This is a genomic window from Pseudomonas sp. GW821-FHT07B01 (genome assembly GCF_059419065.1).
Genome location: NZ_JBWKRA010000021.1, coordinates 56,415 through 113,113 on the forward strand (window position 1 = coordinate 56,415; position 56,699 = coordinate 113,113).

Consider the following 56,699-nt stretch of genomic DNA (forward strand, 5'->3'; position numbering starts at 1 on the left):
GCGCAATCGCCGTGACCGAATCGTCCCTTTGTTCCTGAATATGATTCAAGAGGAAGCCGAGCACTATAAGCGTCTCGCCCCAAGCCCTTGCAGCGAGCTCGTCCAACAGTTGCTGTGCCATCCATGGCTGGGCAATGTGCGTGAACTGCGCTCGACTGCCAAACGTTTCGTGCTGGGTCTGGCGCCATTATCAAGCTCGCCCTCGAACGCTACAAACCTACCAACTAACCTGAAAGAACGCCTGCAACAAATCGAGAAAGCGCTGATTGAAGAGTCCCTGCGGCGTCATACCTACTGTGTGGACGAGGTGGCTGTAGAGTTGGGCATGGCAAAGAGAACGCTTTACTACCGAATGAAACAACTAGATATACAGTAGCCCGCTGCTCAGCCGACACCGAAGACATCTTCAGACACACCCTTTAAGTAAAAGCGGGAACCATATTCGAGCCTGAACCACACAAGGATGAGCCTGATATATTTAGTGCCTATCGGCAGCAACACTGTTGCAACTACGAATCACGGCTCAAACGTCATTTCTTAGATAGCGGAGCATTACTATGAGTATTTCTGGCATCAACTCGCAAAGCTACCACCCCCCGGTCACCGGTGGCGAAAACGCAGACCTTAAGGCAGAAAGGAAGCAGCTTCTTCGCGAATCCATGAAAGAAAGCAATGAGGCGTTCAGGATCAGTGAGCAGAAAAAGAACAACGACGCGCTGCGTTAAATAGCTTCACCGCCCTTGGTCATCAAAGGGCGGGTTTCCCCCTAGAGGTCCATATGCAAATAGAAGAAGTCGACGTATTACGCGAATATCAAAACGGCCTCACAGCCCACAGGTCCCCTACCCAACCTACGCACCACAGCGAAGATGCGAGCTTTTTCAGCGCGTTATTGGCCCCCTCGATGCAACGGGTTACCGCTACGCCATCCTCGAACGCACTGACCGACGCTTTGCAGTATTTGGACAAGGCTAAAAGTGGTATGAGTCGAGGCCTCAAGGACTTCAACAATGAGTTCAAAGAAAAAAATCGGCTCAACTACACCCCCAATCTTTCAGACTCCATTCTACTGACCCAAACCCTGGTGAAGTGCGTCGGCAAGGGCGCGCAATGTCTAGAAAAAGTCAGCAACCTGCAGTAGGAAAAAATGACTCGTTTTCTATCCGTCGGATTAGTTTTCTCGCTGGCGCTGATGCTGGGCGGCTGCGGCGAAAGTGTCGAACTGCATCGCCAACTCTCCGAGCAGGATGCCAATGAGGTCATCGCGGAACTGGCTGACAAACACATACGCGCACAAAAAGTGCCTGCCAAGGACGGCGTCGTGGTGCGCGTCAATGCAGCCGATATCAGCCGTGCCGTTCGCACACTGGAAGCGGTCGGATTGCCCAAGGTCGCCCGTGCCACGATGGGGGACACCTTCCGCAAGGAGGGCGTCATCTCTACGCCACTGGAAGAGCGTGCCCGGTATATCTATGCCCTGTCCCAGGAGTTGGAGGCGACCCTGTCAAACATCGATGGGGTCATCGTCGCTCGTGTGCACGTGGTGCTGCCCGAACGCGTGGCTCCCGGTGAGCCCGTCCAACCCGCCTCCGCCTCCGTGTTCATCAAACATGACCCACGACTGGAGCCCGACAGCATCCGCGCGCGCGTACGCAGGATGGTATCCAGTAGTATTCCCGGCATGACCACTGCACTGGATAACGCGCAGAAGCTCACAGTGGTTTTTGTACCGGCAACGGCTTACCAAGAACAACAACGCCTGAGCTACTTCGGTCCGTTCCTGATCCCCGAGGAAGACATCGGTTTTTGGCGTACCGCTATGAGCTCTCTGGTTATCGGCGCGATACTGACACTCGTCTTAGCCCTGTTCTGGCGCATACGAAGCCAACGATCAAGGCAGGAACCTGTCGCCCCAGCGCCTCTACCGAATGAGTGATCATCTGGCCTGGGCCCAATGGTGGGCCAGTCCGTGGCAGTTTTCGCACCCGGACGCGATCAGCGCTCACGCCTATCACGCATTACCCGCCTTGTGCCGCAGCCAACCCGCGCTGGCGTGTGCAGCGTTGGGCATCGAGCCATGCCTGCCTCCCCCTCCCTGTGCAACGGTGCTTGGTTTGGCCCTGGCTTCACGCGAGCAGTTCGATCTAGCGATAGCACTGCTGGAGCTTACGTGCCATCCCAACCTCGACAGCCCCTTGTGCGATGAACACCGCAAGTGGTGTGAGCGCCTTGCCAAGGCGCTGCACCCTGACGCCCTGTTGCAGCCGGAGGATGATCCAATCCAATTGCTGAGGGCCTGGGTCGAGCCTGCTGTCTGGCTACGCCTTCGTCTGCGCTTGCCCCCTGACCGGGTGCAGGCGCTTGAAACTACACACCTGCCACTTGACGATGCGCATGGCCGGCTCAATACGCTGTGGCAGGCGATTGTCTGGCGTATCGACGCAACGGGCAGTGAAACAACTCGTCGTTAACGGCAACACGCCAGAGCATTGTCTATGTTGACCCAACGCAAAATCGAATTGCACGACGGCGCTTCCGGGCAGCCAAAAGTACTGATTACCCGGGAGATGCTCGCCGATTGCTTTCAGTCCGCGCAGTTGCTAGATAACGCACGGGCACAAGCTGAAGAGCTGCTGCGCCAGGCGGTTGAGCATCGTGAAGATATGCTTGAGCAGGCCCGCCTCGACTTCTGGTCACGCGCCCACGCGCAACTCAGTGCGTGGGAGCGCCAACGCAAGGCGATGTGTGACAACCTCGAACACTACGCAACATCCATCGCCAACCGAGCCTTCCACTGCCTGTTGGAGGAAGTGCCTCCCCCAAAGCGCCTTTCGGCATTGGTCAAACAGTTGGTAACGACGCAAATTCCACCTATGAAGGCCACCCTGGTTTGCAACCCGCTCGAGCATGAGCAGATAGCCCAAGCCTTGGTCCAGCTGGGCTCTACACCTTGGAAGCTTCGCCCCGATGACCAAGTCAAACCTCAATCGCTGCTACTGGAAACAGATGAAGGCGATTTTCGAATCGACTGGGCCTCAATGCGAGAAATATTGCTTACAAACGTGTAGGGACATAGCGGTAGAGGCAGGCGATATCTTTAAAAAAGTCTCTTCCGATGGAACTGGTGGCAAACAACCCGCCACACAGTTCAGACACATCTGGAGTAAAAATCATGGACTTTCATGGAAACCTGAAAAATCATCTATTGAGGCAAGTTCAGGCTGATATCAAGCGGGTGAATACGGCCTATAAAGATCCGGAAGCGCTCGATGCAGATATCGATTACTTCAGCAACCTCATGAAACAACAGAAGCTCTCTGTCATCGCGTTCAACGAACACACGCGCTCCAGACATACACTGCTCAAAACAGCGCTGGATGGCGTGCAATAAGTTGCAAGCACTCCTTGCCGGTTGGCTGAATGGCCACGAAGAGCAGCTCACCTTGTTTGAGAGCGACGACGAAATCATCTTTCAACGCGTTTCGAACAGACTGCTGGTAAAGGTCCAGTTGACCCAGGCGGGCGACCACAAAGCCCAGTTGCGCACTTGGATGCGCCTGGGAGGCCCTAGCCTGAGCTATTTTCACGGTGCAGTTGCATTGGCGCCGACCACCGGTGCGCTTTGGCTTATTCAATGCGTGGAGAGGGGGCACGGCGAAGCGCTGGCGAAGTGTCTCGAGTCCCTCCTCAACCAACGCGACACCTGGCGCGCCGTCGTCGCGCGCCAGGCGCGGCCTGTACGCACATTCATATCCACGTCGCTGCGCTCGACACCGTATTAACCAGAGACTTTCCCATGCCTGATAAAAACGACAAGCACAAACGCTTGCGCCCTCACGTACCTGCTTTTACTCCCCGCGCCGCCTGGTGTTGGCTCATTATGCTGCCTGGGTGGCTGCTACCACTGGATAGCGCGCTGGCCGCTATACCTCCTGAGTGGAAGAACACGGCCTACGCATATGAAGCCCAGCACAAGCCAGTGCGCGAAGTGCTGGAGGATTTTGCCCAGACATTTGGTACTCAGCTCCAGGTCGAGGGCCTGCTCGAAGGTAACGTCAACGGCAAGATACGCGCAAATACGCCGCAATCATTGCTCGACCGGTTGGGGGTCGAACACCGTTTCCAATGGTATATGTATAACAACACCCTCTATATCAGCACCCTGGACCAGCAAGAATCCGCGCGCCTGGAAGTCTCCTCCGAGACCATCGCGGACCTCAAACAAGCGCTGACCGATATAGGCTTGCTCGACAGTCGTTTCGGCTGGGGCGAGTTGCCGGAAGACGGTGTTGTGCTGGTCTCCGGCCCGAAGGTTTATATCGAACAGATCAAGCGCTTCAGCAGCCAGCGCCGTTCTACGGATGAAAAACAGAGCGTGTTGAGCTATCCACTGAAATTCGCCAGCGCGGCGGATCGCCAAATGGAATATCGCAACGAAAAAATCATCATCCCCGGTGTAGCCACCATGCTAAGAGGGCTCCTGGAACCGCGCTCACCCTCATCGTCTTCGGCGCAGTCTCAACGCTCCATCACCCAGCCCCCGTTCATCACTCCGGTGGTGCCACGCTTGAGCAACCCGTTGCTGGGGCAAATGCTCGGCTCCACGCCGACAACCGGATTGAACGACTCGACCGATACGGGCATGTCAATCACCCGGAGGGCCCCCCTCAGCCCTGCCCGTATCCGCGTCGAAGCTGACTTGCGCAATAACGCCATTCTGATTTATGACGTGCCGGAACGGCAGGCAATGTATCGCGAACTGATCACCCAGCTCGACGTGGCACGCAAACTGGTGGAAATCGATGCCATCATCCTCGACATCGAGCGCACGCAACTGCGCGAATTCGGGGTGAGATGGGGCTTTCAGAACAGTCGCTTCAGTGGCGCAGCCAACATGATTTCCGGCAACGCTCAACTGACAATTGAAAACCGCGGTCGTTTCGACGCGGAGATACGCGCGCTGGAAGCCAAGGGCCTGGCAACCATGGTGTCCAATCCGTCAGTCCTGACACTGGAAAACCAGCCAGCGGTAATTGATTTCAACCGGACCCAATACCTGACTCGCGGTCGGCAGAACGCTACGATTTTACCGATCACCGTGGGTACCAGCTTCCAGGTCGTGCCCCGCGTCATCACGAGCCGTGGTGGCCATCAGATTCAGCTGTTGGTAGATATCGAGGACGGTAACTTCGAAGAGGCCAACCCTACTCCCGGTAGCTTCGATGTACGCCGAGGCAAAGTCAGCACCCAAGCCATCATGGCCGAAAAACGCTCGCTAGTGGTCGGTGGTTTCCACGTCACCGAAAGCACCGACAAGCACAGCAAGGTACCCCTGCTGGGGGATATTCCGCTGTTGGGCAAGGCGTTGTTTTCCTCGACTGAACGACAGAACAATCGGCGCGAACGTCTATTCATCCTCACGCCACGCGTTATCGGCGACCAGACCGACCCGTCACGCTACCTGCCCCAGGCAGACCAGGTCGAATTGCAAGCCGCTCTCACCCCCCTGGCCAGGCGCTACGACCCTCACCAGCCAGTGATCAAGCGCAGCGACATTATCAGTACCCTGGCGCACCTGGTCACCGGGCAAGTGCCCAAAGCCTTCAAGGTAGCGCCGATGCCCCTGGGGCTGAACACCTTGTGCAGTACCCGCAACTTGCTGGCGCTGAACACCGAGCGCAGCCAGTGGTACGCCGGTCCGCAGTACAACGTAGCCGTGGTGGTGCTGCGCAACCAGTTCAATCGCAATGTGCGCATCGACGAAAAGGAATGCAGTACTTCGCAAACCCTGGCCGTGAGCGTCTGGCCCCGCGCCTGGCTCAAGCCGGGCGAGGAAGCAGAAGTGTTTATCGCCATGCGCCCGGTGGTCAAGGATGAACACATCAGCGTGCCCCGTCCCTCCCTGATCACTCCAACTCAAAAGGCCAAGCCATGAAACATCGCTCGCTGTACGTCACCCTGATCGGCGCGGCGCTGCTCGTCGCCGGTTGTATGCCCACCTGCAAGGGCGACTCCTGCTCACGTCCGCAATCTTCCAAGGACAAGCTGGTGATTTGGTGGCCACCACAAACGCGCGTAGAACCTGGCCCAGCCGGAGAACGTCCGGACTATCAGACGGTGTCGCTGGAACGATGAGCGCCCAGGGAACCCCGGCCGATGAACGCCAGGTCTTCCTCGACAGCCTGGTGGGCGGCTCTGCCGCCCACCTGACGCTTGGCCCGGGGGTAACAGCCAGCAACATGCAAGCCGGAACCCGTCAGGGTCTGGCCCTGCACGTGGCTCGCGAGGCGCTGCAAGCCTCACAATTGCAGAACGCGCTGGAGCGGCGTTTCGAGCAGGCCGTGGCATTCGATGGCTGCTTTATCTACCTTGACGCACAGGACGCGCTGGTGATCTGGCATGCACTGCCCCCACAGCCCAACCTGCTCGACAGGCTCCTCAGCCGAATGTTGTCGTTGGCCAACCTTGAAACCCTGGATGCGCGTACCCGGCGCTGATCAACGCAGATCAAGCTCCGGCAATTCCAGGGTTTCACGCTTGGCCTCATCATCAAGCTCGCGCAGGGTGCGGTAGATCAATGCCACGGCCTGCAGGGTTTCACGAGGAATTGTCGCCCCCAGCTTGTTCGTATACAGCGTACGGGCCAGCCACACGCACTGGATCACCGGTACATCAGCCGCTTTGGCGCGAGCGATCAACGCACGGGCGTCATCATCAGTCCCTTTGCTCACCAGCAGGGGCAGCGGCGTTTTACCGGGGCGGTAATACAAGGCCACGGCAAAGTGCGTCGGGTTGACCACCAGCATATCGGACTCCTCCAGCTTGGGCAGCTTGACCTTCGGCTCCTCTTGGGCCAATTGCTGCGCCAGGGCGCGGCGCTGCCCCTTTACGTGGGGATCGCCCTCCATGTCCTTGTACTCTTTCACGACCTCGACCTGGGTCATGCGCATGCGCTTGGCAAAGAAGTATTTCTGCATCGCCAGGTCGATAAGCGCCAGCACCAGCAATAACCCAAGACAGGCATGCAGCAGATAGCGGAACAGGGCGATCAATCCCAGGAGGTAGCTTTGCAGGTCGCTGGTGGCCATATTGATCAACGCCCCCAGGGAAGGCCAGATCACCACGTACAGGATCAGGCCCAGCAGTGTTGCCTTGACGATGCTCATCAACAGGTTCATTACCGACTGGGCAGAAAACATTTGCTTGAGTTGGCTGAGCGGGTTGAGACGATTGAAGTCGAGCTTCAAGGCGTCCGGCGCGAACAGAATCCCGAACTGCATCCAACTGCTGACCAGCTTCGTGATAATCGCCACCGCGGCCATCAACAGGGCGAAGGAGAAAAACAACATCAAACCTTCGACCATCACTTCTTCCAGCGCCTGCGGGAAAGGCAAGGACAGACGCGTGATCGGCAGCAGCATCAACTGCTGGAAACGTTGCAGGCTGCTCTCGGCGGTGAACAAGGCGATTTCGCTGATGGCTGTCAGCACCAGTAGCTTACCCACATCCTGGCTTTGGGCGACTTGGCCTTTCTTACGCTGATCACGCAGCTTCTTGGCTGATGCGGGGTGCTTCTTTTCCCCCGAATCACTCATGACAGCGAGACCTTGAAAAACACGCCCAGGGAGTGTTTGAGGTCTTTAAGCAAACCCATGCGCCCGACGATCAGATCCTGCAGCAACGCAAAATACAACAACAGCACACCGATACCCGCCAGGCTCTTGAGGGGCGGCGCCAGCGTACTCACTTGCAATTGCTGACTGTAAACCCCCAGCAGCGCGATGCCGAACTCCAGCAACAGCAGCACTGCAATAAAGGGGGCAGCGTAGAGCATCATGTGCATGAAGGTATCGCCAAGCAGGCCGACAAATAGATCGAACCCATCGGCAGCGGGCAGTGGAAACCACACCGTCGGTGGCCAGAGCAGATAGCTGTCCCAGATCACTTGCGTCAACGCCCCGAGCCCCATACTGGCCATCAGCAAAAAAATCGCCAATTGCTTGAACAGATGCCCGGCCGGCGTAGCGTCTGGCCCAAGCGAGGGGTTGAGCTGACCACCGGCCAAAGCGCCCCGCTGGTTATCCAGCAACGCCCCGACCGACTCGAACAGCCAGAACGGCATCGACAGCAACACGCCCAGCAATAACCCCAGGGCCAACTCTTTGAGGACCAGCCCTCCGAGCATCAGCGCCGAGTGTTCCTGGCCCTCCAGCATGACATGAATGGCAGGTGCAGGCAGCAGTGCCATGACCGCCACAATGGTGTGCCGCAGCATGCCGCGTATATGTTGAAAACAGAATGCCGCCACGAGAAAAGCGCAGGGGTAGATACGCGCCATGGCGACCAGCAGGGTGGGCAAATACTCAAGATATAACAGCACAGGCAGACCTCAGTGCAGGGCCGATCGACCGATCATGTCAAAGGTCAAGTTCATCAACTGGATCAACTCCACACCGATCCAGCGACCGGTCATGATCAGTGTGATCCCCACTGCCACCAGCTTGATACCGAAGGGCAACGTCTGGTCCTGTACCTGCATCAGCGCCTGCACCAGGGAGGTCATGACCCCCACCACCACCGCCACGATCAGCGGCGGCGCCGTCAGCATGACTACCAGCAACATGCCCTGCTTGAACAGTACGATGGGTTCCATAGGTCACTCAGAGATAGGAAAAGAACAGGCTGTCGAGCAACCGCGACCACCCGGAGACCATCACGAACAAGAGCAATTTGAGCGGCAGGGAAATGGTCATGGGCGAGACCATTTGCATACCCAAAGCCAAGAGGAGATTGGAAACAATCAAGTCAATCACGATGAAAGGGATATAGATCAGGAAGCCGATTTCGAACCCCGCCTGCAACTGTGACAGCACAAAGGCCGGCGCCAGCAGGATCAGGTCCTCACGTTGGACCTCCTGCGCCATCTGCGCCGGCCACATGCGCATGGCATTTTCCAACAGGTGGGTAAGAATATCCGGGTCACTGTTGCGCAACATGAAGGTGCGCAATGGTTTGATCGCCTCCATTCCCGTCTGTTGGAGTGCGCTTACGCTGGTCAGGTCCAAGGGCGACACCTTGACGATCTCGGCCATCTCATAGCCTACAGGCGCCATGATGAACAGGGTTGCCGCCAGGGCAATACCATTGATGGCCATGCCCGGAGGCACCTGCTGCACACCGATGGCATTGCGGGTGATCATCAGCACAATCACGATCTTCAGGAACGCCGTGCAGACGACCAACAGCATGGGCATCAACGACAGCGCCCCAAGAAATATTGCCAGGACGACCGGATCTATTCCCTGGAAACTATTCATCGAGAAAAGATCACGCGAGACATCTGCAGCCCCAGCCGCCCGTCCACTTCAACCAACTGGCCCAGGCCGAGGGGGCGGTCGCCGTAGTAGAGACCGGCAGTGCCGGGGGCATAACCGGCAACCCCCAACACCGCGCCGGGCGCAAGGTTGCGTAATTCGCCGACGGTCAGGTTCAGCGTACCGCACCGTACATTGAGCGCCATGCTCAGCTCGTCGAATGGTTCATGCCCGAACACATCCATCACCGCTGTTTCATCCTCATGCTCTGAGTAGGGCTGTGTTGCAAAATCCTCATCCACAAACATATCCTCGATAGAAGTAAGGGTCAGGCGCATCGGCCCGGATTCAGCGTCGATCCAGCCCACCAGGCGCTGTTTGCCAACCTGCACGTGGCCGGCTCCCGACGCACTGAAAAAGGCACGCTCAAGCACCAGCACGTCACCAGCCCGCAAGCCGCGCAGCTGGTGCATGGACAACCGCAGGTGCCCAAGCGTTACGTCAACCGCCAGCCGAAACTGCGCCGGCATCGGCTCGGCCCTGGATCGCCACGGCCCCGCCTTGCATAGCGCCAGAAAGCTCTCGACAGACAGCCACAGATAACCCGCCACGCGAGAGGCCCCAAGCGTCACGCAGAGTCGACAACCAAAGTTCATGGGGCGAGCGCCTGGCAGCAAACGCAGGTACCCAAACAACGCCTGCACCTGAGGGCTCAGATGATGCTGGAACAACTCCCAGAACCAGGCGTCCGGATCATTCCCGGCCTGCTCGAGCGTCACCGGGCATTCACCCATCAAGCTGAACTGTGGTCCTGGCTCACTGAAGGCCAAGACTCCACAGGCGGTTTCGAAGCAGAGCGGCTGGATGCCCACAGGAGCAGTACCAGGCTCCATTCTCAACTCGCCACTCGACCCAGCGACCTCGAACGGCATACACAACCCTTGCCCCAAGCGCTGCCGGGCAACCGCAATATCGGTTTTGAATCTGGGAAGTATCAAAGGTGGCAGCATCATGCCTACGTCGATTTTGCCAGATACAAACTGACAGGCTGGCGCAGGCTCTGCGCCAACCGTTGCTCACATTGTTGGCGTACACCACTGAGCCAGTGCACCGTATTGTCTTGCTCTGCGTGCAGGTCGACATTCCAGCCCCCCTGCTCCCGGCGGATACTGGCGCTGATCCGCCCCAGGCGGCCCAGGTGAAAAACAGCCACCAACGGCCATTGCGAGCCAACGAGCATTCGCGGCGCCAACTGCTCGGTCAGTGCCCCGATCATGGCGACATCGCCCGAGGCTTTGATTCCGTTCAGAGACGCTCCATATCCCCCGCTGTCCTGGCCCCCATCGTCAAACAACCGGGCGAACAATCGCCCTTGCTCCCAAGGCACCAGGGTACCGAATTCAGGTGCACGATCATCGCGAGACTCGCGCGGACGCTGACGTTCAGGCGGACTAACTGAAACCTGTTTCATATCGGCTCCTGCATCAGTAACTCAGATAACTCTTGTATTTTTTCTACCTGGCGCAAGCACAAGGTGACGTGTTTCTGCGCCTGGCCGACCCGTGCAGCCCGCTCTTGCTGCTGCTCTTGGAGTTGCAACAATTGGCCTTCTTCACGCCGGGTACCCGCCGATAATTGCCGCTCCTTGGCACTCCAGTTTTTCAGCGCCTTGAATGTCACCACCTGCCCCTGGTGCTGACTCAACAGCTGCGCGCATTGCCGGGCCTCTTCCAGGCGGGTTTGATCGAGGATTTCCTGAGCCTCCCGAATATGCGCGACCAGCGCTTGCTGCGCCCTTTTTGCCTCACGCAGCGCACGCTCGGCGCGGTCTGCACGGTGTCGGCGCAAACGTCGCAGGGTATCGATTTCAGCCGGTAACACTTCAGAATGGGACATGGGCAGTCAGCTCAGCCAATTGATCCATGGTGGCGGCGAGCGGCGAAGGTTCTCGCAAGTCCTGGCGCAGAAAGCCATCTACCGCCTGCCGACTGTCAACGGCCAGGTCGGTGAGTGCATCGTTGCCGGGCTGATATTCCCCCAACTTGAGCATCAGCTCGATCTGCTGGTAAGCCGACAGCAAGCGTCGTAGCGCCGTGCCGGCACGGATATGCACGGGCTCGGCAACATTGTTTAGAATCCGCGAAAGGCTGGCCAGGACATCGACCGCAGGGTAATGGCCGCGCTCGGCCAGTTTGCGCGACAGGACGATATGACCGTCGAGCAGAGAGCGCACCTCATCCGCTACCGGATCGTTCATGGAGTCCTGTTCGATCAACACTGTATAAATGGCCGTGATCACGCCTTCACGGGTCAAGCCGGCACGCTCCACCAGACGTGGCAGCAAACTGTAGACCGACGGCGGCAGGCCACCGCGCCCCAAGGGTTCACCGGCAGCCAGGCCGATTTCACGTTGGGCCCTGGCAAAACGGGTCAGAGAGTCGATCAGCAACAGCACCCGCTGGCCCTTACGCCGGAAACCTTCGGCCAGCGCAGTTGCCGTGAACGCGGCACGCGCGCGCTCCATGCTTGAGCGGTCGGAGGTTGCACACACCAACACGGCCTTGGCACGCAACTGCTCATCCAGTTCATGATCGAGAAACTCGCGCAGTTCCCGGCCCCGCTCCCCGATGAGACCGAATACGATCACATCGCACTCTACGTTACGGGCGACTTCGGCCAACAAGGTGGTCTTGCCACAACCGACTCCGGCAAACAGCCCGACACGCTGGCCTTCCCCAAGGGTCATCAGGCCATCAATCGAGCGCACCCCCGTAGCCAGTGCGCGGTTGATTCGCGGCCGTTCGGTAGGAAGAGGCGCCTCGCATAACACTGTGGTCGCCCCAGGGGTGTCCGCTTCCACGAACGCGCTCACACCATCGCCCGCAATCGGGCGGCCAAAACCATCCAGCACCTGCCCCAACAACTCATCACCGACCCGAACCTGATGCGGAACCCCCAACCGCTCGACGCTGGCGCCTACACGTACGCCTTCAAGATTGCCCAGGGCACTGAGCACCGCATCGCGCTGATCGAACCCGATGATCTCGGCGAGCATGTAGTCGCCCGGCCCTTTTTCGACTTTGCATAGGTCACCAATACGGGCCTGCGGCAATCGGCATTGCAGCAGCATGCCGTTCACGCGCTGAATACGACCGAGCATTGTCACCGGTGCGAAACTGCTCAAGGCCTGTGACTGGTTCAGTTGCCAGGCCTCCAGACGCTCCTGCAGCGACCCCTTCACCAGCCCACCTCATAGCGTTGCTCGCCGTCAAAAACCACTTTGCTGTTATCGATCAAAACCAGGCGCAGGCCATCCACTTCATCACCCACGAATAAGCGGCTTCCTTCCTCCAGCACCACGTGGCCATTCGGGCCACCCACTATCTGCGAGATCTTGAACGGTAACTTGCCTTCGCGTACCCGTACGCGACTGAGCACCGGCACCACAGTGTCGAATTGCTCGGCAAAACGGTCGAGCATGCGCGCAATCAGTTCCACTTCATCCTGGGAAACAACACCATTGAGGGCAATCTGACCATTGACGATCTGCAAGCTGACGCGCTGGAGCAATTCACGCTCGTTGAGCATCTTCATGAGTTGCTGACGCACCTCAGCGGGTGAGTCCAACCCGGGTTTCTGAATGACCGCCGGCATCAGCGATGCCTGGGCCTCACGCTCACCGCTGAAGATAATGCCGACCGCAGCGATGATCACGGCGCATAACAGAACCAGGCTGACCAAGCGTTTTTGCTGCAACAAGGGAATGGAAGACAGCGTCAGCGGCAATGACGCCTGGGGCAAGGGCTCCGTTGCCGGCCGGGGCGGCTTGGGCACCGATGCCTGCCGCCAAGGATGATCGGCAGGACAGACACACAAGCTGACGGAGCCAATCATAAACGGCGTGTTGAGTGCCAGATCGCCGATCTGCGCCAACATTTGCCCGTCGCTGTTTTTCAGCAGCCCCGCTTCAGCCTGCACCGACCAGCGCCCTTCCAGCAATAGAAGGCGCGCGTGGTGCTCGGCGATACCTGGATCATCCAGCAAGAGATCAGCGTCCGCGTTGGCGCCAAGGCTCCACTGCTCACCAAACAGAGGCAGCGCGGCCCCTTGATGCAAACCATCCAACACTCGGAGTTCGAACATCAGTACGTTCCCCCGTACTCTGCAAGTAGCGCTGTGTTCATGCCAATGTCCCGTGCATCAACTCATCCTGGCCAAGGTCAAAACGCCCCAGCACCTTGACCTTGGAATTGCTCCCCAGCTCGGCGAAAGACAACACCGGCACATGGTTGAACTCCTCAAGCAACAAGGTGCGCAAGGGGCTGCGCAAGTCTTGCGCCACCAACAACACACTTTTTATTTTTGCCCGTGCGCTGAAGGCCTGGTTGAGCAGGTTGACCAGCGCAGCGCTATTATCGCCGTCGAGTGCAAAGAACACCCCGGTCTGGGTCTGGCGCAGTGCCTCGCGCAGGATGTTTTCGGTATGCGGTGACAACAGCCAGGCGTGCAGCCCATCGGCCTCGCTGTACTGGTGGTAGATCTGCGACTTGAGGGCAATGCGCGCATAGTCAGCCAGTGCTTCCGGCTCGCGTTCGTGCTGGCCGTATTCGATCAGCGACTCGACAATCAACCTCACGGCGCGCAGAGGAACCCCTTCGCTGGCCAGGCGTTGCAGCACCGCCGAAAAGCGCGAGATCGGCATGATGCGTTGCAGTTCCTGCACCAGCTCGGGTTGGTTGTTCTCAAGCCAACTGAGGATCGACTTGCTCTCTTGAATCCCCAGGAACTGCGGCCCGCTGAGCATCATCGCCTTCTTCATGCGCTCGACGATCAGGCTCGTCGCCGTGAAGCGCTCCAACTGCGCGTCATTGAGCAGTGGGTCGTCGGGTGGCAGCCAGAGCCAATCCTGTTCATTGCGCTCGGCCAATCCCGGTATGCCATGCTCAGGCTCAACCGTCAGGGCGCTGCGCTCCACGGCAACGCGCTGGACCACCGACGCCTTGACCATGGGTACCTCATGGACGCAGAAGCGCATTTCATCATCGTCCAGCGAGTCATCGATCTCGACCTCAAACGGCGGCAACGTCAGGCCAATGTTGGCAACCAGGGAATTTCGAACCTGACGGATTCCGTGAATAAGATCGGTCACCTCAGGCGTGCCGCGCAAAGCCGAGGGAAACTGCAGCAGATAAGGCCGGGACGGATCAAACCCGCGCAGATCCTCTTTGCCATTTTCTTCAGGCCGCACGGCTTCGACGGCTTCGGCTTCTGGCTGCGCTTCACGTCGGCGCCGACGGTCGAGGTAATAACCCAAGGCGCCGGTCATCATCGCCAGCAGAATAAACACCAGGGTCGGCATGCCAGGCACGATCGCAAACACCAGCATGGCCACCGAGGCGATCATCCAGCTCTTGGGCTCACTGGTCATCTGGCGTGCGATCTCGGCGCCCATGTTCGTGATGCCCTTGCGCCCTTCCGGCGCCACGCGGGTAATGATCATGCCGGCGGTGAGAGAGATCAACAGCGCCGGTATCTGCGCAATCAGACCATCGCCAATCGTCAGCACCGAATACAGCGCCATTGAATCGGCGGCGCTCAAGCCGTGCTGGAACATACCTGTGGAGAAGCCGCCCAACAGGTTGACCACAACGATAATCAACCCCGCGATGGCATCCCCCTTGACGAATTTCATGGCACCATCCATGGCCCCGAACAGCTGACTCTCGCGGGACAACTGCTCACGCTTGTCCCGCGCTTGCACGCCGTCAATCAAGCCGGCACGCAAGTCGCTGTCGATGGACATCTGCTTGCCCGGCATTGCGTCCAGGCTGAAGCGCGCCGCCACTTCGGCAACCCGTTCAGAGCCTTTGGTGATCACCAGAAAGTTGACCAGGGTCAGGATCAGAAAGATCACCATCCCAACAGCCAGGTTGCCGCCCACTACGAAATTGCCGAAGGCCTCAACGATATCGCCGGCGTCCTGTTCGAGCAGGATCAAGCGCGTCGTTGCGATCGACAACGCCAGGCGGAACATGGTGGTCAGCAACAAAATCGACGGGAAGGAAGAGAACGCCAAAGGCCCGGGCAAGTAAAGTGCCAGCATGATCAGCAGGCAGGCAATACAGATATTCAGCGCAATCAGAATGTCCACCAGCCAGGTAGGCAGCGGCACGATGAAAATGAACACAATGGCCATGATCACCACCGCGCCCAAGACCTCGGCACGCTGCGCCACCTTGAGCAGTACACCGTTGAGGGTGGACAGCACGCTCACGCCAGGATAGTCGAATTAGGAAAACCAGGGCGTATGCCTTCGAGGCGTGCAAGCTCGTCCATCACCAGCAGGAAATTGTGCAGCGCCTCTTGGCGTGATTTGCTATCCGGCCACAAGGCCTCGGGCAACTTTTGAAACAGCTTATAAAGCGCATTGAGAGACACGAGTTTTGATGTGCTGCCCCCCATATCTTCAGCCAGGCGCATGACTTCATTTGTCACGATGCCGGTGTCTGCATAACCCAGCATGCGTCGCAGCAGGCTTACCGCATGCATTTCGATCGCAAGGTTCTGAATCAGCTCACGACAGCTGCATAACACCCCGCTCAATGCGCCGCATTTGCTCAGTCCTGCCAGCAAGGTGCGCAACATTGCCGTAGGGACCGAGGACACATGGGCGGCAATGTCGGCCGTCAGGGCGCTGGACATCATTTTCAACCCATGTGCAAAACGGTCGTCACTGTAGATGCCGAGCAGCGCGTGCATCATGGTCGCCAGGGATTGCCGTGTCACCACACTGGCGTAATAGAGCGCGCGCAGCGCCTGGAGCTCTTCTGGATCGCCACTCTTCTTATGCAGGGCCGTGGCAATATTCAGGCCCGCCTGGATCTGCCCTTTGAAGCGGATCTCCAGCTTGGCAATTGCATCCCGCGCCAGGTCGGCTTCGGAGTTGCGCACGTCGGCCTCGGCCTGCCCGCACACCGCCTTGAGTACCACGAAGGTGCGTGCCGGATCACCGCCAGTGAGCTCCAGCAATGTATCGATGCTGGGTTGCGTCAGTAATTTCTGCCTGATTCGACGTACTACCGCGGCAAAGCTTTCCTGGGCCGGATGCCCCAACTGCTCATAGAGCTGCGCGAGCACCTGGACAGGCGGCACACGCACGTCAATTACGCGCTTATCCAACGCACGACTGCTGGATTCCACCTCCTGGCTGAAGTGCAGAGAAAGATCATCAACACCTTGGCCTGGCTCAGGTTTGGCGGCCGGGCTAGCGGTGGGGAGTTCCACTCGCGGGGTCATTGGCACTTCGTTGGTAGATTCGACTTTCATGGGCAGGCCAGTACAGGAAGAGAGTGTCCATATGTGGTCAGGCCCGCCCAGATGGTTCCACTGAAACTCACTCATCCAATAAGATGAAAAAACCCGCACAGGTCCCTGGTGCCTTTTGCAAATTACTGCACAAAAACACCGCAACCATAACGTATTTATTTATATAAATCATATAGTTACACAATGATTCTCCTTTGGCACAGGCAGTGCAAAAGAGGTAACCGCCGAAACTATTTCGACTGCGTCTACCTTAAGGAAAAATCATGAATATCCCTATTGAAGCCCTCGTTCACCTTGGTGGCAGTTCGCCTCAATTCATGCTCCATCTGACAGACGATCAACAGAAAAAACTTCGTCGCTTCATTCACAAACGGGTCCTGAACCCGGAAGACGCGGATGATCTTTTGCAATTGACTTACCTGGAGGCCTGGCGCAATCGCGAACGTTTCAGTGGTACCGCGACACTCAGCACCTGGATGTGCGGCATCGCACAGAACCTGATCCGTAATCACTTCCGGCGCCTGTATGCCAAGCCTGCACATTGCGAATTCGACGAGTCGCTGTGGCATGGCCATGAAGAAAACCACAGCCTGGACTGGGAGTTCGAAGTCAACCGGCGCTTGGAAAATACCCTGAGTGCGATTGACCACTTGCCGACCGAGATGCGCAGAACGCTGTACGCCTCGCTGGAAACCGACGGCAGTTACCAGGACACCGCCGACGTACTGGACATTCCTATCGGCACCGTGCGCTCGCGCCTGTCACGGGCCCGCGAACAGCTCAAGCGCGTCACCCACCCCCCACTGCATCGGTAAGTTGAGTTAGCCAGTCTAGTGTTGGGCGACAGGGATATCTGCCCAACACTGTCGGACATGGCCTGCGAGTAAACCTTCGAAAACGCCAAGCGCTTCCACTCCCCTCATCCACAACGCATTCGTCACCGCCCGTCGCCAAAACCAGGGCTTTGGCTTAAACAGTTGAAAGCGTAGAAAAAAATTCAACAAAAACGCTTGACGCATTGCCGTTCCAAGCGAATAATGCGCGCCACTTGGCTACATAGCTCAGTTGGTTAGAGCATAGCATTCATAATGCTGGGGTCCGGGGTTCAAGTCCCTGTGTAGCCACCAAGTACTAAAAACGGCTTACCGAAAGGTAGGCCGTTTTTTTATGCGCGCAAAAAACTCCCTAACTGTATTTTGACGCCCCCCTACCCCACTGTTAGTGTCCAGCCTCCCCTAAACACGGAGTGCCCCGATGCAACTGGACATCTACCAAGTCGACGCTTTCAGCCACCATCCCTTCGGCGGCAACCCGGCAGCAGTGTGCCCCCTCACCGAGTGGCTGCCCGACGAGCAACTGCAGCAGATTGCGGCCGAGAATAATCTTTCGGAAACCGCGTTCTTTGTACCCCGTGGCGAGTTCTATGAGTTGCGCTGGCTCACGCCGGAAGTTGAGGTGGACCTGTGCGGCCATGCCACGTTGGCAGCCGCGTGGGTATTGATTCACAAGTTGGCGGACGCCCCGCAGGTTCTGCGCTTTGCCACCCGTAGCGGCGAGTTGCGGGTAACGCGCAACGGCGATGAGCTGGCGATGGATTTTCCGGCAAAGAAACCCGAACGCTGCGAGCCGCCCCACGGCATGTTGAGTGCCCTGGGGCTTGAAACCGCCGAAGTGTTTGGCACCGACGACTATATAGTGCTGGTGGAGGATGAAGCGCAGGTAGCGGCCCTGGCACCGGACTTTGCGCGACTCAAGGGCCTGCCTAAACGCGGTATTGCAGTGACCGCCAAGAGCACGCGGTTTGATTTTGTCTCGCGCTGGTTCGGCCCGAATGTGGGCGTCAATGAAGACCCGGTTACCGGCTCGGCGCACACCTCGCTGGCACCGTTCTGGGCCGAGCGCCTGGGCAAATCGCAATTGAGCGCCGAGCAAGGCGGCCAGCGTAAGGGCCAGCTGCGCTGTGAACTGCAGGGTGACCGGGTGATTATTTCCGGCAAGGCCGTGCTGTACATGCAAGGCACGATTTACCTGTAAACAACGCAGTAGCCCAAGGACCACAGCACCTTCTCAACATGAACGGAGTTCAGCGCGTGTTTTTGATTTCCCGCCGCAGTCTGACAGTCATCGCCGCAACCCTGGCCCTCGCCGCCTGCCACACGCCCGTCAACGAACAGCCTCCGGCGCCAGAGCTGGGTTCGGGCTATCGCACCGACCTGAGCACCCGCCACGCCGAGCGCCATATGGCCGCCGCCGCCAACCCACTGGCCGCTGAAGCCGGGCGTGAAATGCTGCGTCAAGGCGGCTCAGCCATTGATGCGGCGATTGCCATGCAAGCGGTATTGACTCTGGTGGAACCGCAGTCGTCCGGCATCGGCGGCGGTGCATTCATCATGCTGTGGGATGGACAACAGGTGCAGGCTTATGACGGCCGCGAAACAGCACCGGCCGGGGCGACAGAGCGTCTGTTCCTGAAGGCCGACGGTACGCCGATGGCGTTCACGGATGCGCAGATTGGCGGGCGCTCGGTGGGCACGCCGGGCGTGCTGCGCGCCTTGGAGATGGCGCACAAAAAGAGCGGCCACCTGCAATGGGCCAAGCTGTTCGAGCCGGCAATTCGCCTGTCGGAGCAAGGCTTTGCCATTTCCCCACGCTTGCACAGCTTGATCGCCGCTGACCGCTTCATCGCGCAATCACCCGACATGGCGGCGTACTTCCTGAATGCCGACGGCTCGCCAAAAGCCAGCGGTACACGATTGAAAAACCCGGCACTGGCCGCGGTGTTCAAGCGCATCGCCAAGGAAGGGCCGGATGCGCTATACCAAGGCCCGATTGCCGATGAAATCGCACGCAAGGTCCAGGGCCATCGCAATGCCGGCAGCCTGTCCCAGGCCGACCTCAAGGGCTACGCCGCCAAGCAGCGCGCACCGCTGTGCACCGACTACAAACAATGGAAGGTCTGCGGCATGCCACCGCCGTCCTCGGGCGGGATTGCCGTGGCGCAGATCCTGGGGACATTGCAGGCGCTGGAAACCCGCGACCCACGCCTGGCCATCGCCCCCATGACACCGGTCAAGAGTGTTTCGCCGGCCGGGCTTGAGCCGACACCCGAGGCCGTGCACCTGCTCGCCGAAGCCGGGCGCCTGGCCTTTGCCGACCGCGCGCTGTACGTGGCCGATGCAGACTTCACCTCCGTCCCGGTCGCCGGCCTCGTCGCGCCAGGTTACCTGGCACAACGCGCCACGCTGATCGGCGAGCGCAGCATGGGCATCGCCAAGCCCGGCCAACCCGTCGGTATTCAGGTAGCGTATGCGCCAGACCGCTCGCCGCTGCGCATCTCCACCTCACAGGTGGTGGCGGTGGACGACCAGGGCGGCGCCGTGTCGATGACCACCACGGTGGAGGCGGCGTTCGGCTCTCATGTGATGGTCCAGGGCTTTTTGCTCAACAACCAGATGACCGACTTCTCGTTCATCCCCGCAGAAAACGGCCAGCCTGTAGCCAACCGCGTACAACCGGGTAAACGCCCACGCTCGGCCATGGCGCCAACCCTGGTGTTCGACCGCAAGACAGGCGAACTGCTGGCTACCGTCGGCTCCCCCGGCGGCTCGCAGATCATCGAGTACGTGAGTAAATCCCTGGTGGCCATGCTCGACTGGAAGCTCGACCCGCAGGCGGCCATCAGCCTGCCTAACTTCGGCAGTCGCAATGGTGCTACCGAGTTGGAAGCTGGGCTGTTCAGCCCGGCGCTGAAACAGGTGCTCAAGGACAAGGGCCACGCCCTGAGCGAGATCGAGATGACCAGCGGCGTGCAGGCCATCGTGCGCACACGGGATGCCCAGGGCAAGGTGACGCTCAGTGGTGGCGCGGACCCTCGGCGTGAAGGTGAGGCGTTGGGTGACTAAGACGTTGATCTATCCGTACAGGCTTATAAAAAAGACCTGCACCCTTACGCTTTAAATCCTACGCGGAGCGCCAGAACTCAAAGTGCCATGTCATCTTTTGCGATAAAAACCTTCTTGAGCAGCCCCATCTCACCTGCGATTTTCTGGCCCGCCCTTTCTTGCCAGAGGCTACGTCAAAGACGTAGAATTTCGCGTGTTCACTCTCATAGAATCCCCTCTCTTCAGCAGGCAATGGCCTGACTATTGGACTGAAGATGAAAAAGGTATCTTCATGGCGTTTCTCGCCAGCCATCCTGATGCTGGAAATGTCATTCCGCGCTCGGGAGGTTGCCGAAAGATACGCTGGAGCATGGAGGCCGGGGTAAAAGTGGATCAGTGCGGGTCATCTACACCACACAACTGGAGTGCGGAGCAGTCGTCGCGCTACTGATTTATGGCAAGAGCGCCACGGAGAATATTCCGGCACATATCCTGTACAAAATCGCAAAGGAAATGAACCATGCCACTCACTGATAAAGAACTGAAGGAACGTGACGCCAAACGCAATATAGGCGAAGAACTACTCACAGCCATTCAGGATGTCAAAGCGGGACGTTACGGTGCCGTGCAGCACGTTGAGGTCACTCAGGCTGCCGAAGCAAGAAGCAAGACAGGGCTCTCACAACCCAAATTTGCCGAGCTTCTGGGCGTGTCAGTAAGAACCCTTCAAGAATGGGAGCAAGGGCGTCGCGCACCTTCCGGAGCAGCACGTTCGCTACTGCATATTGCGGCCATAAGGCCGGACGTTTTTCGCGAAGTACTCAGTAACGCCTGATCGCGTTACTGCTTCGGGCCAATCACTGGCGGTTGATCTTCAAGCCCTTGCGCCCCGCATGCCGCTCCAGCGCCAGCTCGATCAACCGGCTCACCAGCTCGCTGTAGCTCATGCCTGCCGCCTGCCACAGCTTGGGGTACATGCTGATGCGGGTAAAACCGGGCAGTGAGTTGATCTCGTTGATCAGCACTTCGCCGTCCTGCGTCAGGAACACATCCACCCGCGCCAACCCGGCGCAGCCCAACACTTCAAACGCCTCAATGGCCAGGCTGCGGATCCGCTCGCTGGCGTCATGACTGATCGCCGCCGGCACCACCACCTGGGCGGCCTGGCCATCGATGTATTTGCTGTCGTAGGAATAGAAACCACTGCTCACCACGATCTCGCCACAACCACTGGCGATGGGCTCGTCATTGCCCAGCACGGCGCATTCGATCTCACGGCCCTGGACGGCGGACTCCACCAGCACCTTCTCATCAAACCCCAACGCCAGTTCAACGGCAGCGCGGTACTCGGCTTCGCTGCCGACTTTGCTTACCCCCACCGACGAACCCTGGTTGGCGGGCTTGACGAACATCGGCACACCGAGCTTGCCAGCGGCCGTTTCAAATGAGGTGCGCGCCGCATTAGCTCGCGTAAGGGTGATGAACGGCGTGACCGCAATACCCGCGTCGCGCAGCAAGCGCTTGCTGATGTCTTTGTCCATGCACACCGCCGAGCCGAGCACGTCGGAACCGACGAAGGGCAAGTCCGCCATACGCAGCAAGCCTTGCAGGCAACCGTCTTCACCGAGGGTGCCGTGAACAATCGGGAAGATCACGTCGATGTGTTCCAGCATGCCCTGCCCGGAGGTTTCCACCACTTGCTGGCTGGCCTTGCCGGGCACCACGGCCAATTCACGGTTGGACTGGTTGAGGGCGATGAGTGCCGGGTTTTCCTGGTTGAGCAGAAAGTTCGAGGTGTCATTGAGGTGCCAGTGACCGGCCTTGTCGATACCGATCAAAACCGGCTCGAAGCGTGAGCGATCAAGGGCATCGACAATGTTGCGCGCCGATTGCAGCGAGACCTCGTGCTCAGCCGAACGGCCACCAAAAATAATCCCTACCCGCACCTTGCTCATGACCCGGCCTCACTGTTGAAAGTAAGGCTTCTTACCATGGGTGGTTAGCGATTCGCTACCCGATGTGCATTGCCCCACACCTGCACAATCGTACAAGACCCCAGCAGACAACCGGTGCAGACTCAGTTAACGTGTTTCCACTTCCTTTTGTGACAAGTCACCATGGGCAACTCCATCCACTCCCTCGACTGGCTGCACCGCGCGCCCCACGCCAGTGGCCTTGACCGTATCGAGGCGTACTTTGCCGGCTTCGCCTTCGACCCTCATCGCCATGACACGTACGCCATCGGGCGCACGTTGTTCGGCGTACAGAGTTTTCATTATCGCGGCGGCACGACCCACAGCCTGCCCGGCACCACCATGGTGATCCACCCCGATGAAACCCATGACGGCCGTGCCGGCAGCGATGAAGGCTTCAAGTACCGGATGATCTATGTAGAGCCGGCGCTGATCCAGCAGATCCTTGGTGGGCAGCCGTTGCCGTTTATCCCCGGCGGCTTGTCCACCGACCCACGGCTGCACCGCGCCAGCGAAGTGTTGCTGCAGAGCCTGGATTGCCCGATAGACCCGATGCAAGAACAAGACGCTATGTTCGACCTGGCCCACGCGCTAAGCGCTGCGTCCGGGGCCCTCATTCGCCGTAAATCCTTCGACTACGTCGCGGCCGAACGCGCCCGTGAATTCATCCACAGCGCCCTGGGCCGCAGCATCACCCTGGATGAAATTGCATACCATGCCGGCCGCGACCGCTGGGCGTTATCGCGGGATTTTCGTCTGTTGTTCGGCACCAGCCCCTACCGCTACCTGACCATGCGCCGGCTGGACCTGGTGCGCCACTTATTGGCCCAGGGCCAATCGTTGGTGGATGCGGCGATGACCGCAGGCTTTACCGACCAAAGCCACATGACCCGCCAATTTCGCAGCACCTACGGCATGCCGCCATCGCGTTGGGTGAAAATGCTCGGACGCTGAGTACTGGGTTGGAATACCTTCAAACTGTGGGAGCTGGCTTGCCTGCGATGCAGACACCTCGGTACATCAGGTACACCAAGATGATGCCATCGCAGGCAAGCCAGCTCCCACAGTTGATCTTCGTGGCTTTGCGCCTCTGTCAGAGCTGGCGCCCGACAACCGGTTGACCAATGGCCAGGAAGTTTCCGCCCGCCACATGGTGCAACGTGCGCAGTTCATCATGCCCTTCAAAATGCCAGCGGCCCTCGCTGAATACCCGCTCATCAGCATAGGCCGCGACCACTTCGCCCAGGAACAGATCATAGGTCTGCTGATTATGCGGCTCGGGCAGCAGGCGGCATTCCAGCCAAGCCACGCAGCCTTCCAGCATCGGCGCCCCGGTGTGCTCACCGCTGAAAGAGTGCAGGCCGTAGGCTGCGAATTTGTCGGTTTCAACGCCGCGGGTATTGCCCACCGTCTGCACCAGATCAGCCTGCACAACACAAGGCACCTGCAGCACAAAAGTGCCGGCGCCTTCAAGTAGCTGGCGGGTCCAGGTGGCCTTGTCGAGCACCACCGCGACTTTCGGTGGTTCGAAATCCAACGGCATGGCCCAGGCAGCGGCCATGATATTGCGCTGGCCGTTGTGGGCTGCACTCACCAACACGGTCGGCCCGTGGTTGAGCAAACGGTAAGCCTTGGACAATGGGACGGGGCGACGGAACGTAGGGCTCATGGTCGATCAGCTCTGCAAGCAAGAAAAGACCTACGATACCTCAAGCACAAGCCCGACAGGTCAGCTCGACAGCTGATTGGCAAACTGCCCGACCGCACTCACCACCTTTTGCGCACCGTCCTGAATCTCGACGATCACGTTACCCGCCTCCGCCGCCAGGGCCAGGCCCTGCTCGGCTTGCGCACGACCGTCGGCCATCAAGGCCACCGCGTCGCGGGCCATGTCCTGGTTCTGGCGCACCACACCGACAATTTCCTCGGTGGCTTTGCTGGTGCGTGACGCCAATTGCCGCACTTCATCGGCCACCACCGCAAAGCCCCGCCCCTGTTCACCGGCACGCGCCGCTTCGATGGCGGCGTTGAGCGCCAAAAGGTTGGTTTGCTCGGCAATGCCGCTGATGGTCTTGACGATGCTGCCGATCACTTGGGACTGGGCATTCAGCGCCTCGATACCTTCGCCGGCCTGCTGCATGTGCTGGGCCAGGTCGCGCATCACGTCCACGGCCTGGGTGACCACAGTGGTACCGCGCTGGGCGCTGTCGTCGGTTTGCAACGAGGTGCTGTAGGCAATATTGGCGGCCTCGGCCACCGCCTGCTCGCGGTTGACCTGGTCGGTAATGACCGTGGCGAACTTGACCACTTTGTACAACCGCTCATTGGCGTCCAGCACCGGGTTGTAGGTGGCCTCCAACCACACCAGGCGGCCGTGGCTGTCCACGCGTTTGAAGCGCGCGGCGACGAACTCACCGGCGTTCAGGCGCTTCCAGAACTGTTGGTATTCGGCACTGTTGTATTCCTGTGGTTCACAGAACATACGGTGATGTTTGCCTTCGATCTGCGCCAGACTGTAACCCATGGCGCCGAGGAAGCGGTCATTGGCGGTGAGTACATGCCCCTCCAGATCGAACTCGATCAACGCGGTAGAACGCATCAGCGCGGTGATCAGGTTTTCATGTTCACGCGAACTCTCGATGGTGCGAGTAAGGTCGCTGGAGAACATCGAAAACTGCTTGATGCGCCCCTCCGAACTGCGCACCGGCTGCACGATTGAGCGCAACCAGGCTTCCTTGCCATTGCCGCGCATCAGGCGCACGGCGCCGGCAAAGTGTTCGCCGCGGGCCAGCGCGTGCTTGAAGCGCAGTTGGAACTCGTCCTGGCGCACATGTGCCGGCACCAGGTCTTCGATAGCACGCCCGACAATCTCGCCCAGCGAATAAGCCAGTTCCTGCAGGAAGTTGGCATTGGCCCACTCCACACGGCCTTCAGGGTCCAGTGTCAGGCAGAGCATTTCGCTTTCCAGGCTCTCTTTCACCTGGAGCAAGCTCGACAATTCTTCGCGCAGAGCGGTCAGCTCCTGCTTCAGGCGGGTATTGAACATGGGGCACCGTTAGGCAAGTGAGGTAGGTGTACTCACTTGCATCGGCGCTGCCGGGGTTTTCTGAAGAGCGCTTGAGCCCTGGGCCGAACTATATTTTCAACCGCCATTGTTACGGCATACGCCCATGACCTGATATTCCAGGGTATTGAGCTTGCCGCTGGAGTCTTCGTAGGTCATGCGCGACGGTACGGCGTTGCACGAGCGGATCGGCGGCGTCACGTTGACGACCTTGGCAATGTCCAGGTCCATGCCATAGCGGTACGCCTGGACTTCGGGCACCGGCTTGCCTTTTTTGATGGCGTAGGCGGCCATGGCTTTCTCATTGCGCTCCATCATCAGGGCAAAGGTGCGATCCCCACCCCCTTCGGCCAGTGCGCCGAATGACAACACAGCCGTTAATACAGCCAAACCTGCTTTATAAAAGTTCATCGCGGTTTCCTCGACTGAAAAGTTCAGTGTCGAGATTAACCAACCCACCCTGACGCCAGGTTCACCAGAACATTACTTATTTGTTAGATGGCCGTCAGTTTCCAGAATTGTAATCTTCGCGCCATGCAGCTGTTATCCCTCGTTTGCAACTATCAGCCAGGGCCAGATCAATAAAAACGCCCGCCTCTATAAGAAGCCGATAACTGCCATCACCGAGGAGCGCATCATGAGCATTCGTCATTACACCCTTCCCTTTTCACTGATGGCTGCACTGCCCATGGCTGCCATGGCAGTGGAGGACAAGCCCGAGGGTTTTATAGAGGGCAGCCGCATCAACGTGCTGGCACGCAATTTCTACTTCAACCGCGATGACCGCAAAGGCCAGTCCAGCCCCACTGGTAATGGTTACTCCGAAGCCTGGGCCCAGGGCTTCATCGGCAAATTCGAATCCGGTTTTACCCAGGGCACCGTGGGTTTTGGCCTGGACGCATTCGCCATGTACGGCCTCACACTTGACTCGGGCAGCGGCCGCAGCGGCGGCAAAGGCTCGTTCGGCGTGCTGCCGGTGAACAGCGACAACCAGCCGGAAAACAGCTACAGCAAAATCGGCGGCGCGGCGAAACTGCGCGTGCTGGACACCGTGATCAAGGCCGGCGACGTGTTCCCACTTACGCCGGTGGTGGCCTACGGCGACTCTCGCCTGTTGCCCGAGAGCTTTCGCGGCGTCACCCTGCAAAACACCAGTCTGGAAGGCTTGAGCCTGCAAGGCGGGCGCCTGAGCGGCATGAGCCAGCCCAGTGAAAGCGGCATGAACAAAGGCTTTGCCACCTTCTATGCGGGAAAGGTCGACTCGCCCTGGATCGCCTACTTCGGCGGTGACTACCAGCTCAACAGCCATCTGGGCTTTAGCCTGTACAGCAGCCGCTTGAAGGACGCCTGGGATCAGTACTACTTCGGCAGCAATGCCAATTACGCATTGATCGACGACGTGTCATTGTTCGGCGACTTCAACTACTACAAGGCCGTGGACGAAGGTCAGAAACGGCTCGGCGAGTTCGACAACAACATCTGGAGCGCCAGGCTCGGGGTCAAGGTCGGTGCCCACAGCGTGGCCGTGTCGCACCAGCGTAACAACGGCGACGATGACTTCGACTACCTGCGCCAATCAGACTCGATCTTCCTCAATAACTCGATCCAGTACAGCGACTTCAACGCGCCCAAGGAGCGCTCATGGATGGTGCGCTACGACCTGGACATGCAGGCGTTCGGCATTCCCGGCCTGTCGTTCATGACCCGCTACGGCAAAGGCACCGGCGCCGACTATAGCAACGCCAATGCCATGTATATGCGCCGCGATGCCGCGGGTAACCCCTTGACCGATCAACGCCGCTGGGAACGGGATATCGAGGCCAAATACGTGGTGCAAAGTGGGCGTTTGAAGGATTTGTCCCTGCGCTTGCGCCAGGCCACCGTGCGCTCCAGTGCGTTTGAATCAGACCTGGAAGAAGTTCGTCTGATTGCCGAATACCCATTGGTCGTGCTGTAGCCCTTACATTCGCTCGCGATTAACTAACATCTGTTCACAAATAGCCAGTTATCAAAATTGTAATATTGGCCTCAGCTTCTCGTTAAGTGGAACTTTCTATACTCGCTTCAACTTATTCACCCGAGCACATTCATCTCTGAAGCTTTTGTGTAGCTCCTTTGGAAAGAGATGAATTTTTAACGCCCCGCTTGGGGCGTTTTTTTTGCCTGCGGTGCGGTGCGACCGACGGTCGCAGTTGACCCTAGAGTTACTTCAGCCTTCAGACTTTTCCCACTTCCGAAACCGCCGCCATAGGGACATGGGCGCCTTCTCTCCCCCTAATTCAAGAGGTAACCCCCATGCGTATTCTTGTGGTTGAAGACGAGCAGAAAACCGCCGACTACCTGCAACAGGGCCTGAACGAAAGTGGCTACGTGGTCGACTGCGCCGCCAATGGTATCGACGGCCTGCACCTGGCCGGGCAACACGCCTATGAACTGGTGATTCTGGACGTGAACCTGCCGGGCAAGGATGGCTGGCAAGTACTGGAAGAACTGCGCCGCAACGGCACCCAGCGCGTGATGATGCTCACCGCCCGTGGCCGGCTGGCTGACAAGATCAAGGGCCTGGACATGGGCGCCGACGATTATCTGGTCAAGCCGTTCGAGTTTCCCGAACTGCTGGCCCGCGTGCGCACCTTGATGCGTCGCAGCGAGCACATTCCACAGCCGGAAGTGTTCCGCGTCTCGGACCTGGAACTGGACCCGCGCCGCCACCGCGCTTATCGCGGCACCCGGCGCATCGACCTGACCACCAAGGAGTTCGCGCTGTTGCAAGTGCTCATGCGCCAGGCCGGCGAAGTGCTGACCCGCACACAGATTATTTCCTTGGTCTGGGACATGAATTTCGACTGCGACACCAACGTGGTCGAAGTCTCCATCAGCCGCCTGCGCGCCAAGGTGGATGACCAGAGCGAGGTCAAGCTGATCCACACTATTCGCGGCGTAGGCTACGTGCTGGAAGCGCGCCCATGAAGACCGGCAGCCTGTCGATGCGCCTGGGCCTGACGGTCAGCCTGATGGGCGCGGGCCTGGTGTTGCTGCTGGCGACCCTGGCCTACTTGGCCCTCACCCATGAGCTGGAAAAACTCGCGCGAAAAAACCTGGAAAGCAAGATGGAACAGATCCAGCACAGCCTGGCCCTGGGCCTGGACGCCCATGCCATCCGCGCCCGCCCGCACTCGCTGATGGACCTGGTGATCGGCCATGACAACTTCCACCTGACCATCGTCGGCACCGCGCCCGATAACAGCGTGCTGCTGAACGTCGGCAGCAAGCCCCAGGAGCCACTGCTCACCGACTTCAAGCCACGGGAAACCCTGGGCTACCTCAATTGGGTCGACAGCTACGGCAACCAGGTACTCAGTGCCTCCAGCTTGATGCGCCTGGCCAACGGTGAACGTGTGCGGGTGCTGCTGTCCCTGGACCGCATGGACGACCAGGCATTGCTCAGTGCCTACCTGCGCGCCACGCTCATTGCCCTGCCGCTACTGCTGATACTGATTGGCATGGGCGCCTGGTGGCTGGTGCAACGGGGCCTGGCGCCGTTGAAGCAGTTCAGCCAGGTGGCGGCGAAAGTCACCACCCAAGACCTCACCCATCGCTTGTCTGTGGACAACCTGCCCCACGAACTGGGTGAACTGGCCCACGGCATCAACGTGATGCTTGACCGCCTGGATGCCGGGGTGCAGCAACTCTCGCAATTCTCCGATGACCTGGCCCACGAACTGCGCGCGCCCTTGACCAACCTGATGGGCAAGGCCCAGTTGACCCTGTCGCGCCAGCGCCCGCCGCAGGAATACAAGGCGGTGCTGGAATCCAACACCGAAGAGCTCGAGCGCCTGGCGCGGATTGTCAGCGACATGCTGTTTCTGGCGCAGGTCAGCCACCCGGCGGCGCGGGCCTCATTCACCGAGGTGTCCCTGGCGCAGGAAGCCCAGCGGGTAATGGAGTTGTTTGCCATGAGTGCCGAAGATAAAGGCGTCACCCTGAGCCTGCGCGGCGATGCCTGGGTGACCGGCGACCGACTGATGATCCAGCGGGCGATTTCCAACTTGCTCTCCAATGCCATTCGCCACACACCCGAGGCCTCTACCGTGTTGCTGTTGGTGGAGACCTACGAGCAGAGCGTATCGCTGTCGGTGGGCAACCCGGGGCGAGGCATTGAAGCGCACCACCTGCCGCACCTGTTCGAACGTTTCTACCGCGCCGACAGCAGCCGTACCCGTGCCGAGGGCGGCACCGGGCTGGGGCTGGCCATCGTGAAATCGATCATGCATTTGCATCAGGGGCATGCTCATGTCACCAGCCAGCCTGGGCGTTTTACGCGGTTCAGCCTGGTGTTTCCCCAGGCTCTGGAAGCACCGTTGGCCCCCTGTGGGAGCGGGCTTGCCCGCGAAGGCGGTGTATCAGTCAGTACAGGTATCGACTGACCCGGCGCATTCGCGAGCAAGCCCGCTCCCCCAGGGGGTTGCGGCGTTTTCACGGTTGTCAGGCGGTCTCTTCATCGCGGCGATGAGCCCATTGGTACAACGCCGGCAGCACCAGCAAGGTCAGCAAGGTCGAAGAAATAATCCCGCCAATCACCACGGTCGCCAATGGGCGCTGCACTTCGGCGCCGGTGCCGGTGGCGAGTGCCATGGGGATAAACCCGAGGGACGCCACCAGCGCGGTCATCAGCACCGGGCGCAGACGGGTCAACGCGCCTTCGTGGATCGCCACCGATAATGAGCGACCTTCCTCGCGCAGGTTTCGGATGAAGGCGATCATCACCAGGCCATTAAGCACCGCCACGCCCGACAAGGCGATAAAGCCCACACCCGCCGAAATCGACAGCGGAATATCACGCAGCCACAAGGCCATGATCCCGCCGGTGAGCGCGAATGGGATGCCGGTAAACACCAGCAGGCCGTCCTTGAGGTTGTTGAACATCATGAACAGCAACCCGAACACCAACAGCAACGCCACCGGCACCACGATGCGCAAGCGTTCAGAAGCCTCCTTCAACTGTTCGAACTGGCCGCCCCAGGTGGTCCAGTAACCGGCAGGGACTTTCACCTGGGTGGTGATGGCGGCTTCGGCCTCCTCGACAAACGAGCCGATATCGCGCCCGCGCACGTTGGCGCTGACGATCACCAGGCGCTTGCCGTTCTCGCGGCTGATCTGGTTGGGGCCCAGCACCAGGTCGAGGCTGGCAACCTGGGACAAGGCGATAAAGCCCAACTGCCCCGAGGTACTACTCGCCAGCGCTGGCACCGGGATCAACAGGCGTGACAAGCCGTCGATATCGGTGCGCAACGTATCGGACAAGCGCACCACCATGTCAAAACGCCGATCACCCTCGTACAGCGTACCGACCTGGCGCCCACCGACCGCGACGGCGATGGTGTCCTGCACATCACCCACATTCAGGCCAAAGCGAGCGGCCTTGTCGCGGTCGATATTGATGGTCAGCACCGGCAGGCCGGAGGTCTGTTCCACCTTCACTTCCGAGGCGCCGTTGAGCTTCTGCAAGGACTCGGCGATTTCCCCGGCAGTCTGGTTGAGCACCGCCATATCATCGCCGAACACCTTCACCGCCACATCGCTGCGCACTCCGGAAATCAGCTCGTTGAAACGCAACTGGATCGGCTGCGACAGCTCATACACGCTGCCCGGCACAATCGCGCTGGCCCGTTGGATGTCAGCGATGATTGCCTCGCGGGACTTCTTCGGGTTCGGCCATTGGTCCTTGGGTTTGAGCATCACGTAGCTGTCGGAAATATTCGGCGGCATCGGGTCGGAGGCGATTTCCGCCGTACCGGTGCGCGCAAACACCCGCTCGATTTCCGGCACTTGGGCCAGTAAGGTTTTTTCCAGTTGCTGCTGCATCTGCACTGATTGGGTCAGGCTGGTGCCAGGCACACGCAGCGCCTGTTGGGCAAAGTCGCCTTCGCTGAGGCTGGGGATAAATTCACTGCCCATGCGGCTGGCAACCAGGCCCGAGACGACGATGGTGAGTGCGGCCAGGCCGAACACCAAGGGCCGACGCACCATCACCCAGTTGAGCACCGGGTCATACACCCGGCGCGCACTGCGCATCACAATGTTTTCTTCTTCCTTGACCTTGCCGGTGACGAACAACGCAATCGCCGCCGGTACGAAGGTCACCGACAGAATCATCGCGCCGAGCAAGGCAATCACCACCGTGAAGGCCATGGGGTGGAACATCTTCCCGGCCACGCCCGTGAGAGCGAAGATCGGCAGGTACACCACCATGATGATCAACTGCCCGAAGATCAGCGCACGTCGCGCCTCCTTGGCCGCGGCGAACACTTCGTGCAGGCGTTCACTGCGGGTCAGCAACCGGCCATGACGGTGTTGAGCATGAGCCAGACGGCGGATGGCGTTCTCGACGATCACCACCGCACCGTCAACGATAATGCCGAAGTCCAGCGCGCCCAGGCTCATCAGGTTGGCGCTGACTTTGTTGGTGAACATGCCGGTGAAGGTGAACAGCATCGCCAGCGGAATCACCATCGCCGTGATCAGCGCTGCACGGATATTACCCAAGAACAGGAACAACACCGCCACCACCAGCAACGCACCTTCGAAGAGGTTTTTCTTCACCGTGGCGATGGCTTTTTCCACCAGGTTGGTGCGGTCGTAGACGGTGACGGCCACCACACCTTCGGGCAGCGAGCGGTTGATCTCCTCAAGCTTTTTCGCCACCGCCTGGGACACGCTGCGGCTGTTCTCACCGATCAACATGAACACCGTGCCCAGCACCACTTCACGGCCATTTTCGGTGGCGGCGCCGGTACGCAGCTCACGGCCAATGTCGACCTGGGCCACATTGCGCACGCGGATCGGCGTGCCGTCCGAGGTGGTGATGACAATGTTGGCGATGTCGTCGATAGACGCCACCTGGCCCGGCGCGCGGATCAACAACTGTTCGCCGCTGCGCTCGATGTATCCGGCGCCAACGTTGGCGTTGTTGCGCTCCAGCGCCGTGACCAGATCGTTGAGGGTCAGGTTGTAAGCGGCCAGGCGCTTGGGGTCTGGCGCAATCTGGTATTCCTTGGCGAAGCCGCCGATGGTATTGATCTCGGCCACGCCTGGCACGTTGCGCAGCTGCGGTTTGATGATCCAATCCTGGATCACCCGCAGGTCGGTGGGGGTGTAAGGCGTACCGTCCTCTTTGCGCACACCGTCCTCGGCTTCGACGGTCCACAGGAAAATTTCCCCCAGGCCAGTGGAAATCGGCCCCATCGCAGTTTCGATCCCGTCGGGCAATTGCTCGCGTGCCAGTTGCAGACGCTCGTTGACCAGTTGGCGGGCAAAGAACAGGTCGGTGCCGTCCTTGAAAATCACCGTAACCTGGGACAAACCGGAACGCGACAATGAACGCGTCTGCTGCAGGCCCGGCAGGCCGGCCATGGCGGTTTCGATGGGAAAGGTGACGCGCTGCTCGGTTTCCAGCGGCGAAAACCCGGCCGCCGCCGAGTTGACCTGCACCTGCACGTTGGTGATGTCAGGCACCGCGTCGATGGGTAGTTTCTGATAGCTGGCGATGCCGACACCGGCCATCAACAGCACCGCCAGCAACACGATGATGCGCTGCTCGATGGCGAATTGGATAAGGCGCTCAAACATGGGGAATCACTCGCAGGATCAATGGGCGTGTTCGGCCGAGCCTTTGCCCAGTTCGGACTTGAGGATGAAGCTGCCAGCCGTCGCCACCTGCGCGCCGGCCTCCAGGCCTTTACGCACTTCGACGTAGCCGTTTTCACTGACGCCCAGTTCAAGATGGCGGGTGATAAAGCCGTCCGCCGTGCGCACAAACACCGAGGGTTTGTCCTCGACGGTCTGGATAGCGGTTTGCGGCACGGTGACCTTGGCCTGGTAGGTATCGGTGGCCACTTGCACGGCCACGAACAAGCCCGGGCGCCAGGCGTCGTCAGGGTTGGGGACCGTTACGCGCACGGTGGCGGTGCGCGTCTGCTCACCGAGCAAGTTGCCCACATAGGCCACGGTGCCCAGCACTTCGGTGCCCATTTCCGTCGAGCTGACTTTCACCGGTTTGCCCACGCGAACCTTGTTCAAGTCCTTGGGAAATACGCCGAAGGTGACCCACACCTGTGACAGGTCCGAGAGGGTGAAGGCATTGCTGGTTTCACTGACCACCTCGCCCACCCCCAGGTGTTTTTCCACCACCACACCGGCGAAGGGCGCACGCAGTTCATAACGATTGCCGCCGGCCAATACGGCGCTGCCGCTGAGGGCGGTCATCTTTTGCCGCGCATTGTTCAGGGCGATTTCGGCTTCTTGCAGGGTCTGCCGCGCCAGCAGGTAATCCTGTTCGGCAGAGATTTTGTCCTGCCACAACTGACGCTCGCGCTGGAAGGTGGTACGCGCCAGTTCGACCCGGCGCTCACTGGCCGCCAATTCGCTGCGCTGGTCGGAAATCTGCTGGCTGGCGATCACCGCCAACAGCTCACCCTTCTTCACCGACTGGCCCAGGTTGACCTTCACCGCCTCCACCACGCCTGCCGCACGGGGCACGATATGGGAGGTACGGTCTTCATCAAAACGCACTTCGCCCGGCAGCGTCAGCACGGTGCTGATGGCACGCGGTTGCGCCTGGGCCAACTGGATGCCGGCGGCTTGAATCTGCTGCTCGGTGAGTTCGAGCTTGCCTTCTTCTTCCTCGGCGTGGGCGAAGCCGGAAAGCATCAGGCCCAGGGCGACGGCGAGCGCCATGCCATGTTTTTTGTTCATCAGGAGACTCCAGGAAAAATCAAAAGCGGGCGAGGTCGCCGTAAATGCGTTCGATGCGTACCCAGGCCTCGGTGGCCTGGGCGGTGGCCGCAAGGTATTGGGTGCGGGCCGCGATCAAGGTGCGCTGGGCGTCGAGCACGTCGAGGAAGTTGAACTTGCCCATCTCGAAGCCACGGGTGGCGCTGTCTACCGCACTTTGTGCGGCGGGCAGGATCTGCTGGTTGAACGCGCGCACTTCGGTATTCGCGGTCTGCCACAGGTCCAGGGCCTGGCGGGTTTCGGTGCGCAGGCGCAGCTCCGCGGCGTTGCGCAGGTCGCGGGCCTGGTCGGCGCGTCGGGTGGCCGCGAGGATGTTGCCCTGGTTGCGGTTGAACAACGGGATCGGCATCGACACGCCCACCAGGTTCACCCGTTCGCGCACGCTGGCGTCGTATTGACTGCCGATGGACACGTCCAGGTCCGGAATGCGCTGGGCTTTTTCCAGGCCCACGCTGGCTTCGTTCTGCACAATGTTGAGTTCGGCCAGGCGCAATTCGGCGGTCTGCTCAAGGCGTGCCAACAATGGCGCGGCGGCGGGTAACGCCGGTACGGAAGTGCTTGGCGTGGCGACGACCTGGAAGTCGGTGGCGGCGCTGCCGGTGCTGGTGGCCAGACGACGGTAGGCGTCAGTGAGGCCAATCTGGGCGCGGTTCAATTCCAGGCGGATTTGTGACACCTGCACCTGGGCACGAGTGGCTTCCACGGGTGACGACTTGCCAGCAGTGACGCGCCCGTTGGCGACCACCAGGCCGCGCTCGGCAAGCGTCATGGAGCGTTGCGCCAGGTCAAGGCGTTCCTGGGCGCGCAGGGCGCCGTAGTAGCTGTCGATGATCTCGGCACGCAACTGGTTGCGACGCTGCTCCAGGGTCAGCGCGGCGGCATCCTGGGCGCGGGTGGCCACCTCGATGCGCGCACCGCGCTTGCCGCCCAGTTCCAGGGTCTGGCTGAGTTTGATGTTGGTAGTGCGGCTGTTGCGGCGGGTGTCTTCGGCGTCCCAGGAGGCCACCGGGTTGGGGATCAAGCCGGCCTGTTGGCGGCCGCCTTCGGCGATGTCGATTTCCCATTGTGCGGCCGCCAGGTCCGGGTTGTTGGCGAAGGCGGTTTGCAAGGCAGCATCGAGGGTGAGGGGTTGTGCCTGGGCGGCGTTTGCGGATATCCACACTACTAGTGCCGCCGCCCCCAACAGTGTTCTAACGAAAATTGCCATAACGAGAGTTCCACGCCCATGAAGTCGCTGAGGTTTCCCAGCGGGGGCAATGTAGCTTTCGGTACTTATCAGGGCCGTGGGCGAAAGATTACAAATCCGTTAGCCAGGCTCAGGCATGCACTTCGTCGTGATCGTCATGTTGAAAACCCTCGCCCTCGACCTGGATCGTGGCGTGGGAAATATCGAACTGTTCGTGCAGTAACTCCGTCACTCGGCTGAGGATCTGTTGCTCAGTGCCCTGGGACGCATCCGCGACCAGGTGCGTACTCAGCACGTTCTTGCCACTGGTGAGGGCCCAGATATGCAGGTCGTGCACGTCCCTGACCCCCGGCACGCTGCGGATGGCCTGCTCCACCTGCTCGATGTCCACACCCTCCGGCACACCTTGCAGCAGGATGTTCATGCTCGCCTTGAGCAACGTCCAGGTGCGCGGCAATACCCAAAAGCCGATGGCGGCCGCGACCACGGAGTCAACCCAACCCCAGCCAGTGAACATGATCACCAGCGCGGCAATGATCACGCCGACGGAGCCCAGCATGTCGCTCCAGACTTCCAGATAGGCTCCCTTGACGTTGAGGCTCTCGCCGCTGGCGGCGCTGAGCAGACGCATGGAGATCAGGTTGACCACCAGCCCCAGCAGCGCAATCACCAGCATGCCGGTGGACTGGATCTCGGCGGGCGCCTGCAGCCGCTGGTAAGCCTCGTACAAGATGTAGAACGCCACGGCGAACAGCAGTAATGCGTTGAAGGCGGCCGCCAGGATCTCGAAGCGCGCATAACCGAAGGTGCGCTTGCGGTCTGCCGGGCGCTTGGCGACCTGGATCGCCACCAGGGAAATCGCCAGGGCCAGGGCGTCGGTCATCATGTGCGCCGCATCGGACAACAGCGCCAGGCTGCCGGTGACAAAGGCACCGATGACTTCGGCCAGCATGAAACTGCCGGTCAGCCCCAGGGCGATCCATAACTTGCGTTCGTGGCCGGCGCGTACTTGGGCGTGGCTGTGTCCTGCGCTCATGAAATGTCCTCGTGGGTTGGGATGGGGCGGATCATAGAGCTATAGGCCAGTTCCACTGGCATGGTTTGCAAAATTGTCATCTGAGCGCCAGAGCGTCGTTAGCTTCGGGCGCACCAAAATCGTTCATGCGCGCGTTGGGGAAGCTATATCAGGCGTGGCGTTGTTGATCTGGGCACCTTGCCGTCCTCGTGCTTACCGTCAGGAGAAGGGTCTTTAACCTCACTCGTAATACACCGTCTTGCCTCAGCGAGCGAATAATGGCATATAGTCATCATGCAAATTATTGTGTCTTAAATATTACTCACAGGGAGCGTGAAGGTGATCACCTACAACGACGCGATGCAATCAGTCCCCTTGGGCCAAAAACCCTCGGTATTACTCGCAAACGGTTTTTCTCAAGCGTGGAACCACCAGATCTTCAACTATAAGTACCTGCTTCAAGCTGCTAATTTCGGAGATCGAGAGCTTCAACTTAAAGAACTTTTTAAACAACTCAACACTTATGACTTTGAAAAAGTCATGAAGCGACTGGTTTCCACGCAGCTTGTACTAGAAATTTACGAAGCGAACCCACAACTCATAGAAACCGTAAAGCGAGATCAAGAAGTACTGAAGTCAGCACTTATAAATGCCATCTCCCACACTCACCCTCCACTACCCAGCAATATTTCTGACGAACAATACACCACTGCACGAAAGTTTTTATGTTCATTCAACCAAATATTCACACTGAATTATGACCTATTGCTTTACTGGGCAAAAAATAAAAACAACCTACCTCCAGAGCGCTACTCCACTGATGACGGCTTCAGATACCCAACATCCTGGGTAGGGCATGGCACTAACCAGGAGGTCCATTTTCTTCATGGGGGACTGCACATTTATGACACTGTATCCGGTATAAAAAAACATAAATGTACGGAAGATGGAGTCCCCATAATTGATCAAGTCAGAGAAAACTTAGAGCACGGGAAATTCCCCCTGTTTGTTGCGGAGCCGACCCATGCAAAAAAACGCGCACGGATAGAGCACAACCCCTACTTAAATTATTGCCTACGGAAGCTTAGAAACTTAAACGGCACACTCTTTATCTATGGCCATTCTATAGCAGACAACGACAGCCATATATTTGAAGAAATAAAGGAAGCTCAAGTGGAGAAAATTTTCATTAGTATCTACGGAAAAGCTGACAGCAAAGAAAATCAGCAGACAATGATGAGAGCAAAAAATCAATTTTTCGGATTTGATATCGAATTTTTCCAGGCCGAAACAACACCAATCTGGAGCCCGCAACAAGCTAAAATTCCGTAAGCAAAAGATTAAAAACTATCTCCCCCTCCTATTAGCAGAAATCTGGCTATGGGAGGGAGAGGTTGAGTATTGACACTCAGAAAAAAATTAGTAGTTCGCGTAGCCTAAATTACGATAGACGATCGTGGTTCCCACCCCCACCGCCCCCATCACCACGCAATACCCCACGCAGATCCACGGGCTGGTCGGCATCAGCGCGATCAACAACAACGGTGTAGTACTTGCCCAGAGTGCGTAGGCAATGTTGTAGGTGAAGGAAATGCCGGATACCCGCACCGGCGCCGGAAACAGCCCGACCATCACCGACGGCACCGCGCCCACCACGCCGCAACTCAGGCCCGCCACGGCGTACGCTGCTCCGAGCCACACGCCGCCGGCGATCAGGCTGGCGTACAGCAGCGCAATGCCCACCGGCAGCAACAGGCTGTAGACCAATACCGCGCGCCACGCGCCGATGCGGTCCACCAGCAGGCCGGCGAGGACGCAGCCGATATTCAGGAAGACGATGCCCAGGGCACTCAGAGCGAAGGTGTGGCTGGGGCTCATGCCGAAGGTTTTCTGCATCATGGTCGGGGTGATGACCACCAGCACCACCACGGCAGACGTCAGCACGCAGGTGAGGATCATCGCCGGCAGCAGCACGGCGCGATGGTCGCGCAGCACGGTGCGCAAGGGCATTTCGGCGGCGGCCTGGCGACGCGCCTGCATCTCCAGGAATACCGGGGTCTCGCTGAGCCAGCGGCGCAGCCATACGCCGATCACGCCGAATACGCCGCCGAGCAGGAAGGGGAAGCGCCAGGCGTAGTCGAGGATCTCGGCGGGGCTGAAGACTTGCGCCAGCAAGGTGGCGGTCAGCGCCCCCAGCAGGTAACCAAAGGTCAGGCCGGCCTGCAAAAAACCCAAGGCATAGCCACGATGGTGACGTGGCGCGTGCTCGGCGACGAAGGTCCAGGCGCTGGGCACTTCGCCGCCCACCGCTGCGCCTTGCAGCACGCGCAGCGCCAGCAGGATCAGCGGGGCGAAATAGCCGATTTGCGCATAGGTCGGCATGACGCCGATCAGCAGGCAGGGCAAGGCCATCATGAGAATGCTCAGGCTGAAGACGCGCTTGCGTCCCAGGTGGTCGGCAAAGTGCGCCATCAGGATGCCGCCCAATGGACGGGCGAGGTAGCCGGTGACGAAAATGCCGAAGCTTTGCAACAGGCGCAGCCACTCGGGCATTTCCGGCGGGAAGAACAGTTGGCTGAGGGTCAGCGCAAAGAACACGAAGATAATGAAGTCGTAGATTTCCAGGGCGCCGCCGAGGGCGGCCAGGCCCAGGGTTTTGTAGTCGGAGCGGGAAAAACGCTGCGCCCGTGGGGAAAAGGTGGCAGTCATGTGCAGGCTCGGCAGACAAACAAAATGGCGTGCAGGTTATGAGCTGAGCCCATCGATGGCAATCGCGGCGGATATATTTGTTTTCCTCATTGATCGTTGAAGATAACAACATTCCCAAATCAATGGCCGTAGAGGAACATGCCGTAAAACTGCCAAACCCCATAATAACTACAAGAGGAAAGACTCGTGGCCGATGCTATCGAAGACAGCCGCTATGCCCGATTTGCCCTGCGTTGCTCCAACTTCGCCGAGCGCTGGTTTCCTGACTCCTGGGTGTTTGCCGCCCTCGCCGTGATTATCGTCGCCGTCGCGACCCTGGGCATGGGCGCCGCACCGGCCGAAGCGGCCAAGGCATTTGGCGATGGGTTCTGGAGCCTGATCCCGTTCACCATGCAGATGGCCTTTGTGGTGATCGGCGGTTACGTGGTCGCCAGCTCACCACCCGCAGTGAAGTTGATCGACCGCCTGGCGCGCATTCCCAAGAATGGCCGTTCGGCCGTGGCCTGGGTAGCGTTGATTTCCATGGTGGCGTCGTTGCTTAACTGGGGCCTGTCCCTGGTGTTCGGCGGTTTGCTGGTGCGGGCATTGGCCCGGCGCACGGACTTGCGCATGGACTACCGTGCCGCTGGCGCTGCAGCGTACCTGGGCCTGGGGGCCGTATGGGCGCTGGGGCTGTCGTCGTCGGCCGCGCAGTTGCAGGCCAACCCGGCCAGCTTGCCGCCGTCGATTCTGTCGATCACCGGCATGATCCCGTTCACCGAGACTATTTTTTTGTGGCAATCCGGCGTGCTGTTGCTGGCGCTGATCGTAGTGTCGCTGATCATCGCCTACGCCACCGCGCCTGGCCCCAACAGCGCCCGGGATGCCAAGGCCTGCGGCATTGACCCGGCCTTCAACCTGCCCAAGCCGCAGGCGCCGACGCGCCCCGGTGAATGGCTGGAACACAGCCCGTTGCTGACGATTCTGCTGGCGTTGCTGGCGGCCGGCTGGCTGTTCCATGAGTTCTCGACCAAGCCGGCGATCAGCGCCATCTCGGGGCTCAATACCTATAACTTCCTGTTCATCATGGTTGGCGCGCTGCTGCACTGGCGCCCGCGCAGCTTCCTCGATGCCGTGGCCCGAGCGGTGCCGACCACCACCGGCGTGCTGATCCAGTTCCCGCTGTACGGCTCGATTGCCGCACTGATGACGGTGGTCAAGGGCGGCGACGGCCAGACCCTGGCGCACCATATCTCGACGTTCTTCACCTCCATCGCCTCCCACGACACCTACGCCCTGCTGATGGGCGTTTACTCGGCAGTGCTGGGCTTCTTCATCCCCTCAGGTGGCGGCAAGTGGATCATCGAAGCGCCGTATGTGATGCAAGTGGCCAATGATCTGCAATACCACCTGGGCTGGGCGGTGCAGATCTACAACGCCGCCGAGGCGCTGCCGAACTTGATCAACCCGTTTTATATGTTGCCGTTGCTGGGTGTGCTGGGGCTGAAGGCACGGGATTTGATCGGGTTTTCGTTCGTGCAGTTGCTGGTGCATACGCCGCTGGTGTTGTTTCTGCTGTGGGCGTTGGGAACGACGCTGAAGTATTTGCCGCCTGTGATGCCCTGAATAACGGGTGACCGCAACTGTTGGTAAACAGTTGCGGTCAAGGATTTACAGGAAGGCGTGCCAATAGATCAGGTAATGCACTCTGTACAAGGAATATGTGAATGGCGTACCGCGAAGTCCGGATGCTGATCCATGATTTTCGTCGACGCTTCACCAATGATGATCAGGCTCATGACCACAGCTTGTTGTGTTCGCCGGTCTTCCAAAAACTCTTCTTTGCTCAAGCCCTCTACAAAAGTGATCGCGTCAGTGGCAGCTTGCCTTATGTGCTCCAGATAATCCCCTAGCCGACTTTCCGTCATACTGGCCGGGCCTCCGCTAGCACTTTATCGCGAAACTTCAAAGGCAAGTCGCCAGGCGTAAGCAGGTCGACATTAACGCCGAGCAAGTCCTCAAGCTCGACCTGCAACCCACCGAGATCAAAGAGCGTTGTGCCCGGCGGCGCGTCTACCAGCAAATCAAGATCACTGCCTTCTTGGTCAGTCCCCATCAGTACCGACCCAAATACTCTGGGATTGGAAATACGGAAACGTCCGACCACTTCTCGTACAGCCGTTCGTTGCAGATCAAGTGCAGTTGAAGGTCTCACGACTCATCTCAGTGATGTGCATCAGAAGGGCAGTCTAGCAGCGCTTGAGCTGTGTAGACACGCCCCGCCCATCACACGCCTGTCTTTGTTCCGTCACATTCCATTGCTACCGTCCTGCGAAATATCTTGCAACATCTCGCCAAGGATTCCTCGCAATGAGTGACGAGCACAACGACCACCCTGCCCACGACTGCGCCCCCAAAACGCCGGTAGACACCAGCCGTCGGCGCTTCCTCGGCGGTGCGGCGGTGTTGGGGGTGGGTGCGACCTTGAGTGCCTGCGGCAATACCAGCGAAGCACCAACCCCACCAGTACCACGGCCGCTCACGCCCCAGGAATTGGACAAGGCGCTGCGCGAGCAGGTGAAAACCGTGGTGGTGATTTACGCCGAGAACCGCAGCTTCAATAATCTTTTCGCAGATTTCCCCGGGGTGGAGAAACCGCTGTCGGCGTTAACCGCCAAGGACTTCCTGCAGCGCGACCGCGATGGCAGCGTATTGCCTACCCTGCCACCGAGCTGGGGCGGTGTGTTGCAGGTCGGCCCACAAACGGTGGACGGGGTGACTTACCCCAGCGAAGTGCAATTCCAGCAAAACCTGCCCAACGCGCCGTTCGCCCTCAAAGGCCCGCAGGGCGAAGACCTGCCATTGAGCCTGGTGACCCGCGACCTGTGGCACGTGTTCTACCAGAACCAGATGCAGATCAACGGCGGCAAGAATGATGGTTTTGTCGCCTGGGGCGATTCCGGTGGGCTGGTGATGGGCCATTACGCCCAAAGCCGTTATGCCCTGCGCCTGTGGGACGTGGCCAAGGAGTTTGTGCTGTGCGATAACTTCTTCCAGGGCGCGTTTGGTGGATCGTTCCTTAACCACCAGTACCTGATCAGCGCCACCGCGCCGTTTTATCCCAATGCCGCGCAGTCGGTGGCCAAGGCGCAGATCGCCACGCTGCAAAGCGATGACCCCAGCGGCACGCGCCTAAAGCCCTTGGACACGTCACCGGCCAGCGCCATGACCGGCCCACCACAATTCGGCCCCAGCGCACTGACACCCGATGGTTACGGCGTAAACACCCTGGCCCCACCCTACTGGCCCACCTGGATCCGCGACCCGCAAAACCCGGATTATTCCAAGCCCGACCTGCCCAATGTGCTGGTGCCGCAAACCCACGAGCATATTGGCGACAAGCTGTCGAAGAAGAACATCGACTGGGCCTGGTACGCCGGTGCGTGGCAAGCCACCCTGGAGCAGTTCAAGGACTCCGGCGGCATCCCCAAGATTCCGAATTTCCAGTATCACCACCAGCCGTTCAATTACTTCAAACAGCAAGGGCCGCAAAACCCCGCAGAACGTGCCAAGCGCTTGCGTGACGGTGGCTTGGGCGATGAGTCGAGCACCAACCGGTTCTTCGCCGACGCCCAGACCGGCAAGCTGCCCGCCGTGAGCTTCTACAAACCCCAGGGCAACCTGAACATGCACGCCGGTTATGCCGACGTGGCCTCGGGCGACCGCCATATCGCCCGCGCCTTGAAGGTGCTGCAAGAAAGCCCGCAGTGGAAAAACATGGTGGTGGTGGTGACCGTGGATGAAAACGGCGGCTGGTGGGACCACGTGGCGCCGCCCCAGGGTGACCGCTGGGGCCCAGGCTCGCGGGTTCCGGCGCTGGTGGTGTCGCCGTTTGCCCGCAAAGGCACGGTGGACCATACGGTGTACGACACGGCATCGATCCTGCGTTTGATCACCCGGGTGTTCCAATTGGAGACCCTGGACGGCCTCAAGCAGCGTGATGACGCGATGATCGCGCGCGGCCAGAAGCCCATGGGCGATCTGAGCAATGCTCTGCAGTTCAGCCTGTAGGGGCTTATCCAATAACGACATGCCGGGCGATTTAACACGCGATTTTCCTGGTCAGCCGCTACTGTGTGCAGGTGGGCTTCCATCCCGCGCAGACGGGCTTCGCTGACAAGGAATTGACTATGTTTAAACCGACCAGGCTGTCCTTCACCTTCGCCGCACTACTGGCGAGTGCGGTCGTACAGGCCGACATCGAGGTGCCACTGGGCAGCACGCAGCGCGTCACCCAGTTGTTCGCGTACCCCAATAACTGCAACGTGATCTGCTTTCGGCCATGGTCATTGGAGCAGACCGCCGAACACTATTTGAACCAGAGCCTGCAGCGTGACGGTTACAGCCGGGCCAAGGTCAGTGTGAAGACCCACGGCGGTCAGGTCATGGCGACCTTCAGCGGCGTGCCAGACGGTTACGGCCAGCCACTGACCACGCTGCTCAATACCGCCGACCTGGCTTACCAAGGTGCGCGCCAGCTCAACAGCGATGGCAAATGGGCCTACAACTGGTACCTGTTCCTGCCGTTAGGCATGGCCTTGGAAAACCGCAAAAGCATTGAGCTGTTGCACTTCCCTCCGGATTACTCGCTGACCCAGGCCCAGGATTACCTGGAATCAGCCACCACCGACCGCTGGGCCACCTTGTTAAGCGAAAATGGCGTACCGGCCACAGAAACGCCGGCGTACCAGACCATCATCGATATCGCGCCCATCGCTGCACCGTCCAATGCCGGCAAAGACCTGGAAACCGTCTACGGGTATTTCACCGACTACCAGACCCGCATGGTCAAGGAACTGAGCCTGCGCCCTGGCGGCGCGTTGCCGATGGTGGCCTTCGGCGCGCCGGTGCGTAGCTGGATCCAGCAACAATACGGGCAAACCGTGGGCGTGCTGAGCCTGGCGCAGATCAGCCCGGAGCCTGGCAAAACCGTCTCGGTATTGGGCGCCAACCACCCCAGCTACATTTGGTATGCCGCCAGCCCCGACAGCTATGACGGTGACGAGCAAAAAGCCGACGACGCCGGCTTGAAAGTGATGGGCCAGGACTTGAGCGCCGCCTGCTGGCAAGCCGGCATGGGCCAGAAGCCCGCCAGCGATGCAAATGTATTGCTCAAGGCCTGCCAGAACACGTGGCAGGTCACGCGCAAGGAGCAGACGTGTGAGTTGTTCTACACCTCGGTGCGCCACCTGACACCCGAGCAGGCCAACGCCAAGTGCGCCACAGCGCCCATCAAGGCGCAGTTGAAACAGCTGAGAAATGCCGCCCCCGCCCCCACCGTCACGGCCCCTGCGCTTTAAGGTGAATAAACCGTTTCTACTGTCAACTTTGACAGTAGAAATCGGATCCCACTTCGGCGAATCTTGGGCCGCGCCCATTTGCTGCAAGACTGGCCGCCAGGTCCGCAGGTCCATGCAGCCCCGTTCAGGAGAGTGATGAAAACTCGAGCCATGGATAAGGCTAAAGCGGCTGTGAATGACGGCCTCTATCCCTTTGAGACGCTGCAGGTGGAACAGGGTTACCCCTCGACCGCACAATTCAAGGTCGTGCGATACCCTAATGGCAAGAGGGGTGGAATCAAGGCGCGCATCGACTTTGACAGTCGAGTACGCATCGCCCTGGTTTCAGGCTACGCAGTCAGCGAGCGCCGCTCGCATACGCTGCAACTATCGTCGCGTATCCACTTGTACGATAGCTGGTTCTGCGGCCTGATACGGCACTCCTGCAAGCCGAACGTGCTCCTGGACACCACGTACATGGAACTATGGACCCTGAACACCATTGCCGCAGGCAGCCTGCTGACCCTGGATTACGCCATAACCGAAGACGCGCTGTACCGGCAGTTCGCTTGCCATTGCGGCGAGCTGAACTGCCGGGGTTGGATCACCGGCAGCAAAGAGCCGTTGAACGCCCAAGGCCAGGCCTGGTGGCACGAAAACAAACGGCTCTAGGCTTCGCCCAACGGACGCAGGCGGTATTGCGGCGGCAGTTGCTCGAAGCCACTGATGGTGGTGTTCAAACTCTTCCAGCGACCGTCCTTGATGCCATAGATGCAGCCATGGATCGACAGGCTCTGCCCACGATGCCAGGCATTTTGCACAATGCTGGTGTGGCCGACGTTGGCCACCTGCTGGATCACGTTGAGTTCGCACATGCGGTCCACGCGCTCTTCTTCGGTCGGCAACTGGGCCAGCACATCGCGGTTTTCGTAGTAAAGGTCGCGAATGGTGCGCAGCCAGCCATCGATCAAGCCGAACTGACGGTCCTGCATCGACGCACGCACGCCACCACAGCCGTAGTGGCCAGTGACGAGGATGTGTTTGACCTTGAGCACGTCCACCGCGTACTGGATCACCGACAGGCAGTTGAGGTCAGTGTGCAGCACCACGTTGGCGACGTTGCGGTGCACGAACAGGTCACCAGGCAACATGCCGACGATCTCGTTGGCCGGTACACGGGCATCGGAACAGCCGATCCACAGGTATTCCGGGGTCTGCTGGCGGGCGAGCTTGGCGAAGAATTCGGGATCTTCCTGTTTGATCGCGTCCGCCCAGCGTTCGTTGTTATCAAGCAGGTCTTGTAGTTCGTTCATCGGGGAAGCCTCAGGAATGATGCGCAGGTTTGTGACTGACAAGCCCTCGTCCGGGTCACGCCAGGCGCTAATTAGCTTGAATTTTTTGGCTGCCATGCCTGTCCACACACTATAAGCCCCACAGTATGAGGATTGGCCATGACTGAATCACGACGTCCCTACGGCGCAACACAGCCGGAACCGATCGATGACAACGAAGATCGCATGGGTGAGATGCGCGAGCTGGATTTTGACGAGCAGGACCAGACTGCGGAAATCGGCGACGAGTTGCCGCGCCGTGAGCGCGACCATCTGATGCCCGACGAACGGGTGCGCGAAGCCGGGCTGACCGGCGCTTCGACGGATGATCATGAATCCACCGATGACGATATGAGCCCGGAAACGTTGATCCGTGAGGATGGCGCCAGGGATGCGCAGGAGGAAGGCGAAGACAATGCCGCCGACTATGACTTGAGCGTCGTGGGAGAAAATGACATTGGTGGCGGGAATGGGTTGGATGAGGCGGAACTGGCTGATCTGGACCCGCTGAACCGCAAGCGCTGATCGATCATCACCCTATGTAGGTGTAGGAGCGAGCTTGCTCGCGAAAAACCCACCGGCGCCGCGGTCATCCAGGAAGCACGCGTTATCGTTGACGTTTTTCGCGAGCAAGCTCGCTCCTACAGCTCACGGTTGTTCAGTCGACGAGGGTGCAGGCCATCACGACTGCATCTTCGCGGCCACCCACCGCCGGGTAGTAATCCCGGCGACGGCCGATCTCGTTGAAACCATAACGCTCATACAGGCGAAACGCGCCGGTATTGCTGTCCCGCACTTCGAGGAAGCATTCTCGCGCATTGGCGGCATAGGCGCGCGACATCAAATGCTCCAGCAGCGCCAGGCCCAGGCCACGGCCCTGGTTTTCCGGCTTCACGGTAATATTCAGCAAGTGCGCTTCATCGAGGATGATCTGCACCACCCCGTGCCCCACTTGCTGCTCGCCTTCGAACATCAGCCAGATCTGGTACTTGCCCAGCCCGTCGAGAAAAATTCCGCGGGTCCAGGGGTGGCTGAACGCCGCGTATTCGATTTTCAGCACGGCGTCGAGGTCAGCCTCGGTCATCGGGCGAAAGGATAAAGCCTCACTCATCAGTTGTTTTCCAGCGCGCCATCAGCCGGCGCATGGCTTGCCAGACATCAGCCTTACGCTGTGGCTCTTCCATTAATAATTCCAGGCCCGGCAGGGCCCACACCGACCCCAGGCCTTCAACCTGCAGCTCGCGGTACCAGGCCTCGGCGTTGGCTTCACCGGCAAACCGCACAGCGGGCAGGCCGATCAGCCACAGGCACACGCAAGGCTCGTCTTCCAGGCGTGCCGAGACAAACCCCTGGACGAAATCTCGTGCGGCCTCGGGGCCCTGGTCCATGGTGCCGCGCACCAGCAGCGGCCAGCGCACCGGCTCACCGACGATTTGCGGGCTGTCGGGCAGGCCGGCGGCGCGCAGCATGTCCTTGAGCAACAGGTAGGCCGGGTCGCGGGACTGGAAACGTTCGCCGGTCGGCAGTTCCACCAGCAACAGGCAACGCCCGGCCCGCAGCAATTGCAGGGCAAAGCGTGGCGGCGGCACGACCGGCGCCTTGGCCACCGGCGCAGCCTCCTCCACCACCTTGGCAGCTTTGGTCACCGGCGCAGGGCGCGGCACTTCGATCTTGGCCCGTTCGACCACCGGGCGCGTCTCAGGGGTGGGCTTGACCACCGCCAAGGGCGCGGCCGCTTCTTCCCCCGACGACTCGAACGCCTCATAAGGCTCAAGCGCCTGCAACAACTCGGGCCGCGATGGTGCGGCAAACGGCAGTTCGGTGCGGGGCAGCCAGTTGACCACCTGCATGGCGGTCAAGTAAGCGCGACGTCGGGACTCGATAAGCACAGCTCGGCCACTTGTGGATAAGTAAAGAGCGGGGATTCTACCGCTGTTCGGCAACAATCGCCCACTGCGCACTGACCGGCTGTGGATAAATCCCGCGCCTGATGCAGTACAATCGCGACTTTTAATCGCCAACCAGCCGGCCATTCCCATGATCGAACCCAAGCGCGTCCTGCGCGCCCTCGCCGAACACTGGGCCTTACTTGAGCCTCTGTGCGAACACTTCGACCAAGGCACCCTGAGCCTGGGCGAGCTGCGCGCGCAATTGGCCGCCCAACAACTGGACAGCACGCCCCAGGACATCACCAGCCTGCTGGACGTGTGGATTCGCCTGGATATCCTGGTGCCTGTCGCCAAGAGCCCGAACCGTTTCGAGCTCAACGCGCAGATCCACGACTTCCTCGCCTATCTTCGCAAGGAGCACCGGCTCGGCCTGTGCCTGGAAATCGAAGCCTACCTGCGCCACCTGGAGCGTCTGGCCGGTTACATCCAGGACGCCTTCGACATCCGTGACGGCCACGACCTGGCCCGGCAACTGCGCCTTCTGGATATGCGCGTGCGCGATGTGCTCAAAAAACTCGCCAACGACGAACAAGCCCTCGCCGCCGTGGCCGACCGCGCCAAGACCAGCGACCGCCAGATCCCGTTGCGCCAGCGTTACGCCGAGGTATTGGCGACCTGGGACGAGTACGTCGAGCCGATGATCCAACTGGTGAACGCCGACGGCGCCTTCGAGCAAGGCGTACGCAAGGTGGAAAACGTGCTGCTGCGCATGCTCACCGAGCAACAGCGTCTTGGCCACCTGGTAGATGACGACATGCTGCTGCGCACCCATGCGCGCATCCTCGAGATGCAAACCAGCGCCCAGCTGACCTTGCGCCATGCGCGGGAGTTGCTGCTGCCGCTGCGTGAAGAAGCACGCCGGCATAACGCCGTGACTCGCGGTGCGGCGCTGGCCCTGTCGGCGATTCGCCGCAAAGGCCTGGACGCGGTGCCGCAAGCGGCGATGCCGATGTTCACGCGGCCGCAAAGTACCTTCCTGGGCAGTGCCAGCCAGGTCGAAGCCTATGTGTATGCCTTGGCGAATTTCGAGCCGAAACCGGCGCGTTTCCCCAAGGCGCACAAGTCCCACAAAGGCGAAGCCCCGCGCGCACCGCGTACGGTCAAGGAAATGCTTGAACGCTGCGAAGACGCGTTGCCGATGCCGGACCTGATGACCTGGCTGCTGGAGCAGGAACCGGACGGCGCCACCGATGAATTGCTGTACTGGTTCTCGCGCCTGTCCCGGGAAAAACGCTTCAAGCGCGAGCGCCTGGAACGTCGCGATTACCACACCCACGAGCACCAGGTCAGCCTGCGCTCCTTCGCCCTGCTCCCGGCCGGCGTCGATGCCACCGAGAATTCTGCGAGCACGCCTTATGCATCTTGATCTATCCGAACTGTCCCAACTGGCGCCGATCTTTCGCGAGCTGTTCAAGGGTTACCACGTCAGCCGCCGCGACCCGGAGCTGTACGCGCAATTGTCGAACTTCCAGGACCAGTACCGCACGCTGTTCAAGGCGCTGGGCTTTGAGCTGGTGTGCGATACCCGCGGCTTCTATTACTTCGTGCCGGACACTGCCGTGGCTGCCGCGCAGGTGAACAAAACCGCCCAGCGCCTGGCCTTGTTTACTTTCATCATCGTCGAACACCTGGCCGACCAAGGCCGCGACCCGGTTGCCGTGCTCGACGGCGGCAGCCTGGGCCGTGATGAATTGCCTTCGTTGCTGGAGAAATACCGTGACCTGTTTATCCAGGCCGAGGTGCAGACCCAGGAAGAACTCGAAGAAAAAATCATGCGCCGCATGACCCAACTGGGTTTTGCCAGCGAAGACAACGGTATCTACCGTTTCCTGCCGCCGATGCACCGTTTCCTGGATGTGTGCCTGTCGGTGCAGCAAGACCGCGACCTCGCCGCCAGCGTGCACAGCGTACTGCCACTGCCAGCACCGGTGATTATCGACGAAGACAGCGATGAGAAACTGCTGAAGACCGATGACCCGCTGGATTTGAGCGCCTTCACTGAGGAAAGCGAAGAAGATGCCCTGGCCCGTGCCATTGCCGAAGAACAGGAGACCGACGCATGAGTAAGGAACGCTACGGCATCCGCCGCTTCGCCCTATTGAACACCGCCGGTTACAGCCTGGGGTTGTTCCCGCTGGAAGAACCGCTGTCGGTGTACGGCGCCAACAACCTGGGTAAATCCGCCTCGATCAACGCCTTGCAGTTCCCGATCCTGGCACGTATGTCGGACATGAGCTTCGGCAAGTACACCCTGGAACAATCACGGCGCTTCTACTTTGCCACCGACACCAGCTACATCCTGGTAGAAGTCTCGCTGCCCCACGGCCCCCACGTCATCGGCGTGGTCGGCCGCGGCCCGGGCGGCGGCTTTGGTCATCAGTTCTTTGCCTACGCCGGTAAGCTGGACCTGGCCCACTACCAGAAAAACGACACCTGCCTGCGCCAGAAAGAGCTGTTCACCAACCTTGAGCGCGAGGGCCTCAAAGCCTACGAACTCAAGCCTGATGAGCTGCGGCGCTTGCTGGTGGGCGGGCATACGTCGATCCCGCTGGACCTGACCCTGATTCCGCTGCGCTCCACCAGCGAGCAGAGCCTGAAGACGTTCCGCGCGCTGTTTATCAACCTGCTACACATGCGCGAAATCACCGCGGCCAAGCTCAAGCAACTGTTCCTTGATGCCTTCGAACACAGCCTGCGTTCGGGCAGTGTCGATTACATCGCAGCCTGTGAAGAAGCCTTCCGCGATGTGCGACGCATGGAGCAGGACTACAACTCGCTGGTGGCAGCCGGCCCCTTGGTTGAAGCCCTGGCCAATGGCGTGAAACAGCGCGACGCCCTGCGCGGCAAACTGCATCGCCTGTCGCCGCTGCTGGATTCGTTGCTGGGCACCTGGTCGGACTACGCCAGTGCGCGCAAGGAAGAGCTGACCATCCAGGCCGAACACTACCGCAACGAGCAGGACGCGCTGCAAAACGACCAGCGCGGCGGCACCCAAGAGCTGATGCGCCTGGAGCGCGAAATCAGCGGCATCCAGCGTTGGTTGGGCGAGTTGTCGGTGCTCAAGCATCGCTTTGCCCTAGTGGATGACGTCAAGATGCTGGAGCAACAACTGCTCGCCGCCAAGGACGCCCACGATGAACTGGCGGGCGCCTTGGCGCAGTCGCGACAGTTCACCGCCGAGGACCTGGACGAGCGCCTGCGCGACCTGGAAAAGCGCTTGAAGTCGGTCAAGCAGCAGCTCGATCACGCGGACAACAACAGCTACGCCAAGCTGCGCGAAGAGTTCTCGCAGCAGGATGTCGAGCGCCTGATGCGCCTGTTCAACAGCTCGTTGTTCAGCCTGCCGCTGGGCGAACATGGCATCACGCTGGACGAGGACGGCCAGTGGGTCAAATCCCTGGAGCAGATCCTCGATGGCTTCAAGGGCGAGCGTTTTGAAGTGCCGGGGCTGTCCATCGACATCTCGCACATCGAGCCGCCGGCACTGCAAGCCCTGGCGGACCGCGCCGCGTTGCGTGACCAGAAAGAACGTCTGGAAAAAGAACTCAAGCAACTGAAAACCCAGCAGGCCGTGGCGTCCGACCGCGCCGCAAGCAAGACCCAGACCGAAGCGCTGTACCAGCAGGTGCTGGACGCCCAGAAGGCTTTGGAAGACTTCCGCCGCACCCAGACCCTGAGCGCCGAAGAAGGCGAGAAGCTGGAAAACCTCGCACAAATGGAAGCGGCCCAGGATGAGCTGAAGCGCTCTAGCGATGCCTTTACCGAGCGCGTTCAGCAACTGTCGGCCAAGCTGCAATTGGTCGGCCGCCAGATCGGCGATATGGAAGCCAAGCAACGCACGCTGGATGACGCGTTGCGCCGTCGTCAGCTCTTGCCGGCGGACCTGCCGTTCGGCACGCCATTCATGGACCCGGTCGACGACTCCATGGACAACCTGCTGCCGCTGCTCAATGACTATCAGGACAGTTGGCAGGGCTTGCTGCGCGCTGACGGCCAGATTGAAGCGCTGTACGCCCAGGTACGCCTCAAGGGCGTAGCCAAGTTCGACAGCGAGGATGACATGGAGCGTCGCCTGCAGCTGCTGATCAACGCTTACGCGCATCGCACCGATGAGGCGTTGACACTGGGCAAGGCACGCCGTGCCGCGGTGACCGATATCGCGCGTACCCTGCGCAATATCCGTAGCGACTACGACAGCCTTGAACACCAGTTGGCGTTGTTCAACCGCGAGATCAACAAACGCCAGGTGTCCAACCTGCAGAGCTTTCGCATCGTGCTGGCGCCGAACAAGGAAGCCCTCAAGCATATCGACCAGATCATCCACAGTGCCGGTCAGTATGAAGAAGGCGAGACCCTCTCGGTGTTCGACCTCAGCCAGAGCGCCGAACAGGACAACAAGAACGAAGAAGCCAAGGAATACCTGGCTCGCCTGGTAGCCGCCAACCATAACCAGTTGGGCCTCAAGGACTTGTTCGAATTGGCGTTCGAGATCACCAAGGTCAACGGCCAGCCGGTGATCCATACCGACATCGACGGCGCTGCGTCCAACGGCACCACCATGACCATCAAGGCGCTGACCAACATGTACCTGTTGCTGCACTTGATGGACCGCGACCAGGCCGGCCGTGTGCGCTTGCCGTACTACCTCGATGAGGCGGCGGACATCGATGAGAAGAACCAGGCCGCCTTGCTGGAAACCAGCTTGCAGCTGGGCTTCGTGCCGATCCTGGCGAGTGTAAAGCCGCAGGTCTCTGCCCAGGTGGCGATTGACCTGGAAGGCGGCAGCGGGCCGAACGGGATCTACATCGATGAGGCGGACTGGAAGTACATCCGTCGCCATGATGTGGTGAAGGCGACGATGAATGTACAGGCGGACGAGCCGGAGCTGGATGAAGTCTGACGGGTTGTACTGAAAGGCAAAAAGGCCGCGATCCTTTGGATCGCGGCCTTTTTTTCGGTTTGGGATTTGCGGTGTGTTTGTGGGCCTCATCGCGGGCAAGCCCGGCTCCCACAGGGATATGCATTTTCAGCAAGTATGCATTCCAACTGTGGGAGCCGGGCTTGCCCGCGATAGCCGCGCCTCGGTTTATTTACCGAGTGGAATCTTGGGTGCCCAGGTCAGCCACTCATCCTCAAACTTGTCGAACAACGGGAACGTCTGCTGCGGCCGTGCCGGGTTACCCATGCGCTCGCCATCCGGGGTGGCAAAGGCGATCCCGCCGGCCACCAGCGTTTCCAGGGACTCGGTACGCACGGTCGCGCCCTTGAACAAGCCGAAGTCGAGGCCAAAGCCGCTGGTGTTCCAGAAGCGGCTGCCACTGCGTACCAGAGGTGCGTACTTGGGCTCGATCAGGATGTGCACCAACACACGGTCAGCGGTCTGGCCGAGCTCATAGCCGGTGACTTTGCCGACCGTCACTTCACGGTAGGTGACCGGTACCCCTTCCTTCAACGAACCACGGCGGGCGGCGCTGAGTGTGAGGCTCAGGCCAGCCTCCTGATGCACCGCTTCGGGCGGCTGGGCCAGGGCGACAAAACTCTTCTGCGGGCCGGCGTTTTTCGCGGCCGGTTGCACCTCGATGTATTGGCCGGTGACCAGGGTCTCCAGGTTAGCCGTCTTCATCAGCCCCAGTTCCGGCTTGACCACCCAGAACTGGCTGCCCGTACGCGCAATGCGGTCCGCAACCTGAGTGATACGCGCCTTGAGCAGCACCGACTGCATGTCGGCACTGAGGTCGACACTTTCGATCTTGCCCACATCCAGCCCCTTGAAGCGCACCGGTGTGCCGGCGCTCAGGCCGTCGGCGCGGTCGACTTTGATGGTCACCAGAGTGCCGTGCTGGTTGGCGGCATCACGGTCGGCATACAGGCGGAAGCGCGGGATGCGATGTTTCAATGGCACATTCGGTTCCGGCGTTTCGAAGGCGATACCACCCGCCATCAGGCTGGCCAGGGACTCGCTTTTGACCTGGATGCCGCCGGTGAGGCCGCCCGTAAGGGTGACGCCGCTGGCATTCCAGAAGCGCGTCGAGCCGTTGACCAGGCTTTCGTATTCCTTCTCGATATGAACGCCGATCACCAGTTGTTTTTTCTTGCGTGAAAACTGGTAGCTCTGCACCGAACCGACTTTGACCTGTTTGTACAGAATCGGGCTGCCGACATCCAACGAGCCCAGGCTGTCGGTGAGCAGCACCATGTGCAGCCCCGGGGAACGCAGGTCCAAAGGCGGGGCCTTGGCGCGGGCTACGTATTCGCGTTGTGGCGGGGTGCCTTTGTCGCCTGGGCGAATCGCGATGTAGTTGCCCTTGACCAAGGCCTCCAGGCCAGTGATGCCTGCCAGGGAGATGGACGGTTTGACCACCCAGAATTGCGTGTCTTCGACCAGGTAATCTTCAGCCAATGGATCGAGGGTCAGCTCGGCGCTGGCGCTGGACAGGTCCGGATCGATCTTCAGGGTTTTCAGGCTGCCGACCTGGATGCCTTTGTACATGACCGGCGTACGCCCGGCCTGCAGGCCTTCAAAGTCAGTGAGCTTGACCTTGACCTTGATCCCCGCTGCGGCGGCATCGAAATCTTCGTATAGGCGGAAAGGCAGGCTCGGGTCGGTGGGCGGGCTGTCTTTGCGGTTTTCAGGAGTGGCGAAGGCGATACCTCCGGCGACAATGCTGGAGAGGGATTCGCTGCGCACTTTCAAGCCGGAAAGGTTGGCGTCGATACTGATGCCGCTGGCATTCCAGAAACGCGTGTGTTTGCGCACCAGGTTGGCGTAGGTCGGCTCGATATAGACCTTGATCTCGACGGTGCTCTGGTCTTCAGACAGCAGGTAGCTTTTAACCTGGCCGACCTGAATCTGCTTGTAGAACACCGGGCTGCCACGGTTCAGCGAGCCCAGGCGATCGGCCTTGAGGGTCAGGTGCAAGCCGGGCTTGGCGTCGGATAACGGCGGCTCTTCGGAGAGCGCCTTGAACTTGCGCGTGGGCTCGCCATCACCGGGGCTGGCGGCGATGTAGTTACCTGAAACCAGGGTTTCCAGGCCGGTGATACCGGCAAGGCTGACGCTGGGCTTGACCAACCAGAAGCGGGTGTTGGTCTTGAGGTACTGCTCCACGTCCTTGTTCATCTCGATGGTGGCGATCACCCCGCGATTGCTGCCTTCGTCATCCAGGGCCAGGGTTTTGACCTTGCCCACGGTCATGCCTTTGTAGACCACTTCGGTCTTGTTGATCTGAATGCCTTCACCGCTCTCAAAGCGAACTTGAATCTCGATACCTTGCTGGGAATAGGCACGCCACCCCAGCCAGCCACCGATGATCAGGGCAATCAGGGGCAGCACCCAAATGGCCGACCAGTTAGAGGCTGGGCGGGTTTTAGCTTTAGGCAAATCACTCATGGTCGTCGTCCGACTCCGTGTTATCCCAAATCAGTCGGGGATCGAAAGTTACTGCGGCAAACATCGTCAAGATCACCACACTGGCGAACGCCGCAGCGCCGAGGTTGGCCTCGATACTGGCTAGCCGCCCAAAGTTAACGAGCGCCACCAGGATGGCGATCACGAAGATATCCAGCATGGACCAACGCCCAATGAACTCGATAAAGCGATACATCACAATGCGTTGTTGCGCGGACAGCGGTTGGTGACGCTGCACCGAGAACAGCAGCAGGCCAATGCCGACCAACTTGAAGGTCGGTACCAGGATACTGGCGATGAACACCACGGCAGCGATAGGAAACATCCCGTGCTGCACCAGCTGGATGACACCCGACATGATGGTGCTGGGGTCGCCTTGGCCGAGGGAGCTGACCGTCATGATGGGTAACAGGTTAGCGGGGATATACAGGATTGCGGCGGTGATCAACAGTGCCCAGGTGCGTGTGAGGCTATTAGGGCGACGGGCATGGATCAACGCGCCACAACGGGTGCAGAGCTGCTCCTCGCTATCCGCTTCCTGCTTGTTCAACTCATGGCATTCGGTACAAATCAGAATACCTGCATCAATCGCCCGCATGGTCATCCTCTCCTGACAGCGCTTGCCAGATCTGATGGGGCGACATCACCACCTCAAGCAGAACTTGAACCATTAATAGACTGACGAAGCAGACCAGACCCAGGCCAATTGTGATGGAGGCCATGTCGGCGAGCTTTACGATCGCCACCAGCACACCCATCAAGTAGACCTCCAACATCCCCCAGTCCTTCATGTGGTGGTAGATGCGATATAGCAGCAGCCCGTAATTGCGCCCTATGTTCCAGCGAATACTGAGCAGCACTGCCAACTGGCACAGAAGCTTGAGCAAGGGGATGCCCATGCTGCACAGGAACACCACGGCGGCAACGCCTTGCATGCCCGTATCGAACAGGCCAACGACGCCGCTCCACACGGTGTCCTCCGAAGACTGCCCGAGTAGATTGAGCTGCATGATGGGCAAAAAGTTCGCGGGGACGTACAGCAGCAGGGCTGCCAGTACCAAGGCGAGACTGCGCTCGACCACATTGTGACGGTGAGCGTATAGCTCGTAGCCGCAGCGTGGGCATTGAGCTTTTTCGCCGAGGGCGAGCGTTGGTTTGCGCATCAGCAAGTCGCACTCATGGCATGCCACCAGATCGTCTAGCGGTAAATCCGATACCTCGTGGGCATCAACCGGATCGGGCATAGATAGGGCTCTGACTCTAAAAATGGTTAGGTGGCTATTCTAGTGGTGTCGCTCAGAAATAACTGTGCAAATTTGTCGGGCCAGTCAGGTCGCAGGTGGGGGCGGACAGGTGTGCGGGGACAAGGCGGACACTTTTCGAGCGCCCAAAACAAAACCCCAACTGCTTTCGCAATTGGGGTTTCGGAATT

At 59.7% G+C, this 56,699-nt stretch carries 56 protein-coding genes, 1 tRNA gene and 1 pseudogene (1 of these 58 only partly in view); 29 read left to right on the plus strand and 29 right to left on the minus strand.

What is annotated here, in order from left to right:
- The 11 genes from AC07S6_RS21020 to AC07S6_RS21070 all read left to right on the plus strand — a co-directional run.
- Positions 1-376: the end of a sigma 54-interacting transcriptional regulator gene (locus tag AC07S6_RS21020; RefSeq protein ID WP_197880079.1), read on the plus strand. 542 nt of this gene lie to the left of the window's left edge; 376 of the gene's 918 nt are visible here — the last part of the coding sequence; its start codon lies beyond the left edge, outside the window; its stop codon occupies positions 374-376.
- A 181-nt stretch (positions 377-557) separates the two neighbouring features.
- Positions 558-725, plus strand: a complete 168-nt coding sequence (locus tag AC07S6_RS21025; protein WP_197880078.1) for a type III secretion effector protein — start codon at positions 558-560, stop codon at positions 723-725.
- Positions 726-778: 53 nt separating this feature from the next.
- The gene (locus tag AC07S6_RS21030; RefSeq protein WP_490614775.1) at positions 779-1,141 is read left to right on the plus strand and encodes a hypothetical protein; all 363 of its coding nucleotides are present in this window, start codon (positions 779-781) and stop codon (positions 1,139-1,141) included.
- A gap of 6 nt (positions 1,142-1,147) precedes the next feature.
- Positions 1,148-1,936 (plus strand): type III secretion system inner membrane ring lipoprotein SctJ, encoded by a 789-nt coding sequence (gene sctJ / locus AC07S6_RS21035; RefSeq protein WP_490614774.1) that lies wholly within the window; start codon positions 1,148-1,150, stop codon positions 1,934-1,936.
- Entirely contained in the window at positions 1,929-2,471 is a 543-nt protein-coding gene (locus tag AC07S6_RS21040) for a type III secretion protein (protein WP_197880075.1), read from the plus strand. Before sctJ ends, AC07S6_RS21040 begins: the two co-directional genes overlap by 8 nt.
- Positions 2,472-2,495: 24 nt before the next feature.
- A complete protein-coding gene (gene sctL / locus AC07S6_RS21045) occupies positions 2,496-3,068 on the plus strand; it encodes a type III secretion system stator protein SctL (RefSeq protein ID WP_490614773.1) in 573 nt (190 codons plus the stop codon).
- Between the two features lie 47 nt (positions 3,069-3,115).
- Positions 3,116-3,391, plus strand: coding sequence for a hypothetical protein (locus tag AC07S6_RS21050; RefSeq protein WP_490614772.1), 276 nt, complete (start codon positions 3,116-3,118; stop codon positions 3,389-3,391).
- Between the two features lies 1 nt (position 3,392).
- On the plus strand, positions 3,393-3,782 hold the full coding sequence (locus AC07S6_RS21055; protein WP_034128091.1) for a type III secretion system chaperone: 390 nt from the start codon (positions 3,393-3,395) through the stop codon (positions 3,780-3,782).
- A gap of 14 nt (positions 3,783-3,796) precedes the next feature.
- Positions 3,797-5,935: a type III secretion system outer membrane ring subunit SctC gene (sctC, locus tag AC07S6_RS21060; protein WP_490614770.1), complete on the plus strand. Its 2,139-nt coding sequence runs from the start codon at positions 3,797-3,799 to the stop codon at positions 5,933-5,935.
- Entirely contained in the window at positions 5,932-6,135 is a 204-nt protein-coding gene (gene hrpT / locus AC07S6_RS21065; protein ID WP_197880071.1) for an HrpT family type III secretion system protein, read from the plus strand. Before sctC ends, hrpT begins: the two co-directional genes overlap by 4 nt.
- Complete coding sequence (locus tag AC07S6_RS21070; protein ID WP_495112954.1) at positions 6,132-6,497, plus strand: transcriptional regulator; 366 nt, start codon at positions 6,132-6,134, stop codon at positions 6,495-6,497. Before hrpT ends, AC07S6_RS21070 begins: the two co-directional genes overlap by 4 nt.
- On the opposite strand, the gene sctU is transcribed toward AC07S6_RS21070, so the two are convergent.
- The 11 genes from sctU to AC07S6_RS21125 are packed head-to-tail and all read right to left on the minus strand — an operon-like array spanning position 6,498 to position 16,640.
- The gene (sctU, locus tag AC07S6_RS21075) at positions 6,498-7,595 is read right to left on the minus strand and encodes a type III secretion system export apparatus subunit SctU (protein WP_197882779.1); all 1,098 of its coding nucleotides are present in this window, start codon (positions 7,593-7,595) and stop codon (positions 6,498-6,500) included.
- Complete coding sequence (sctT, locus tag AC07S6_RS21080) at positions 7,592-8,380, minus strand: type III secretion system export apparatus subunit SctT (protein ID WP_197882777.1); 789 nt, start codon at positions 8,378-8,380, stop codon at positions 7,592-7,594. Before sctT ends, sctU begins: the two co-directional genes overlap by 4 nt.
- A 9-nt stretch (positions 8,381-8,389) precedes the next feature.
- Positions 8,390-8,653 carry a type III secretion system export apparatus subunit SctS gene (gene sctS / locus AC07S6_RS21085; protein WP_034128097.1) on the minus strand — a complete coding sequence of 88 codons (264 nt, stop codon included), beginning with the start codon at positions 8,651-8,653 and terminating at the stop codon, positions 8,390-8,392.
- A gap of 7 nt (positions 8,654-8,660) precedes the next feature.
- Positions 8,661-9,317: a type III secretion system export apparatus subunit SctR gene (gene sctR / locus AC07S6_RS21090; RefSeq protein ID WP_495112955.1), complete on the minus strand. Its 657-nt coding sequence runs from the start codon at positions 9,315-9,317 to the stop codon at positions 8,661-8,663.
- Complete coding sequence (locus tag AC07S6_RS21095; protein ID WP_490614767.1) at positions 9,314-10,327, minus strand: FliM/FliN family flagellar motor switch protein; 1,014 nt, start codon at positions 10,325-10,327, stop codon at positions 9,314-9,316. Before AC07S6_RS21095 ends, sctR begins: the two co-directional genes overlap by 4 nt.
- 2 nt (positions 10,328-10,329) lie before the next feature.
- Positions 10,330-10,785 (minus strand): type III secretion system HrpP C-terminal domain-containing protein, encoded by a 456-nt coding sequence (locus AC07S6_RS21100; RefSeq protein WP_197882774.1) that lies wholly within the window; start codon positions 10,783-10,785, stop codon positions 10,330-10,332.
- Positions 10,782-11,210, minus strand: coding sequence for a type III secretion system stalk subunit SctO (sctO, locus tag AC07S6_RS21105; RefSeq protein WP_495112956.1), 429 nt, complete (start codon positions 11,208-11,210; stop codon positions 10,782-10,784). Before sctO ends, AC07S6_RS21100 begins: the two co-directional genes overlap by 4 nt.
- Entirely contained in the window at positions 11,197-12,555 is a 1,359-nt protein-coding gene (locus AC07S6_RS21110; RefSeq protein WP_495112957.1) for a FliI/YscN family ATPase, read from the minus strand. Before AC07S6_RS21110 ends, sctO begins: the two co-directional genes overlap by 14 nt.
- Positions 12,552-13,457, minus strand: a complete 906-nt coding sequence (locus AC07S6_RS21115; protein WP_495112958.1) for an FHA domain-containing protein — start codon at positions 13,455-13,457, stop codon at positions 12,552-12,554. Before AC07S6_RS21115 ends, AC07S6_RS21110 begins: the two co-directional genes overlap by 4 nt.
- A 37-nt stretch (positions 13,458-13,494) precedes the next feature.
- On the minus strand, positions 13,495-15,588 hold the full coding sequence (gene sctV, locus AC07S6_RS21120) for a type III secretion system export apparatus subunit SctV (protein ID WP_495112959.1): 2,094 nt from the start codon (positions 15,586-15,588) through the stop codon (positions 13,495-13,497).
- On the minus strand, positions 15,585-16,640 hold the full coding sequence (locus AC07S6_RS21125) for a TyeA family type III secretion system gatekeeper subunit (RefSeq protein ID WP_495112973.1): 1,056 nt from the start codon (positions 16,638-16,640) through the stop codon (positions 15,585-15,587). The genes sctV and AC07S6_RS21125 overlap by 4 nt, the downstream gene beginning before the upstream one ends.
- Positions 16,641-16,903: 263 nt before the next feature.
- Between AC07S6_RS21125 and AC07S6_RS21130 the strand changes: the two genes are divergently transcribed.
- The 5 genes from AC07S6_RS21130 to AC07S6_RS21150 all read left to right on the plus strand — a co-directional run bounded on the left by AC07S6_RS21130 (position 16,904) and on the right by AC07S6_RS21150 (position 21,356).
- Complete coding sequence (locus AC07S6_RS21130) at positions 16,904-17,455, plus strand: RNA polymerase sigma factor (RefSeq protein ID WP_054897146.1); 552 nt, start codon at positions 16,904-16,906, stop codon at positions 17,453-17,455.
- 235 nt (positions 17,456-17,690) lie between these two features.
- Positions 17,691-17,767 (plus strand) — tRNA-Met (locus AC07S6_RS21135).
- Between the two features lie 127 nt (positions 17,768-17,894).
- Positions 17,895-18,674 (plus strand): PhzF family phenazine biosynthesis protein, encoded by a 780-nt coding sequence (locus AC07S6_RS21140; RefSeq protein ID WP_054897161.1) that lies wholly within the window; start codon positions 17,895-17,897, stop codon positions 18,672-18,674.
- Between the two features lie 38 nt (positions 18,675-18,712).
- Positions 18,713-20,542, plus strand: a complete 1,830-nt coding sequence (gene ggt / locus AC07S6_RS21145; protein ID WP_495112960.1) for a gamma-glutamyltransferase — start codon at positions 18,713-18,715, stop codon at positions 20,540-20,542.
- Positions 20,543-21,041: 499 nt separating this feature from the next.
- Entirely contained in the window at positions 21,042-21,356 is a 315-nt protein-coding gene (locus AC07S6_RS21150; RefSeq protein WP_019817027.1) for a helix-turn-helix domain-containing protein, read from the plus strand.
- A 22-nt stretch (positions 21,357-21,378) separates the two neighbouring features.
- Here the strand turns inward: AC07S6_RS21150 and ddlA are convergent, their stop codons facing one another.
- Positions 21,379-22,476, minus strand: coding sequence for a D-alanine--D-alanine ligase (gene ddlA, locus AC07S6_RS21155; protein ID WP_073845001.1), 1,098 nt, complete (start codon positions 22,474-22,476; stop codon positions 21,379-21,381).
- A gap of 162 nt (positions 22,477-22,638) precedes the next feature.
- On the opposite strand from ddlA, the gene AC07S6_RS21160 reads away from it, so the two are divergent.
- Positions 22,639-23,448: an AraC family transcriptional regulator gene (locus AC07S6_RS21160; RefSeq protein ID WP_495112961.1), complete on the plus strand. Its 810-nt coding sequence runs from the start codon at positions 22,639-22,641 to the stop codon at positions 23,446-23,448.
- Between the two features lie 139 nt (positions 23,449-23,587).
- Here AC07S6_RS21160 and AC07S6_RS21165 read toward each other — a convergent pair whose 3' ends face one another.
- From AC07S6_RS21165 to AC07S6_RS21180, 4 genes and pseudogenes are all read right to left on the minus strand, one after another.
- Positions 23,588-24,163, minus strand: coding sequence for a flavin reductase family protein (locus tag AC07S6_RS21165; RefSeq protein WP_495112962.1), 576 nt, complete (start codon positions 24,161-24,163; stop codon positions 23,588-23,590).
- Between the two features lie 60 nt (positions 24,164-24,223).
- Complete coding sequence (locus tag AC07S6_RS21170; RefSeq protein ID WP_495112974.1) at positions 24,224-24,655, minus strand: methyl-accepting chemotaxis protein; 432 nt, start codon at positions 24,653-24,655, stop codon at positions 24,224-24,226.
- Between the two features lie 108 nt (positions 24,656-24,763).
- Positions 24,764-25,540, minus strand: a pseudogene (locus tag AC07S6_RS21175) (PAS domain-containing protein); the annotation flags it as partial.
- A gap of 96 nt (positions 25,541-25,636) precedes the next feature.
- Positions 25,637-25,969 carry a DUF2790 domain-containing protein gene (locus AC07S6_RS21180; RefSeq protein WP_014716799.1) on the minus strand — a complete coding sequence of 111 codons (333 nt, stop codon included), beginning with the start codon at positions 25,967-25,969 and terminating at the stop codon, positions 25,637-25,639.
- Between the two features lie 226 nt (positions 25,970-26,195).
- Between AC07S6_RS21180 and AC07S6_RS21185 the strand changes: the two genes are divergently transcribed.
- From AC07S6_RS21185 to AC07S6_RS21195, 3 genes are all read left to right on the plus strand, one after another.
- The gene (locus tag AC07S6_RS21185) at positions 26,196-27,515 is read left to right on the plus strand and encodes an OprD family porin (protein WP_495112963.1); all 1,320 of its coding nucleotides are present in this window, start codon (positions 26,196-26,198) and stop codon (positions 27,513-27,515) included.
- Positions 27,516-27,853: 338 nt separating this feature from the next.
- Positions 27,854-28,528, plus strand: a complete 675-nt coding sequence (locus AC07S6_RS21190; RefSeq protein ID WP_032893695.1) for a heavy metal response regulator transcription factor — start codon at positions 27,854-27,856, stop codon at positions 28,526-28,528.
- The gene (locus AC07S6_RS21195; RefSeq protein WP_495112964.1) at positions 28,525-29,985 is read left to right on the plus strand and encodes a heavy metal sensor histidine kinase; all 1,461 of its coding nucleotides are present in this window, start codon (positions 28,525-28,527) and stop codon (positions 29,983-29,985) included. Before AC07S6_RS21190 ends, AC07S6_RS21195 begins: the two co-directional genes overlap by 4 nt.
- 58 nt (positions 29,986-30,043) lie before the next feature.
- Here the strand turns inward: AC07S6_RS21195 and AC07S6_RS21200 are convergent, their stop codons facing one another.
- From AC07S6_RS21200 to AC07S6_RS21215, 4 genes are all read right to left on the minus strand, one after another.
- Positions 30,044-33,187, minus strand: a complete 3,144-nt coding sequence (locus AC07S6_RS21200) for a CusA/CzcA family heavy metal efflux RND transporter (protein WP_495112965.1) — start codon at positions 33,185-33,187, stop codon at positions 30,044-30,046.
- An 18-nt stretch (positions 33,188-33,205) separates the two neighbouring features.
- Positions 33,206-34,312, minus strand: coding sequence for an efflux RND transporter periplasmic adaptor subunit (locus AC07S6_RS21205; RefSeq protein WP_098949645.1), 1,107 nt, complete (start codon positions 34,310-34,312; stop codon positions 33,206-33,208).
- A gap of 19 nt (positions 34,313-34,331) precedes the next feature.
- Positions 34,332-35,558 carry a TolC family protein gene (locus AC07S6_RS21210; protein ID WP_495112966.1) on the minus strand — a complete coding sequence of 409 codons (1,227 nt, stop codon included), beginning with the start codon at positions 35,556-35,558 and terminating at the stop codon, positions 34,332-34,334.
- A 109-nt stretch (positions 35,559-35,667) separates the two neighbouring features.
- Positions 35,668-36,573: a cation diffusion facilitator family transporter gene (locus AC07S6_RS21215; RefSeq protein ID WP_014716792.1), complete on the minus strand. Its 906-nt coding sequence runs from the start codon at positions 36,571-36,573 to the stop codon at positions 35,668-35,670.
- A 318-nt stretch (positions 36,574-36,891) separates the two neighbouring features.
- On the opposite strand from AC07S6_RS21215, the gene AC07S6_RS21220 reads away from it, so the two are divergent.
- A complete protein-coding gene (locus AC07S6_RS21220; protein ID WP_212613819.1) occupies positions 36,892-37,884 on the plus strand; it encodes a DUF4917 family protein in 993 nt (330 codons plus the stop codon).
- Positions 37,885-37,971: 87 nt separating this feature from the next.
- On the opposite strand, the gene AC07S6_RS21225 is transcribed toward AC07S6_RS21220, so the two are convergent.
- The gene (locus AC07S6_RS21225; protein ID WP_495112967.1) at positions 37,972-39,261 is read right to left on the minus strand and encodes an MFS transporter; all 1,290 of its coding nucleotides are present in this window, start codon (positions 39,259-39,261) and stop codon (positions 37,972-37,974) included.
- Positions 39,262-39,447: 186 nt separating this feature from the next.
- On the opposite strand from AC07S6_RS21225, the gene AC07S6_RS21230 reads away from it, so the two are divergent.
- On the plus strand, positions 39,448-40,866 hold the full coding sequence (locus AC07S6_RS21230; protein WP_003188294.1) for a short-chain fatty acid transporter: 1,419 nt from the start codon (positions 39,448-39,450) through the stop codon (positions 40,864-40,866).
- Positions 40,867-40,934: 68 nt separating this feature from the next.
- On the opposite strand, the gene AC07S6_RS21235 is transcribed toward AC07S6_RS21230, so the two are convergent.
- Together AC07S6_RS21235 and AC07S6_RS21240 are read right to left on the minus strand one after the other, a co-directional pair.
- On the minus strand, positions 40,935-41,168 hold the full coding sequence (locus tag AC07S6_RS21235; protein WP_495112968.1) for a HepT-like ribonuclease domain-containing protein: 234 nt from the start codon (positions 41,166-41,168) through the stop codon (positions 40,935-40,937).
- Positions 41,165-41,455, minus strand: coding sequence for a nucleotidyltransferase family protein (locus AC07S6_RS21240; RefSeq protein ID WP_032893707.1), 291 nt, complete (start codon positions 41,453-41,455; stop codon positions 41,165-41,167). Before AC07S6_RS21240 ends, AC07S6_RS21235 begins: the two co-directional genes overlap by 4 nt.
- 155 nt (positions 41,456-41,610) lie before the next feature.
- On the opposite strand from AC07S6_RS21240, the gene AC07S6_RS21245 reads away from it, so the two are divergent.
- From AC07S6_RS21245 to AC07S6_RS21255, 3 genes are all read left to right on the plus strand, one after another.
- Positions 41,611-43,311 (plus strand): acid phosphatase, encoded by a 1,701-nt coding sequence (locus AC07S6_RS21245; protein WP_495112969.1) that lies wholly within the window; start codon positions 41,611-41,613, stop codon positions 43,309-43,311.
- A 119-nt stretch (positions 43,312-43,430) separates the two neighbouring features.
- On the plus strand, positions 43,431-44,600 hold the full coding sequence (locus tag AC07S6_RS21250) for a hypothetical protein (protein ID WP_495112970.1): 1,170 nt from the start codon (positions 43,431-43,433) through the stop codon (positions 44,598-44,600).
- 135 nt (positions 44,601-44,735) lie between these two features.
- Positions 44,736-45,251: an SET domain-containing protein gene (locus AC07S6_RS21255; protein ID WP_495112971.1), complete on the plus strand. Its 516-nt coding sequence runs from the start codon at positions 44,736-44,738 to the stop codon at positions 45,249-45,251.
- Here the strand turns inward: AC07S6_RS21255 and can are convergent.
- Positions 45,248-45,892, minus strand: a complete 645-nt coding sequence (gene can, locus AC07S6_RS21260) for a carbonate dehydratase (RefSeq protein ID WP_003188288.1) — start codon at positions 45,890-45,892, stop codon at positions 45,248-45,250. The genes AC07S6_RS21255 and can overlap by 4 nt on opposite strands.
- 138 nt (positions 45,893-46,030) lie before the next feature.
- Between can and AC07S6_RS21265 the strand changes: the two genes are divergently transcribed.
- Positions 46,031-46,435 (plus strand): serine kinase/phosphatase, encoded by a 405-nt coding sequence (locus tag AC07S6_RS21265; protein ID WP_096144133.1) that lies wholly within the window; start codon positions 46,031-46,033, stop codon positions 46,433-46,435.
- A gap of 133 nt (positions 46,436-46,568) precedes the next feature.
- On the opposite strand, the gene rimI is transcribed toward AC07S6_RS21265, so the two are convergent.
- Both rimI and AC07S6_RS21275 read right to left on the minus strand, forming a co-directional pair.
- Positions 46,569-47,021 (minus strand): ribosomal protein S18-alanine N-acetyltransferase, encoded by a 453-nt coding sequence (rimI, locus tag AC07S6_RS21270; RefSeq protein ID WP_003188286.1) that lies wholly within the window; start codon positions 47,019-47,021, stop codon positions 46,569-46,571.
- Positions 47,014-47,760: an energy transducer TonB gene (locus AC07S6_RS21275; RefSeq protein WP_495112975.1), complete on the minus strand. Its 747-nt coding sequence runs from the start codon at positions 47,758-47,760 to the stop codon at positions 47,014-47,016. The genes rimI and AC07S6_RS21275 overlap by 8 nt, the downstream gene beginning before the upstream one ends.
- 187 nt (positions 47,761-47,947) lie before the next feature.
- Here AC07S6_RS21275 and mksB point away from each other — a divergent pair, with 187 nt between their 5' ends.
- The 3 genes from mksB to mksF are packed head-to-tail and all read left to right on the plus strand — an operon-like array spanning position 47,948 to position 52,759.
- Positions 47,948-49,225, plus strand: coding sequence for an Mks condensin complex protein MksB (gene mksB, locus AC07S6_RS21280; RefSeq protein WP_014716784.1), 1,278 nt, complete (start codon positions 47,948-47,950; stop codon positions 49,223-49,225).
- Positions 49,215-49,922, plus strand: coding sequence for an Mks condensin complex protein MksE (gene mksE, locus AC07S6_RS21285; protein WP_014716783.1), 708 nt, complete (start codon positions 49,215-49,217; stop codon positions 49,920-49,922). The genes mksB and mksE overlap by 11 nt, the downstream gene beginning before the upstream one ends.
- The gene (mksF, locus tag AC07S6_RS21290; protein ID WP_495112972.1) at positions 49,919-52,759 is read left to right on the plus strand and encodes an Mks condensin complex protein MksF; all 2,841 of its coding nucleotides are present in this window, start codon (positions 49,919-49,921) and stop codon (positions 52,757-52,759) included. Before mksE ends, mksF begins: the two co-directional genes overlap by 4 nt.
- A 186-nt stretch (positions 52,760-52,945) precedes the next feature.
- Here mksF and AC07S6_RS21295 read toward each other — a convergent pair whose 3' ends face one another.
- Genes AC07S6_RS21295 through AC07S6_RS21305 form a run of 3 tightly spaced genes read right to left on the minus strand, consistent with a single transcriptional unit; the run spans position 52,946 to position 56,511 of the window.
- The gene (locus AC07S6_RS21295; protein ID WP_019817032.1) at positions 52,946-55,249 is read right to left on the minus strand and encodes a PqiB family protein; all 2,304 of its coding nucleotides are present in this window, start codon (positions 55,247-55,249) and stop codon (positions 52,946-52,948) included.
- Complete coding sequence (locus AC07S6_RS21300; RefSeq protein WP_054897181.1) at positions 55,242-55,865, minus strand: paraquat-inducible protein A; 624 nt, start codon at positions 55,863-55,865, stop codon at positions 55,242-55,244. The genes AC07S6_RS21295 and AC07S6_RS21300 overlap by 8 nt, the downstream gene beginning before the upstream one ends.
- On the minus strand, positions 55,852-56,511 hold the full coding sequence (locus tag AC07S6_RS21305; protein WP_034128130.1) for a paraquat-inducible protein A: 660 nt from the start codon (positions 56,509-56,511) through the stop codon (positions 55,852-55,854). The genes AC07S6_RS21300 and AC07S6_RS21305 overlap by 14 nt, the downstream gene beginning before the upstream one ends.
- Positions 56,512-56,699 lie beyond the last annotated feature (188 nt).

Coding starts and splice junctions, on each gene's coding strand:
- AC07S6_RS21025 (WP_197880078.1), top strand. CDS start 558: ATGAGTATTTCTGGCATCAACTCGCAAAGCTACCACCCCCCGGTCACC.
- AC07S6_RS21030 (WP_490614775.1), top strand. CDS start 779: ATGCAAATAGAAGAAGTCGACGTATTACGCGAATATCAAAACGGCCTC.
- sctJ (WP_490614774.1), top strand. CDS start 1,148: ATGACTCGTTTTCTATCCGTCGGATTAGTTTTCTCGCTGGCGCTGATG.
- AC07S6_RS21040 (WP_197880075.1), top strand. CDS start 1,929: ATGAGTGATCATCTGGCCTGGGCCCAATGGTGGGCCAGTCCGTGGCAG.
- sctL (WP_490614773.1), top strand. CDS start 2,496: ATGTTGACCCAACGCAAAATCGAATTGCACGACGGCGCTTCCGGGCAG.
- AC07S6_RS21050 (WP_490614772.1), top strand. CDS start 3,116: ATGGAACTGGTGGCAAACAACCCGCCACACAGTTCAGACACATCTGGA.
- sctC (WP_490614770.1), top strand. CDS start 3,797: ATGCCTGATAAAAACGACAAGCACAAACGCTTGCGCCCTCACGTACCT.
- hrpT (WP_197880071.1), top strand. CDS start 5,932: ATGAAACATCGCTCGCTGTACGTCACCCTGATCGGCGCGGCGCTGCTC.
- AC07S6_RS21070 (WP_495112954.1), top strand. CDS start 6,132: ATGAGCGCCCAGGGAACCCCGGCCGATGAACGCCAGGTCTTCCTCGAC.
- sctU (WP_197882779.1), bottom strand. CDS start 7,595: ATGAGTGATTCGGGGGAAAAGAAGCACCCCGCATCAGCCAAGAAGCTG.
- sctS (WP_034128097.1), bottom strand. CDS start 8,653: ATGGAACCCATCGTACTGTTCAAGCAGGGCATGTTGCTGGTAGTCATG.
- sctR (WP_495112955.1), bottom strand. CDS start 9,317: ATGAATAGTTTCCAGGGAATAGATCCGGTCGTCCTGGCAATATTTCTT.
- AC07S6_RS21095 (WP_490614767.1), bottom strand. CDS start 10,327: ATGATGCTGCCACCTTTGATACTTCCCAGATTCAAAACCGATATTGCG.
- AC07S6_RS21100 (WP_197882774.1), bottom strand. CDS start 10,785: ATGAAACAGGTTTCAGTTAGTCCGCCTGAACGTCAGCGTCCGCGCGAG.
- sctO (WP_495112956.1), bottom strand. CDS start 11,210: ATGTCCCATTCTGAAGTGTTACCGGCTGAAATCGATACCCTGCGACGT.
- AC07S6_RS21115 (WP_495112958.1), bottom strand. CDS start 13,457: ATGTTCGAACTCCGAGTGTTGGATGGTTTGCATCAAGGGGCCGCGCTG.
- AC07S6_RS21125 (WP_495112973.1), bottom strand. CDS start 16,640: ATGAAAGTCGAATCTACCAACGAAGTGCCAATGACCCCGCGAGTGGAA.
- AC07S6_RS21130 (WP_054897146.1), top strand. CDS start 16,904: ATGAATATCCCTATTGAAGCCCTCGTTCACCTTGGTGGCAGTTCGCCT.
- AC07S6_RS21140 (WP_054897161.1), top strand. CDS start 17,895: ATGCAACTGGACATCTACCAAGTCGACGCTTTCAGCCACCATCCCTTC.
- ggt (WP_495112960.1), top strand. CDS start 18,713: ATGAACGGAGTTCAGCGCGTGTTTTTGATTTCCCGCCGCAGTCTGACA.
- AC07S6_RS21150 (WP_019817027.1), top strand. CDS start 21,042: ATGCCACTCACTGATAAAGAACTGAAGGAACGTGACGCCAAACGCAAT.
- ddlA (WP_073845001.1), bottom strand. CDS start 22,476: ATGAGCAAGGTGCGGGTAGGGATTATTTTTGGTGGCCGTTCGGCTGAG.
- AC07S6_RS21160 (WP_495112961.1), top strand. CDS start 22,639: ATGGGCAACTCCATCCACTCCCTCGACTGGCTGCACCGCGCGCCCCAC.
- AC07S6_RS21165 (WP_495112962.1), bottom strand. CDS start 24,163: ATGAGCCCTACGTTCCGTCGCCCCGTCCCATTGTCCAAGGCTTACCGT.
- AC07S6_RS21170 (WP_495112974.1), bottom strand. CDS start 24,655: ATGCGCGACCTGGCCCAGCACATGCAGCAGGCCGGCGAAGGTATCGAG.
- AC07S6_RS21180 (WP_014716799.1), bottom strand. CDS start 25,969: ATGAACTTTTATAAAGCAGGTTTGGCTGTATTAACGGCTGTGTTGTCA.
- AC07S6_RS21185 (WP_495112963.1), top strand. CDS start 26,196: ATGAGCATTCGTCATTACACCCTTCCCTTTTCACTGATGGCTGCACTG.
- AC07S6_RS21190 (WP_032893695.1), top strand. CDS start 27,854: ATGCGTATTCTTGTGGTTGAAGACGAGCAGAAAACCGCCGACTACCTG.
- AC07S6_RS21195 (WP_495112964.1), top strand. CDS start 28,525: ATGAAGACCGGCAGCCTGTCGATGCGCCTGGGCCTGACGGTCAGCCTG.
- AC07S6_RS21200 (WP_495112965.1), bottom strand. CDS start 33,187: ATGTTTGAGCGCCTTATCCAATTCGCCATCGAGCAGCGCATCATCGTG.
- AC07S6_RS21205 (WP_098949645.1), bottom strand. CDS start 34,312: ATGAACAAAAAACATGGCATGGCGCTCGCCGTCGCCCTGGGCCTGATG.
- AC07S6_RS21210 (WP_495112966.1), bottom strand. CDS start 35,558: ATGGCAATTTTCGTTAGAACACTGTTGGGGGCGGCGGCACTAGTAGTG.
- AC07S6_RS21215 (WP_014716792.1), bottom strand. CDS start 36,573: ATGAGCGCAGGACACAGCCACGCCCAAGTACGCGCCGGCCACGAACGC.
- AC07S6_RS21225 (WP_495112967.1), bottom strand. CDS start 39,261: ATGACTGCCACCTTTTCCCCACGGGCGCAGCGTTTTTCCCGCTCCGAC.
- AC07S6_RS21235 (WP_495112968.1), bottom strand. CDS start 41,168: ATGACGGAAAGTCGGCTAGGGGATTATCTGGAGCACATAAGGCAAGCT.
- AC07S6_RS21245 (WP_495112969.1), top strand. CDS start 41,611: ATGAGTGACGAGCACAACGACCACCCTGCCCACGACTGCGCCCCCAAA.
- AC07S6_RS21250 (WP_495112970.1), top strand. CDS start 43,431: ATGTTTAAACCGACCAGGCTGTCCTTCACCTTCGCCGCACTACTGGCG.
- AC07S6_RS21255 (WP_495112971.1), top strand. CDS start 44,736: ATGAAAACTCGAGCCATGGATAAGGCTAAAGCGGCTGTGAATGACGGC.
- can (WP_003188288.1), bottom strand. CDS start 45,892: ATGAACGAACTACAAGACCTGCTTGATAACAACGAACGCTGGGCGGAC.
- AC07S6_RS21265 (WP_096144133.1), top strand. CDS start 46,031: ATGACTGAATCACGACGTCCCTACGGCGCAACACAGCCGGAACCGATC.
- rimI (WP_003188286.1), bottom strand. CDS start 47,021: ATGAGTGAGGCTTTATCCTTTCGCCCGATGACCGAGGCTGACCTCGAC.
- AC07S6_RS21275 (WP_495112975.1), bottom strand. CDS start 47,760: ATGCAGGTGGTCAACTGGCTGCCCCGCACCGAACTGCCGTTTGCCGCA.
- mksB (WP_014716784.1), top strand. CDS start 47,948: ATGATCGAACCCAAGCGCGTCCTGCGCGCCCTCGCCGAACACTGGGCC.
- mksE (WP_014716783.1), top strand. CDS start 49,215: ATGCATCTTGATCTATCCGAACTGTCCCAACTGGCGCCGATCTTTCGC.
- mksF (WP_495112972.1), top strand. CDS start 49,919: ATGAGTAAGGAACGCTACGGCATCCGCCGCTTCGCCCTATTGAACACC.
- AC07S6_RS21295 (WP_019817032.1), bottom strand. CDS start 55,249: ATGAGTGATTTGCCTAAAGCTAAAACCCGCCCAGCCTCTAACTGGTCG.
- AC07S6_RS21300 (WP_054897181.1), bottom strand. CDS start 55,865: ATGCGGGCGATTGATGCAGGTATTCTGATTTGTACCGAATGCCATGAG.
- AC07S6_RS21305 (WP_034128130.1), bottom strand. CDS start 56,511: ATGCCCGATCCGGTTGATGCCCACGAGGTATCGGATTTACCGCTAGAC.